Origin of the sequence: Halomonas marinisediminis (assembly GCF_004347715.1) — a bacterium.
Taxonomy (GTDB): domain Bacteria; phylum Pseudomonadota; class Gammaproteobacteria; order Pseudomonadales; family Halomonadaceae; genus Halomonas; species Halomonas icarae.
In genome coordinates this window covers 1-55,737 of record NZ_SLTR01000013.1, presented here as the reverse complement: position 1 = coordinate 55,737, position 55,737 = coordinate 1, and the positions used below count along the sequence as shown (strand labels likewise).

57 protein-coding genes (1 of these 57 only partly in view) are annotated in these 55,737 nt (G+C 66.3%); 33 read left to right on the top strand and 24 right to left on the bottom strand.

From position 1 onward, the window contains the following. The 5 genes from mnmH to E0702_RS10645 form a co-directional block, all read right to left on the bottom strand. Window positions 1–431: the 5' end (the start) of a tRNA 2-selenouridine(34) synthase MnmH gene (gene mnmH / locus E0702_RS10665; RefSeq protein ID WP_132043655.1), read on the bottom strand. Its footprint begins 658 nt before the window's first position; 431 of the gene's 1,089 nt are visible here — the first part of the coding sequence; the start codon lies at window positions 429–431; its stop codon lies beyond the left edge, outside the window. Further along, the gene (gene selD / locus E0702_RS10660) at window positions 428–1,465 is read right to left on the bottom strand and encodes a selenide, water dikinase SelD (RefSeq protein WP_132043653.1); all 1,038 of its coding nucleotides are present in this window, start codon (window positions 1,463–1,465) and stop codon (window positions 428–430) included. The genes mnmH and selD overlap by 4 nt, the downstream gene beginning before the upstream one ends. A gap of 50 nt (window positions 1,466–1,515) precedes the next feature. After that, window positions 1,516–2,901 (bottom strand): DNA repair protein RadA, encoded by a 1,386-nt coding sequence (gene radA / locus E0702_RS10655; protein WP_132043651.1) that lies wholly within the window; start codon window positions 2,899–2,901, stop codon window positions 1,516–1,518. Between the two features lie 143 nt (window positions 2,902–3,044). Then, window positions 3,045–3,494 (bottom strand): copper resistance protein NlpE N-terminal domain-containing protein, encoded by a 450-nt coding sequence (locus E0702_RS10650; RefSeq protein ID WP_132043649.1) that lies wholly within the window; start codon window positions 3,492–3,494, stop codon window positions 3,045–3,047. Window positions 3,495–3,591: 97 nt separating this feature from the next. Continuing rightward, entirely contained in the window at window positions 3,592–4,491 is a 900-nt protein-coding gene (locus E0702_RS10645) for an AEC family transporter (protein WP_132043647.1), read from the bottom strand. Window positions 4,492–4,600: 109 nt separating this feature from the next. On the opposite strand from E0702_RS10645, the gene hisC reads away from it, so the two are divergent. Beyond that, window positions 4,601–5,665, top strand: coding sequence for a histidinol-phosphate transaminase (gene hisC / locus E0702_RS10640; RefSeq protein ID WP_132043645.1), 1,065 nt, complete (start codon window positions 4,601–4,603; stop codon window positions 5,663–5,665). A gap of 77 nt (window positions 5,666–5,742) precedes the next feature. Here hisC and E0702_RS10635 read toward each other — a convergent pair whose 3' ends face one another. Further along, the gene (locus tag E0702_RS10635) at window positions 5,743–6,537 is read right to left on the bottom strand and encodes an inositol monophosphatase family protein (RefSeq protein ID WP_132043643.1); all 795 of its coding nucleotides are present in this window, start codon (window positions 6,535–6,537) and stop codon (window positions 5,743–5,745) included. Window positions 6,538–6,693: 156 nt separating this feature from the next. On the opposite strand from E0702_RS10635, the gene trmJ reads away from it, so the two are divergent. From trmJ to der, 14 genes are all read left to right on the top strand, one after another. Continuing rightward, window positions 6,694–7,443 (top strand): tRNA (cytosine(32)/uridine(32)-2'-O)-methyltransferase TrmJ, encoded by a 750-nt coding sequence (gene trmJ, locus E0702_RS10630; RefSeq protein ID WP_132043641.1) that lies wholly within the window; start codon window positions 6,694–6,696, stop codon window positions 7,441–7,443. 120 nt (window positions 7,444–7,563) lie between these two features. Then, window positions 7,564–8,433 (top strand): serine O-acetyltransferase, encoded by an 870-nt coding sequence (gene cysE / locus E0702_RS10625; protein ID WP_132043639.1) that lies wholly within the window; start codon window positions 7,564–7,566, stop codon window positions 8,431–8,433. A gap of 97 nt (window positions 8,434–8,530) precedes the next feature. Then, window positions 8,531–9,001, top strand: a complete 471-nt coding sequence (locus E0702_RS10620; protein ID WP_132043731.1) for an Rrf2 family transcriptional regulator — start codon at window positions 8,531–8,533, stop codon at window positions 8,999–9,001. A 32-nt stretch (window positions 9,002–9,033) separates the two neighbouring features. Continuing rightward, entirely contained in the window at window positions 9,034–10,191 is a 1,158-nt protein-coding gene (locus E0702_RS10615) for an IscS subfamily cysteine desulfurase (protein ID WP_132043637.1), read from the top strand. Window positions 10,192–10,246: 55 nt separating this feature from the next. Next, window positions 10,247–10,573: a HesB/IscA family protein gene (locus E0702_RS10610; RefSeq protein ID WP_132043635.1), complete on the top strand. Its 327-nt coding sequence runs from the start codon at window positions 10,247–10,249 to the stop codon at window positions 10,571–10,573. 233 nt (window positions 10,574–10,806) lie between these two features. Then, a complete protein-coding gene (gene ndk / locus E0702_RS10605; protein WP_132043633.1) occupies window positions 10,807–11,232 on the top strand; it encodes a nucleoside-diphosphate kinase in 426 nt (141 codons plus the stop codon). A gap of 69 nt (window positions 11,233–11,301) precedes the next feature. Beyond that, complete coding sequence (gene rlmN, locus E0702_RS10600) at window positions 11,302–12,429, top strand: 23S rRNA (adenine(2503)-C(2))-methyltransferase RlmN (protein WP_132043631.1); 1,128 nt, start codon at window positions 11,302–11,304, stop codon at window positions 12,427–12,429. A gap of 117 nt (window positions 12,430–12,546) precedes the next feature. Then, complete coding sequence (gene pilW, locus E0702_RS10595) at window positions 12,547–13,296, top strand: type IV pilus biogenesis/stability protein PilW (RefSeq protein ID WP_132043629.1); 750 nt, start codon at window positions 12,547–12,549, stop codon at window positions 13,294–13,296. 29 nt (window positions 13,297–13,325) lie between these two features. Next, window positions 13,326–14,333, top strand: coding sequence for a RodZ domain-containing protein (locus tag E0702_RS10590; RefSeq protein WP_132043627.1), 1,008 nt, complete (start codon window positions 13,326–13,328; stop codon window positions 14,331–14,333). A 10-nt stretch (window positions 14,334–14,343) separates the two neighbouring features. Then, complete coding sequence (gene ispG, locus E0702_RS10585) at window positions 14,344–15,459, top strand: flavodoxin-dependent (E)-4-hydroxy-3-methylbut-2-enyl-diphosphate synthase (RefSeq protein ID WP_132043625.1); 1,116 nt, start codon at window positions 14,344–14,346, stop codon at window positions 15,457–15,459. A gap of 28 nt (window positions 15,460–15,487) precedes the next feature. Next, window positions 15,488–16,798 carry a histidine--tRNA ligase gene (hisS, locus tag E0702_RS10580; protein WP_306766912.1) on the top strand — a complete coding sequence of 437 codons (1,311 nt, stop codon included), beginning with the start codon at window positions 15,488–15,490 and terminating at the stop codon, window positions 16,796–16,798. A 32-nt stretch (window positions 16,799–16,830) separates the two neighbouring features. Further along, window positions 16,831–17,556: a YfgM family protein gene (locus tag E0702_RS10575; RefSeq protein WP_132043623.1), complete on the top strand. Its 726-nt coding sequence runs from the start codon at window positions 16,831–16,833 to the stop codon at window positions 17,554–17,556. Then, window positions 17,553–18,701 (top strand): outer membrane protein assembly factor BamB, encoded by a 1,149-nt coding sequence (gene bamB / locus E0702_RS10570; RefSeq protein ID WP_132043621.1) that lies wholly within the window; start codon window positions 17,553–17,555, stop codon window positions 18,699–18,701. Before E0702_RS10575 ends, bamB begins: the two co-directional genes overlap by 4 nt. Continuing rightward, entirely contained in the window at window positions 18,698–20,101 is a 1,404-nt protein-coding gene (der, locus tag E0702_RS10565) for a ribosome biogenesis GTPase Der (RefSeq protein ID WP_132043619.1), read from the top strand. The genes bamB and der overlap by 4 nt, the downstream gene beginning before the upstream one ends. Window positions 20,102–20,187: 86 nt before the next feature. Here the strand turns inward: der and E0702_RS10560 are convergent, their stop codons facing one another. Further along, complete coding sequence (locus tag E0702_RS10560) at window positions 20,188–21,057, bottom strand: ATP-binding protein (protein WP_132043617.1); 870 nt, start codon at window positions 21,055–21,057, stop codon at window positions 20,188–20,190. 190 nt (window positions 21,058–21,247) lie between these two features. On the opposite strand from E0702_RS10560, the gene E0702_RS10555 reads away from it, so the two are divergent. After that, window positions 21,248–22,051 carry a M48 family metallopeptidase gene (locus E0702_RS10555; protein WP_132043615.1) on the top strand — a complete coding sequence of 268 codons (804 nt, stop codon included), beginning with the start codon at window positions 21,248–21,250 and terminating at the stop codon, window positions 22,049–22,051. 1 nt (window position 22,052) lies between these two features. Beyond that, window positions 22,053–22,310 carry a hypothetical protein gene (locus E0702_RS10550; protein ID WP_132043613.1) on the top strand — a complete coding sequence of 86 codons (258 nt, stop codon included), beginning with the start codon at window positions 22,053–22,055 and terminating at the stop codon, window positions 22,308–22,310. 174 nt (window positions 22,311–22,484) lie between these two features. On the opposite strand, the gene aroE is transcribed toward E0702_RS10550, so the two are convergent. From aroE to E0702_RS10525, 5 genes are read right to left on the bottom strand one after another with little or no spacing between them, the layout of a single operon-like run. After that, window positions 22,485–23,297, bottom strand: coding sequence for a shikimate dehydrogenase (gene aroE, locus E0702_RS10545; protein ID WP_132043611.1), 813 nt, complete (start codon window positions 23,295–23,297; stop codon window positions 22,485–22,487). Continuing rightward, window positions 23,294–24,247, bottom strand: a complete 954-nt coding sequence (hemF, locus tag E0702_RS10540; protein WP_132043609.1) for an oxygen-dependent coproporphyrinogen oxidase — start codon at window positions 24,245–24,247, stop codon at window positions 23,294–23,296. The genes aroE and hemF overlap by 4 nt, the downstream gene beginning before the upstream one ends. Before the next feature lie 37 nt (window positions 24,248–24,284). Next, a complete protein-coding gene (locus E0702_RS10535) occupies window positions 24,285–24,842 on the bottom strand; it encodes an L-threonylcarbamoyladenylate synthase (RefSeq protein WP_132043607.1) in 558 nt (185 codons plus the stop codon). Window positions 24,843–24,885: 43 nt separating this feature from the next. Beyond that, entirely contained in the window at window positions 24,886–25,986 is a 1,101-nt protein-coding gene (dprA, locus tag E0702_RS10530) for a DNA-processing protein DprA (protein ID WP_132043605.1), read from the bottom strand. A gap of 9 nt (window positions 25,987–25,995) precedes the next feature. After that, a complete protein-coding gene (locus E0702_RS10525) occupies window positions 25,996–27,078 on the bottom strand; it encodes a LysM peptidoglycan-binding domain-containing protein (RefSeq protein WP_439952327.1) in 1,083 nt (360 codons plus the stop codon). A gap of 175 nt (window positions 27,079–27,253) precedes the next feature. Between E0702_RS10525 and def the strand changes: the two genes are divergently transcribed. From def to E0702_RS10485, 8 genes are all read left to right on the top strand, one after another. After that, on the top strand, window positions 27,254–27,766 hold the full coding sequence (gene def / locus E0702_RS10520) for a peptide deformylase (RefSeq protein WP_132043601.1): 513 nt from the start codon (window positions 27,254–27,256) through the stop codon (window positions 27,764–27,766). Between the two features lie 107 nt (window positions 27,767–27,873). Then, on the top strand, window positions 27,874–28,863 hold the full coding sequence (fmt, locus tag E0702_RS10515; RefSeq protein ID WP_132043599.1) for a methionyl-tRNA formyltransferase: 990 nt from the start codon (window positions 27,874–27,876) through the stop codon (window positions 28,861–28,863). Beyond that, window positions 28,860–30,221: a 16S rRNA (cytosine(967)-C(5))-methyltransferase RsmB gene (rsmB, locus tag E0702_RS10510; RefSeq protein WP_132043597.1), complete on the top strand. Its 1,362-nt coding sequence runs from the start codon at window positions 28,860–28,862 to the stop codon at window positions 30,219–30,221. Before fmt ends, rsmB begins: the two co-directional genes overlap by 4 nt. A 106-nt stretch (window positions 30,222–30,327) precedes the next feature. Beyond that, on the top strand, window positions 30,328–30,534 hold the full coding sequence (locus tag E0702_RS10505) for a dodecin (protein WP_132043595.1): 207 nt from the start codon (window positions 30,328–30,330) through the stop codon (window positions 30,532–30,534). A gap of 102 nt (window positions 30,535–30,636) precedes the next feature. Next, a complete protein-coding gene (gene trkA / locus E0702_RS10500; protein WP_132043593.1) occupies window positions 30,637–32,010 on the top strand; it encodes a Trk system potassium transporter TrkA in 1,374 nt (457 codons plus the stop codon). A 28-nt stretch (window positions 32,011–32,038) separates the two neighbouring features. Further along, a complete protein-coding gene (locus tag E0702_RS10495) occupies window positions 32,039–33,487 on the top strand; it encodes a TrkH family potassium uptake protein (RefSeq protein WP_132043591.1) in 1,449 nt (482 codons plus the stop codon). 170 nt (window positions 33,488–33,657) lie between these two features. After that, a complete protein-coding gene (locus E0702_RS10490) occupies window positions 33,658–34,896 on the top strand; it encodes a TraB/GumN family protein (RefSeq protein ID WP_132043589.1) in 1,239 nt (412 codons plus the stop codon). Window positions 34,897–34,964: 68 nt separating this feature from the next. Then, a complete protein-coding gene (locus E0702_RS10485) occupies window positions 34,965–35,339 on the top strand; it encodes a DOPA 4,5-dioxygenase family protein (RefSeq protein ID WP_132043587.1) in 375 nt (124 codons plus the stop codon). A gap of 10 nt (window positions 35,340–35,349) precedes the next feature. Here E0702_RS10485 and E0702_RS10480 read toward each other — a convergent pair whose 3' ends face one another. From E0702_RS10480 to aceK, 4 genes are all read right to left on the bottom strand, one after another. After that, a complete protein-coding gene (locus tag E0702_RS10480) occupies window positions 35,350–36,171 on the bottom strand; it encodes a tRNA-uridine aminocarboxypropyltransferase (protein ID WP_132043585.1) in 822 nt (273 codons plus the stop codon). A 53-nt stretch (window positions 36,172–36,224) separates the two neighbouring features. After that, window positions 36,225–36,962, bottom strand: coding sequence for an SIR2 family NAD-dependent protein deacylase (locus E0702_RS10475; protein ID WP_132043583.1), 738 nt, complete (start codon window positions 36,960–36,962; stop codon window positions 36,225–36,227). A 73-nt stretch (window positions 36,963–37,035) separates the two neighbouring features. Next, window positions 37,036–37,455, bottom strand: a complete 420-nt coding sequence (locus E0702_RS10470) for an STAS/SEC14 domain-containing protein (protein WP_132043581.1) — start codon at window positions 37,453–37,455, stop codon at window positions 37,036–37,038. Window positions 37,456–37,536: 81 nt separating this feature from the next. Further along, window positions 37,537–39,282, bottom strand: a complete 1,746-nt coding sequence (gene aceK / locus E0702_RS10465) for a bifunctional isocitrate dehydrogenase kinase/phosphatase (RefSeq protein WP_132043579.1) — start codon at window positions 39,280–39,282, stop codon at window positions 37,537–37,539. A 180-nt stretch (window positions 39,283–39,462) separates the two neighbouring features. On the opposite strand from aceK, the gene E0702_RS10460 reads away from it, so the two are divergent. The 4 genes from E0702_RS10460 to E0702_RS10445 all read left to right on the top strand — a co-directional run bounded on the left by E0702_RS10460 (window position 39,463) and on the right by E0702_RS10445 (window position 42,726). Beyond that, window positions 39,463–40,632: a cation diffusion facilitator family transporter gene (locus E0702_RS10460; protein WP_132043577.1), complete on the top strand. Its 1,170-nt coding sequence runs from the start codon at window positions 39,463–39,465 to the stop codon at window positions 40,630–40,632. Between the two features lie 128 nt (window positions 40,633–40,760). Beyond that, window positions 40,761–41,567, top strand: coding sequence for a pseudouridine synthase (locus E0702_RS10455; protein WP_132043575.1), 807 nt, complete (start codon window positions 40,761–40,763; stop codon window positions 41,565–41,567). Between the two features lie 4 nt (window positions 41,568–41,571). Further along, window positions 41,572–42,411 carry a tRNA cyclic N6-threonylcarbamoyladenosine(37) synthase TcdA gene (tcdA, locus tag E0702_RS10450; protein ID WP_132043573.1) on the top strand — a complete coding sequence of 280 codons (840 nt, stop codon included), beginning with the start codon at window positions 41,572–41,574 and terminating at the stop codon, window positions 42,409–42,411. A 90-nt stretch (window positions 42,412–42,501) separates the two neighbouring features. Further along, window positions 42,502–42,726, top strand: a complete 225-nt coding sequence (locus E0702_RS10445) for a DUF1653 domain-containing protein (protein ID WP_132043571.1) — start codon at window positions 42,502–42,504, stop codon at window positions 42,724–42,726. Between the two features lie 125 nt (window positions 42,727–42,851). Here E0702_RS10445 and bfr read toward each other — a convergent pair whose 3' ends face one another. The 5 genes from bfr to lptF form a co-directional block, all read right to left on the bottom strand. Beyond that, a complete protein-coding gene (gene bfr, locus E0702_RS10440; RefSeq protein WP_132043569.1) occupies window positions 42,852–43,334 on the bottom strand; it encodes a bacterioferritin in 483 nt (160 codons plus the stop codon). Window positions 43,335–43,432: 98 nt separating this feature from the next. Next, window positions 43,433–43,639, bottom strand: a complete 207-nt coding sequence (locus E0702_RS10435; protein ID WP_132043567.1) for a (2Fe-2S)-binding protein — start codon at window positions 43,637–43,639, stop codon at window positions 43,433–43,435. Between the two features lie 114 nt (window positions 43,640–43,753). Then, window positions 43,754–44,230: an RDD family protein gene (locus tag E0702_RS10430; protein WP_132043565.1), complete on the bottom strand. Its 477-nt coding sequence runs from the start codon at window positions 44,228–44,230 to the stop codon at window positions 43,754–43,756. Between the two features lie 15 nt (window positions 44,231–44,245). Next, window positions 44,246–45,310, bottom strand: coding sequence for an LPS export ABC transporter permease LptG (gene lptG / locus E0702_RS10425; protein WP_132043563.1), 1,065 nt, complete (start codon window positions 45,308–45,310; stop codon window positions 44,246–44,248). Continuing rightward, entirely contained in the window at window positions 45,307–46,389 is a 1,083-nt protein-coding gene (gene lptF, locus E0702_RS10420) for an LPS export ABC transporter permease LptF (RefSeq protein WP_132043561.1), read from the bottom strand. The genes lptG and lptF overlap by 4 nt, the downstream gene beginning before the upstream one ends. Window positions 46,390–46,525: 136 nt before the next feature. Here lptF and E0702_RS10415 point away from each other — a divergent pair, with 136 nt between their 5' ends. From E0702_RS10415 to E0702_RS10400, 4 genes are all read left to right on the top strand, one after another. Then, window positions 46,526–48,058, top strand: coding sequence for a leucyl aminopeptidase (locus tag E0702_RS10415; RefSeq protein ID WP_132043559.1), 1,533 nt, complete (start codon window positions 46,526–46,528; stop codon window positions 48,056–48,058). A 305-nt stretch (window positions 48,059–48,363) separates the two neighbouring features. Beyond that, window positions 48,364–49,464, top strand: a complete 1,101-nt coding sequence (locus E0702_RS10410; protein WP_132043557.1) for a branched-chain amino acid aminotransferase — start codon at window positions 48,364–48,366, stop codon at window positions 49,462–49,464. A 113-nt stretch (window positions 49,465–49,577) separates the two neighbouring features. After that, window positions 49,578–50,024 carry a DNA polymerase III subunit chi gene (locus E0702_RS10405; protein ID WP_132043555.1) on the top strand — a complete coding sequence of 149 codons (447 nt, stop codon included), beginning with the start codon at window positions 49,578–49,580 and terminating at the stop codon, window positions 50,022–50,024. 100 nt (window positions 50,025–50,124) lie between these two features. Then, window positions 50,125–52,968: a valine--tRNA ligase gene (locus tag E0702_RS10400; protein WP_132043553.1), complete on the top strand. Its 2,844-nt coding sequence runs from the start codon at window positions 50,125–50,127 to the stop codon at window positions 52,966–52,968. Between the two features lie 89 nt (window positions 52,969–53,057). On the opposite strand, the gene tnpC is transcribed toward E0702_RS10400, so the two are convergent. From tnpC to tnpA, 3 genes are all read right to left on the bottom strand, one after another. Beyond that, a complete protein-coding gene (tnpC, locus tag E0702_RS10395; protein ID WP_132043551.1) occupies window positions 53,058–54,587 on the bottom strand; it encodes an IS66 family transposase in 1,530 nt (509 codons plus the stop codon). Window positions 54,588–54,667: 80 nt separating this feature from the next. Next, a complete protein-coding gene (tnpB, locus tag E0702_RS10390) occupies window positions 54,668–55,033 on the bottom strand; it encodes an IS66 family insertion sequence element accessory protein TnpB (RefSeq protein ID WP_132043549.1) in 366 nt (121 codons plus the stop codon). Continuing rightward, entirely contained in the window at window positions 55,000–55,368 is a 369-nt protein-coding gene (gene tnpA / locus E0702_RS10385; protein ID WP_132043547.1) for an IS66-like element accessory protein TnpA, read from the bottom strand. Before tnpA ends, tnpB begins: the two co-directional genes overlap by 34 nt. Window positions 55,369–55,737 lie beyond the last annotated feature (369 nt).

Here is a 55,737-nt window from a genome sequence, read left to right as displayed (position 1 = left end):
AGCGGCTGCTCGGCGGCGGCATCGATGCGGGCACAGAGCGCCTGGCGCATCGCCTTCCAGCCGCCGCGGATACGTGGCCGGGTGATACCCGCCTCACGGATCCACTGCTGGGCGATCTGCGAGCGCAGACCGCCGCGAAAGCAGTAGACGATGGCATCGGGGTGCCGCTCGAGCTCCGCCTTCCAGGCCGCGACCCGGGCCGCCTTGACCTCACCGCGGACCAGTCGCTCACCCAGGGCGATGGCCGCCGCCTGGCCACGCTGCTTGTATTCGATACCGACGAGTCGCCGCTCCTCGTTATCCATCAACGGCAGGTTGACCGCCCCGGGCAGCGCCCCCTGAATGAACTCCACGGGGGCACGCACATCGATAAGCCGTCGCCCCTCGCTCAGCAGCCCCGGGTCGGGGTCGATCAGCGGCAGCTCACTCATCCACGCACCTCGATACGCGCCGGCCCGCTGGCCTCGACGATCTCGCCGAAGGGCTGGAGGGTCAGGCCATGCTCACGGCCGATGCGCTCGACGTCATCTTCCCAGGCCGGGTCCACGGCCAGCAGCAGGCCGCCGGAGGTCTGGGGATCGCACAGCCACTGCCAGTGGGCCTCGTCCATCTCGGGCAGGCTAGCACCCAAGGCCTGGCGATTGCGCAGGGTCCCCCCCGGCACCGCGCCCCGGCGGCGATAGGCCTCGGCCTCGGCCAGCCGCGGCAGGCGACGGAAGTCAATGCGCGCGGCCACCTCACTGGCCGCGCACACCTCGGCCAGGTGGCCGCCGAGCCCAAAGCCGGTGACATCGGTCATGGCATGCACTCCCGCTATCCGGGCCAGGTCCACGCCGATGCGGTTGGAGCGCAGCATGGTCTCCCGGGCCAGGCCCTGGTGGCCGGGCTCGATCAGCCCCTTCTTCTCCGCCGTGGTTAGCATGCCGACCCCCAGCGGTTTGGTCAGGAACAGCAGATCACCGGGCCTGGCGCCCTTGTTGAGCTTGAGGTGATCGAGCTCGACGAGCCCGTTCACCGCCAGGCCGAAGATCGGCTCCGGGGCATCGATGGAGTGGCCACCGGCCAGGGCCAGCCCCAGCTCGCGACACACTGCCTGGGCACCGGCCATCACGTCGCCGGCCACCTCGGCGGGTAGCTTGTCCAGCGGCCAGCCGAGGATACCGAGCGCCATGACCGGGGTGCCGCCCATGGCGTAGATATCGCTGATGGCATTGGTGGCGGCGATGCGCCCGAAGTCGAAGGGGTCGTCGACGATGGGCATGAAGAAATCGGTGGTTGCGATCATGCCGCGGCCATCGCCCAGATCGTAGACGGCGGCGTCCTCGCGGCCCTGATTGCCGACGATCAGGCGCGAATGGCTCGCGCCGGGACCGGCCTTGGCCAGGATGCCGTCGAGTACATCGGGGGCGATCTTGCAGCCGCAGCCGGCGCCGTGGCTGTACTGTGTCAGGCGGATGGCGCTCATCGGATTCTCCTCGCAATCGGTGATGGGCATTCTAACACCAAGGACCCCGCTCACAGGGCCTCAAGGGCATCGGCAAGCTTGTCCACCGCGACGACCTCCATGCCTTCCGGGGCATGCTTGGGGGCATTGGCACGCGGGACGATGGCACGGGTGAAGCCATGCTTGGCGGCCTCGACGATACGCTCCTGACCGCTCGGCACCGGGCGGATCTCGCCGGAAAGCCCCACCTCGCCGAACACCACCAGCTCGCGCGGCAGCGGACGGCTCTGCAGGCTGGAGACCACCGCCAACAGCACTGCCAGGTCGGCGCTGGTCTCCAGCACCTTGACCCCGCCAACCACGTTGAGGAAGACATCCTGGTCACCGGTGAACAGGCCACCGTGGCGGTGCAGCACGGCGAGCAGCATCGCCAGGCGGTTGGCGTCGAGACCCACGGCGACCCGACGCGGATTGCCCAGTGGCGAATCATCGAGCAGCGCCTGTACCTCAACAAGGATCGGCCGAGTGCCCTCCCATACCACCATCACCAGGCTGCCCGGCGCCTGCTCCTCGGTGCGCGACAGGAAGATGGCACTGGGGTTCTTCACCTCCTTGAGACCGTGCTCGAGCATGGCGAAGACCCCCAGTTCGTTGACCGCGCCGAAGCGGTTCTTCTGACCGCGCAGGGTACGAAAACGCGAGTCGGCGCCCCCTTCCAGCAACAGCGAGGCATCGATCATGTGCTCCAGCACCTTGGGGCCGGCCAGGCTGCCATCCTTGGTCACATGCCCCACCAGCAGCAGCACGGTGTTGCTCTGCTTGGCGAAGCGCGTCAGCGCCGCCGCGGATTCGCGCACCTGGGCCACGCCGCCCGGGGCCGAGGCGATATCCTCCAGATGCATGGTCTGGATGGAGTCGATGATCAGGATGTCGGGCCGCTCGCGCTCGGCCACCGCCAACACGGTCTCGACACTGGTCTCGGCCAGCATCTTCAGCCCCAGGGTGGGCAGCTGCAGTCGGTGGGCGCGCATCGCCACCTGGGAGAGCGACTCCTCGCCGGTGACATAGAGAACCCCCTGCTGCTGGGCCAGCTTGCAGGCGGTCTGCAGCAGCAGGGTCGACTTGCCCGCCCCGGGGTGGCCACCCAGCAGCACCGCCGAACCGGGCACCAGGCCCCCGCCCAGCACCCGGTCGAACTCGGCGAAAGTGGAAGAGAGGCGCGGCACCTCGCTGAGATCGACACTGCCCAGGTCGACCACTTCGCGAGTCAGGGCACCGGCATAGCCGCCACGACCGCCGCCCGCCGCTGCCGCGGCGCTCCCGCCGCCGGGCCGTGCCGGAGCGAGACGCACCTCGCTGAGGGTGTTCCATTCGCGACAGCTTCCACACTGTCCCTGCCACTTGCGGTACTCGGCGCCGCATTCGGTACAGACGAAGGCGCTCTTTACCTTGGCCATGGCATGTCTCATCGGTGGTTAAATCGTAGAAAACCGCTTGGGCGAGGCCCCAGACCCCGCAGGGGAGGCGCGGCATCTGCCTCAACGGCAGGGGGCGGCCAAAAGGCCGCCCCACTGGATCACTCAGCATCATTCGCCGGCGATTACTGACGCTTGAGCTGGAGCATCTCGCTGTTCTGGAAGCGGCGACGCTCGGGGTCGATCAGCTCCAGGGTCTGAGGATCGAGGCGCAGGAAGTAGTAGATCTGCCCCTCGCCGTCAGGAGTGAGCTCGTAGACAGTGGCATCGGGCTCGTTGGCGGTGCCGGAGAGCACCTCCCAGTTGCCGGCGTAGGTCTCGTCCGGGGGGCTCTGGGGGTGGCCACGGTAGGAGGCATTGAGCTCGAAGGTACGCTCCGCGGCAGCGGCCTGCTCATCGCCACGCATCAGCACATCGAGGTCGATACCGTCACAGTTGCGACACGGCAGAGTTCCCTGGTAGCGCTCTTCATCGGGCTCCACGGCGGCGCCACCCGGGCCACCGCTGGGGCCGGTGGCACACCCGGCCAGCAGCGCGAGCAGGGCCGATCCGGCGAGCAAGGTCCTGATTTGCATATATATCCTCCTGGACAGTGGTCGTTGCTTCGTTTGGCACGGCGGCCTGACTCACAGCATAACCGCTGACAGGGCCGGCGCACAGTTTCTCAGCACCTCAGCCGCCGATACCAGCATGCACATAGGCAAAGACCAGCGCCAGCACCACCGGCATCACCACCAGCGAACCGAGGTTACCGATCAGCACCAGCGAGGCGACCTTGTGGGGCTCCTGGCGATACTGTTCGGCCACCAGATAGTTGAGTACCGCCGGCGGCAGGGCGCCAAACACCCATAGTGCCGCGGCCTGCAGACCGGTCAACCCCAGCAGCCAGATCAGCGGCGCGGCAAGCACCAGCCCTGAAAGGGGGCATAGCAAGGCGCCCAGCAGACCGGTCTTCCAGTCCGAGAAGTCGATATCGAGCATGCGCACGCCGAGTGCAAAGAGCAGCAGCGGAATGCATACCCCGCCGAGCATGTGCAACGCTTCCAACAGCCAGCCCGGCAGCGTCACGCCGAAAAGGTTGACCGCCAGGCCGGCAAGGGTGGCCAGCACGATGGGCAGGCGCAGAATCCGCAGCAGCGATGAGCCGGGGCGCAACATCCACAACCCTACCGTGAAGTGCAGCAGCATCTCGACGATAAACAGCACCACCGCGGCGGGCAGCGCCGCCTCGCCGAAAGCCAGCAGCAGCAGAGGGATGCCCATGTTGCCGGAGTTGTTGAACATCATCGGTGGCAGGAAGGTCTTCACCTCCAGGCCAAGGTGCCTGGCCAGAGGCCACAGCAGCAGCCCGGAGCCCAGCACCACCACGGCTCCGCCCAGCGCCAGCCCCAGGTACTCCTCAAGTGGCGCCTGGCCATCGGCCAGCACGGCGAACACCAGCATGGGCACGAACAGCTCCATGTTGAGCGTATTGAGGGTAGTGATATCGGGGTTGCGCAGGCGGCCGTAGAGGGTTCCGCATCCGGCGATCAGAAATACCGGCAGCAGGGTGGCAAGAATCTGGGCGGTCATCGCGACGTCATTGTCATCAGGGAACAGGAGCCCCAGCCTAGCACGGCTTGCGCGGCCCGGCCGGGCGGGTCACCATGCTGGTATCCCCTCCATGACCCGAGCGAGAGCGATGAGCAAGTTCTGGAGCCCCGAGGTGCGCGAGCTGACCCCCTATATTCCGGGTGAGCAGCCCCGCGAGCAGCTGATCAAGCTGAACACCAACGAGAATCCCTATCCGCCGGCCCCCGGGGTCGGCGCCGTGCTGCGTGACTTCCCCAGCGACCATCTACGCCGCTACCCGGACCCCGAATCCCGTGCCCTGCGTGAGGCGCTGGCCGAAGAGCTAGGCGTCGAGCCACAGCAGGTGTTTGTGGGCAACGGCTCCGACGAGGTGCTGGCGCTGGCCTTCCAGACCTTCTTCCGCCAGGGGCGGCCGCTCGAGATGCCGGAGATCAGCTACAGCTTCTATCCGGTCTACTGCCGCCTCTACGGCATCGAGCGCCAGGCCCTGCCGCTGGCCGCCGACTGGTCGGTGGACCTCGAGGCCTTCTCGGCCACGGCCGGCGGCGTCATCTTCGCCAATCCCAACGCCCCCACCGGCCACGGTCATACCCGCGAGGCCCTCTCCACCCTGCTCGAGCGCATCACCGAGTCGGTGGTGCTGGTCGACGAGGCCTACGTGGACTTCGGGGGCGAGAGTGCGGTGTCGCTGGTGGAGCGCTTCCCCAACCTGCTGGTCACCGGCACCTTCTCCAAGTCCCGCAGCCTGGCCGGCCTGCGTCTGGGCTATGCGGTAGGCTCCCGGGAGCTGATCGAGGGGCTGGAGCGAGTCAAGGACTCCTTCAACTCCTATCCAATCGACAGCCTGGCCAGCGCCGTGGCCATCGCCTCCCTGGCCGACCGCGAGCACTTCGCGGCATGCCGAGGGCGAGTGATCACCACCCGTGAGCGCACCCGCGACCGTCTCGAACGGCTCGGCTTCGAGGTGCTGCCCTCCCAGGCCAACTTCCTGCTGGTGCATCACCCCGAGCAGGACGCCGCCCAGCTGTTCGTGGGACTGCGCAAGCGCGGCATCCTGGTTCGCCACTTCAATACCGAGGCGCTGCGCGATCATCTGCGCATCAGTATCGGCACCGAGGATGAGATGACCAGCCTCACCGAGACCCTGGAGACTCTCTGTCAGGCACCCGCCTGAGCCCGAAAGCCGGATGCCAGAAACACGAAAGCCCCATGGTGCTCAGGCACCATGGGGCTTTTCATGAGCTCACCCGCCTAGAAGTGCGGCTTGAGCTGCTGTACCAGCGCCTTGTAGAGGCGCGGACCGGCGGCCATCAGCCGACCATCCGCCTCCACCAGGGGCTGACCATCCGGGGTCCCCATCAATGCGCCGGACTCCTTGAGCAGCAGGCTGCCGACATGCAGCTCCTGCTCCTCCAGCCCCAGCACGAAGGCGGCATCGGCACGACCGGAAGCGAGCTCGGCGAGGTCGAGCAGGCCGCTGCCGGTGGCGCGCTGCATCTCGATAAGCGGGCCCAGTTGCTGCACCAGGGTCAGATAGGCGGGCAGATGGCGGCTACGCAGGGTGGCGTCGGGCAGTCCCATGGCAATGCGCGTGCCGGTCACGGCATGGCGGCCAGGCACACGGATACGCTTGCCGTTGTGCTGGGCACCACGACCCCGGCTGGCCAGGTACTCGTCGTCGCTGAAGGGACAGATCACCACCGCATGCTCCGCACGACCCTTGATCAGGCAGACCAGCGACAGCGCGAAGCCGGGGGCAGCCACCTCGAGGTTGGAGTAGCCATGGAAGGGTTCGATGCGCCACAGCACATCGCGCCCCTCGCCTTCACCTTCACGGTGAGGCGTGAATCGACCGACGACGCCGTGCTGGGGATAACCGCGGGAGAGCTGACGCACGATCAACGTCTCGGCGTTGCGCGCGGCATCTTGCAGCAGACGCTCGAGGTTGTGCTCTTGGTGGGAGTTCTCGATGCGCTCACGGATGCGCAGGAACTGTTCTCCGGCACTGCGAGCGGCGCGCAGCGCGTATTGGACCATCGGATGCATGATCGGGCCTTGGGGAGTCGGTGGTGTTAAAGAACGGGACGTTCACTCGAAACGATGTCGCGAATCCTAGCAGAAGCGCTCGGGACGCGCCATCCACGGCGGCGCTCGCATGCTAGACTGCGCCCCTAAACTTCCAGTAGCACCGGACCCTGACCCATGCTCGAGCGCATACGAATCGTCCTGATCGGCACCAGCCACCCCGGCAATATCGGCGCCACCGCCCGCGCCATGCACAATATGGGCCTGGCCGACCTGAGCCTGGTGGCACCACGTTGTGAGCCGATCACCGCCGAGAGCGTATCGCGCGCCTCGGGTGCCGACCATCTGGTACACGCCGCCCGAGTGGTCGGCACTCTGGAGGAGGCCGTCGCCGACTGCACCCTGACGGTGGGCGCCAGCGCCCGTTCGCGCACCCTCCCCTGGCCGATGCTCTCGCCACGTGAGGTGGGTGACCGCCTGCCCGCGGAGCTGGTCGAGCCTGATGCCCGGGTGGCGCTGGTATTCGGTCGCGAGGACAGCGGCCTGACCAATGCCGAGCTGCAGCGCTGTCATGCTCATGTGCACATCCCCACCAACCCCGACTTCAGCTCGCTAAACCTGGCCGCGGCGGTGCAGGTGCTCGCCTATGAATGCCGCCAGGCCTGGCTGACAAGTGAGCCTGCCGATACCGATGAGCCCACGAATCCCGACCAGGTCCTGGCCAGCCATGCCGAGCTCGAGCACTACTTCGCCCACCTGGAGCGCACTCTCGTCGCCATCGGTTTCCATGACCCGGCCAAGCCTCGCCAGCTGATGGCCCGGCTGCGCCGCTTTACCCTTCGGGCCCGCCCCGAGCGCATGGAGCTCAATATCCTGCGCGGCATCCTCACGGAGACCGAGAAGCTCGCCCCGCCACGCGATGACTGAAAAGGCAAAGCACCGGTGAAAAGCCCCGTTTCGCCTTGAAGGCCTTCACCGGCGCCCCCACACTAAAATGACCATCCGCGGCGGCTGCCGCCCTGCCCATCCAAGCCCAAGGACCGCTGCATGTTTCAACGCCTGCGTGAGGACATCAACAGCGTTTTCGACCGTGACCCGGCGGCGCGCAACTTCCTCGAAGTGCTGACCAACTACCCGGGCCTGCACGCCCTGCTGCTCCACCGCCTGAGCCATCGCCTGTGGCGCGCCAACCTGCGCTGGCTGGCCCGCAGCCTCTCCACCTTCTCGCGCTGGCTCACCGGCATCGAGATCCACCCGGGGGCCACCATCGGCCGGCGCTTCTTCATCGACCACGGCATGGGCGTGGTGATCGGCGAGACCGCCAGGGTGGGCGACGACGTCACCCTCTACCAGGGGGTAACCCTGGGCGGCACCAGCTGGAACAAGGGCAAGCGCCACCCCACCCTGGAGGATGGCGTGATCGTCGGTGCGGGCGCCAAGATCCTAGGCCCCTTCAGCGTCGGCACCGGCGCCAAGATCGGCTCCAATGCCGTGGTCACCAAGGAGGTGCCGGCCGGCGCCACCGTGGTGGGCATACCCGGCAAGATCGTCAAGCGCGAGGAGCCGGATACCGCCGACACCCTGGACGTGGATCCGGGTCGCCGCGAGGCGATTCGTCGCAAGTTCGGCTTCGACGCCTATGGGGTCAGCGAGGACATGCCCGACCCGGTGGCGCGCTCCATTCAGGCGATGCTCGACCATATGCACGCCGTAGATGAGCGTCTCGAGCGCATGTGCCAGACCCTGCGCAAGGTCGACGCCAGCTACCGTGCCGGGGAGATGCCCGAGCTGCGCGACGAGGACTTCGCCGAGGTACTCGACGACCCCTGCAAGCCCCCCGAGAAGGAGCCCGAGAAAGCCCCTGCTTCCGACGACAGGCGCGATCGAGCCGACGAGGGGTCCGGCACGAATGGTTGACCTTGCCACTCGGTCTTTCCCATAATGCCGTTTCGACCCGCGCGCTCCCAGCGAGCCGATGATGACCCAACGCCGCTTCGGCGGTGCCGAGGACGCCATGCGCCTGACCACCAAGGGACGCTACGCCGTCACCGCCATGCTCGACCTGGCCATGAATGCCCATAGCGGACCCATCTGCCTGGCCGATATCGCGCGTCGCCAGGAGATATCGCTCTCCTACCTTGAACAGCTGTTCGCTCGCCTGCGCCGCGGCGGGCTGGTGGAGAGCGTGCGCGGCCCGGGCGGTGGCTATCTACTGGCCCAGGAGCCGCAAGCGATCTCGGTGGCCCGAGTGATCGACGCCGTGGATGAGTCGGTGGACGCCACGCGCTGTGGAGGCCTCTCCGACTGTCAGCAGGGAGATACCTGCCTGACCCACCATCTGTGGTGCGAGCTGTCGGAACATATCCACGGCTTCCTCGACGGCGTCACCCTCGGCCAGCTGGCCGACCGCCAGGAGATCCAGCGGATCGCCAGCCGTCAACGTCGTCGCCTCGATGGTGACGGCATCCTCGCCTCGGCGACGTGATCGCCAGGCCGAACTCGAGACTACCCGAGGCCATGACCACACCCGTCTATCTCGACTACGCCGCCACCACCCCCGCCGACCCCCGAGTCGCCGAGCTGATGGCGCGCCACCTGACCCTCGATGGCATCTTCGCCAATCCCGCCTCGCGCAGCCATATGCTGGGCTGGCAGGCCGAGCAGGCGGTGGAGAATGCCCGTCGCCAGGTGGCCGACTTGATCGGCGCCGACCCTCGCGAGATCGTCTGGACCAGCGGCGCCACCGAGGCCGACAATCTGGCCCTGACCGGCTTCCTGCGTGCCAACCGCCACCGCGGCCGCCACCTGATCACCTCGGTGATCGAGCACAAGGCGGTGGTGGATACCGCCCACGCCCTGGAGGCCGAGGGCTTCGACGTCACCTGGTTGACGCCGTCCCACGACGGCCGGATCAGCCCGGCACAGCTGCGCGAGGCGATGCGCGAGGACACCGTGCTGGTGTCGTTGATGGCGGTGAACAACGAGCTGGGAGTGATCCACGACCTGGCGGCCCTGGCCGAGGTGGCCCACGCCGGTGGCGCCGCCTTCCACGTCGATGCCGCCCAGGCGGTAGGCCGCCTGGACCTCGATGTACGGCGCCTCGGCATCGACCTGATGTCGCTCTCCGGGCACAAGGCCTACGGGCCCAAGGGCGTCGGCGCCCTCTATGTGCGGCGCCACCCCGATATTCGACTGGAGGCGTTGATTCACGGCGGCGGCCACGAGCGGGGCATGCGCTCCGGCACTCTGCCGACCCACCAGATCGTCGGCATGGGCGAGGCCTTCGCCCTCGCCGGCACCGAGGGTGCCGGCGACCAGGCGCGCATCGAGGCGCTGCGTGACCGCCTGCTCGACGGGCTCGCCGATCTCGACGGCATCCACTGCAACACTGCACTGGAAGCCTCCGTACCCAATATTCTCAATCTGGCCTTCGCGGGCGTGGAGGGCGAGTCGCTCTTGATGGCACTGCGCGATATCGCCCTCTCCACCGGTTCGGCATGCAACTCGGCGAGTGTCGAGCCATCCTATGTACTGAAGGGCATCGGTCTACCGCGAGCGCTGGCGCTCGCCTCGCTGCGCTTCAGCTTCGGACGCTTCACTACCGAGGCCGACATCGACCGGGCCCTGGAGGCCTTGCGCCACGCCCTGGTAGGCCTGCGCCGCCAGGCCAGATGACGCGTTCACGACTGGCGCACCCCCTGCAACAGCATTCACAACAGGAGAGAGACCCATGTCGCATCTCACTATCACCGACGCCGCCGCCGAGCAGATCCGTCGGGTACTCGACGAGCGCGGCCAGGGCCTTGGACTGCGTGTGTCGGTCAAGCCCAGCGGCTGTTCCGGCTACAGCTACGTGCTCGACTTCGCCGACGAGGCGGCCAATGACGACACCTGCTTCGAGGAGCATGGGGTCAAGGTCTTCGTCGCGCCTGAGGCCCTGGAGATGCTCGATGGCAGCGAGGTCGACTACGTCAACGAGGGGCTCAACCGCTATTTCCGCTTCAACAACCCCAACGTCAAGGATGAATGCGGCTGCGGTGAGAGCTTCACCGTCTAGGCCCGTCAACGAAACGCCCTCGACCGGCTCGACCGTCGGCTGACCACCCAGAGGCGGCGACGATTGTTCAACGCCGCCCCGGGACGCTATAATCCTCGCCCAGTCGGCGCACCGCCGAACCATCGGACGCCGAGCCGCATCACCCGATTCACCGCGCCGCCCTGCTTGCCGCAAGCCAGAGGGCGGCGTGGCGCTATCCATCGATTTCCATCACCCTTACTGGAGACAAGCCCATGGCTACCCAGCGCACCCTGTCCATCATCAAGCCCGACGCCGTCGCCAAGAACGCCATCGGCGAGATCATCTCGCGCTTCGAGAAGGCTGGCCTTCAGGTCGTGGCCGCCAAGATGCTCAAGCTGGACGACGACAAGGCCGGCGGCTTCTACGCCGAGCACAAGGAGCGCCCGTTCTTCAAGGATCTGGTCGGCTTCATGACCTCCGGCCCGGTGGTCGTGCAGGTGCTCGAGGGCGACGACGCCATCGCCAAGAACCGTGAGCTGATGGGTGCCACCAACCCCAAGGAAGCCGCACCGGGCACCATCCGCGCCGACTTCGCCGAGACCATCGACGCCAATGCCGTGCACGGCTCCGACTCCCCCGAGTCCGCCGAGCGCGAGATCGCCTACTTCTTCGGCGCCGACGAGATCTGCCCGCGCTGATCGAGACTCCGGGCGGGGCCCTGTCCCCGCCTCCCCTGCGCTCCCCCCTTCCCCGACCCGCTGAACGCCATGACCGCTGAAACCGCACCCCAGAAGACCAACCTGCTCGGCATGTCCCGCCAGGAGATGGAGGCCTTCTTCCTCTCCATCGGCGAGAAGAAGTTTCGCGCCGCCCAGGTAATGAAGTGGATCCACCACGAGGGCTGTAATGACTTCGCGGCCATGACCAATCTTTCCAAGGCGCTGCGTGAAAGGCTCGCCGAGGTGGCCGAAATTCGCGGCCCCGGCGTGGTCTACGAGGGCACCTCCAACGATGGAACCCGCAAGTGGGTACTGGAGGTCGAGGACGGCAGCTACGTGGAAACGGTGCTGATCCCTGCCGATAATGGCAAGCGCCGCACCCTGTGTGTCTCTTCCCAGGTGGGCTGCTCGCTGGACTGCAGCTTCTGCTCCACCGGCAAGCAGGGCTTCCAGCGCAATCTCAGCGCCGCCGAGATCATCGGCCAGGTCTGGGTGGCCCAGCGCAGTGTGGGCCCGCGCAAGGATACTGCCAACCGCCCGGTTACCAACGTGGTGATGATGGGCATGGGCGAACCCCTGCTGAACTACGACAACGTCGTGCCGGCCATGAAGCTGATGCTCGACGATGACGGCTACGGCCTCTCCAAGCGCCGTGTCACGCTCTCCACCTCCGGCGTGGTGCCGATGCTCGACAAGCTTGGCGACGAGCTCGACGTGAGCCTGGCCATCTCGCTGCACGCTGCCAACGACGAGCTGCGCAACGAACTGGTGCCGCTCAACCGCAAGTACAACATTCGCACCCTGCTGGATGCTTGCCAGCGTTATCTGGCCAAGTGCGACGACACCCGCGTGGTCACCATCGAGTACACGGTGATCAAGGGGGTCAACGACCAGCAGGAGCACGCCCGCCAGCTCGCCGAGCTGCTGCGCGAGCTGCCATGCAAGATCAATCTGATCCCCTTCAACCCCTTCCCCCATTCGGGCTACGAGACACCGTCACGCAACCAGGTGGTGCGTTTCCAGCAGTGGCTCTATGAACTTGGCTACACCGCCCCGATCCGCTCTCCGCGGGGCGACGATATCGATGCGGCCTGCGGCCAGCTGGTGGGTCGGGTGAAGGACCGTACCCGTCGGCACGAGCGCTATATCAAGTCGATCCAGCTCGACGCCGACTGAAGGGGCCACCTTGACTTCAACCGGGCACAACGCTTTGATGGGTCCCTGCCTCCCTCCGGCTTCCGTCAGTCCGCGGCACACCGCCGGTGGGAGCCTGTCGATCCTCGGGAGGAGTTCATGATACGCCGCTCACGCCTCACCGGAAGCTCGCTGCTGCCTCTGGCCGCTCTGCTGGGCAGCCTTTGGCTGGCCGGCTGCGCCACTCAATCACAGGGGATCGCCTCCGCGGAGAGCGAGACCAGTCCGGCCGACGCCTACACCCAGCTCGGCGTCGCCTATCTGGAGCGCAACAACCTGCGGCGCGCCATGGGGGCGCTGGACCGGGCGCTGGAGATCGCTCCCGATGACCCTGAGGCGCTGCAGGCCATGGCCATGGTCTACCAGCGCCAGGGCGAAGAGACGCTGGCCGACGAGACCTTCCGCCGGGCGCTGACGGCCGATGCCGACTTCACCCGGGCCCGCAACAACTATGCGGCGTTCCTCTACGCGCGCGGTCACGTGCGTGAGGCCTGCGACCAGCTCGAGCGAGCCTCGAAGGATGCCCAGTATCCCAACCGCGCCCAGCTGTTCGCCAACCTCGGGCAGTGTCATCGTGAGCTCGGCGAGGTGCAGGAGGCGCGGCAGAACCTGCTCCGCGCCCAGGAGATCGACCCACGCGCTCCGCGCAGCTACTTCACCCTGGCCGAACTGGAGTATGCCGAGAACCAACTGCCCCAGGCTCGAGCACAGATCGAGGCCTTCATGCGCCTGGCCGGCCCGCGTCCTGAAGCGCTGAGACTGGCCAGCGACATCGCCAGGGCCCAGGGCGACGGCACCACTGCCGCCTTCTATACCCAACAGCTGGAGGGGCGTGGCACCACGCCCTGACCCGAGAACGCCACCAAGGATGCGCCGCCATGAGCGACCCCCATGAACAGGACCTGCATGCTGATGCCACGGCCTCGCCCGGCGAGCAGCTGAGGCGTGAACGCGAGAGCCAGGGCCTTTCCCTCTCCGAGGTGGCCGGTGCGCTCAACCTGAGGCCGGCGGTGATCCGTGGCCTCGAGGAAGACAGCTACGAGGAGGTGCCGATCGCCACCTATCGGCGCGGCTACCTGCGCGCCTATGCGCACCTGCTCGGTATCGACGACACCCCGGTACTGGAAGCCTATCGCGCCCGCTTCGGCAGACATGACGCCGCCCAGCGTCAGGTCACACCGGTTCAGATCAGCAAGCCCCCCTCACGTCTGGGCGCCTGGCTGTTCCGCCTGGTCTCCCTGCTGGTTCTTGCCGGCCTGATCGGCCTGACCCTGATGTGGTGGCAGAGCCGTGGCGGGGGCGAGCCGCCAAGCATCGGCAAGAGCGACCCGGTTGCCGTAGACCGGCTCGATGGCACCGCCAGCGTAACCGAATCCGAGGCTTCGGCCACTGCCGAACCGGACAGCCTGCCGCCGCTGCCCGACGAGCCTACGCCGGTGGAGCAAGCCTCTGTCGAGAGCCCCGCCGAGGCCGCCGAAGACGCCTTGCAGGAGAGCAGCACTTCGTCGGTCACGCCGGATCCGAATATCGAGGCTCTCGCCGACGCCGAGACACAGGAGCCGACCAGCGCCGAAGCCGCTGTCGAGCCGGAGGAAGGCACCGAGTCCGCCGCCGACAGCGCGTCGAGTGCTACGCCGGCCGATGCCGGCCGCCTGGCGTTTACCTTCAACGAGCAGTCATGGACCGAGGTCTTCGACGCCACCAACCAGCGCGTCTTCGTTGGCCTGCAGGAACCCGGCACCACGGCCAACGTCGAAGGCGAGCCGCCCTTCCGACTTACCGTAGGCAACGCCTCCGGTGTCGAGCTGGTCTGGCAGGGCGAAAACATAGACCTCGCCGAGCGCGCCGGTGCCAGCAATGTCGCCCGCTTCACCCTGGGAGAATGATTCCGTCACCATGCACGCACAATCCCCTATCGTCCGTCGCAAGTCACGCCAGATCCACGTCGGCAGGGTAGCCGTCGGGGGCGATGCCCCCATCTCGGTGCAGAGCATGACCAATACCGACACCCTGGATGTGGCCGCCACCGTGGCGCAGATCCGCCAGCTCGAGACCGCCGGTGCCGATATCGTGCGCGTCTCGGTACCCGACATGGAGGCCGCCGAGGCCTTCGGTCGCATCAAGCGCGAGGTCGAGGTACCGCTGGTCGCCGACATCCACTTCGACTACAAGATCGCCCTGCGCGTCGCCGAGCTGGGCGTCGATTGTCTGCGTATCAACCCCGGCAATATCGGCCGCGAGGATCGCGTACGCGCGGTTGTCTCGGCGGCCCGCGATAACGGCATTCCAATCCGTATCGGCGTCAATGCCGGCTCGCTGGAGAAGGATCTACAGAAGAAGTATGGCGAGCCCACGCCGGCGGCCTTGGTCGAGTCGGCCATGCGTCATATCGATCACCTCGAGCGCCTCGACTTCCCGGACTTCAAGGTCAGCGTCAAGGCCTCCGACGTCTTCATGGCGGTGGCCGCCTACCGTGACCTGGCCACACGCATCGAGCAGCCGCTGCACCTCGGCATCACCGAGGCCGGTGGGTTGCGCTCGGGTACCGTCAAATCATCGATTGGCCTTGGCATGCTGCTGATGGACGGCATCGGCGATACCATCCGCGTATCACTCGCCGCCGATCCGATAGAGGAGATCAAGGTCGGCTTCGACATGCTCAAGAGCCTTCGCCTGCGCTCCAAGGGCATCAACTTCATCGCCTGCCCCAGCTGCTCACGCCAGAACTTCGATGTTATCGGCACCATGAATGCCCTGGAGGAGCGCCTCGAGGACATCATGACGCCGCTCGATGTCTCGGTGATCGGCTGCGTGGTCAACGGCCCGGGCGAGGCCAAGGAGACCGATATCGGCCTCACCGGTGGCTCCCCGGCCAACCTCGTCTATATCGACGGCAAGCCGGCCTCCAAGCTGCGTAACGACCATCTGGTCGATGACCTCGAGCGACTGATCCGCGACAAGGTGCGCGAGAAAGAGCAGACCGAACAGGACGTGATCGCCCGCGACGCCTGAGTCGCCGGCATCCATCAAGGAGCCACCGTTGAGCAAGTCCCAAGCAAGTCCCAAGGCGCCAGCCAAGAAGATCCAGGCCATTCGTGGCATGAACGACCTGCTGCCGGAGCAGTCCGCCCTGTGGCAGTACTTCGAAGGCAAGGTCCGCAACCTCATGGCCCGTTACGGCTATGCCGAGATCCGCACCCCTATCGTCGAGCAGACCGCACTGTTCTCCCGTTCCATCGGCGAAGTGACCGATATCGTCGAGAAGGAGATGTATACCTTCGCGGATCGCAACGGAGACAGCCTGACCCTGCGCCCCGAGGGCACGGCGAGCTGCGTGCGCGCCGCCATGGAACATGGTCTGCTGCACAACCAGACCCAGCGCCTCTGGTACCAGGGACCGATGTTCCGCCACGAGCGCCCCCAGAAGGGGCGTTACCGCCAGTTCCACCAGGTCGGCGTGGAGAGCTTCGGTCTCGAGGGGCCGGATATCGACGCCGAGCTGATCCTGCTCTCGGCACGCCTGTGGCGCGAACTGGGGCTGATGGAGCATGTCACCCTGGAGCTCAACTCCCTGGGCTCCTCCGAGGCTCGCGCCGCCTACCGCGACACCCTGGTGGCCTACTTCGAGCAGCATCACGAGCTGCTGGATGAAGACTCCCGGCGCCGCCTCACCAGCAACCCTCTGCGCATCCTCGACTCCAAGAACCCGGAGATGGCCGAAATGCTGGCCGGCGCTCCCCAGCTGCTCGACCATCTGGACGCCGAGTCCCGCGAGCACTTCGCGTCGCTCCGCGCCCTGCTCGATGCCGCCGGCATCGACTATGTGATCAACCCGCGCCTGGTGCGCGGTCTCGACTACTACAGTCGCACCGTCTTCGAGTGGACCACCCGCGCGCTCGGCAGCCAGGGCACGGTATGTGCCGGCGGCCGCTACGACGGCCTGGTGGAGCAGCTGGGGGGCAAGCCGACCCCGGCGGTAGGTTTCGCCATGGGCATCGAACGCCTGGTGCTGCTGCTCGAGACCCTTGAACTGATTCCCGATGCCGCCCGCGGCGAACTCGATCTCTATGTACTGCCCATGGACGATGCCGCGGCCGGCACCGCCCTGCAGCTGGTCGAGCAGCTGCGTGGCGACATGCCGACCCTGCGCGCCCAGCTGCACTGTGGCGGCGGCAGCTTCAAGAGCCGGATCAAGAAGGCCGACCGCAGCGGCGCTCGCCTGGCCCTGCTGCTTGGCGAGGACGAGCTTGCCCACGGCACCGCGACCCTGAAGTTCCTGCGCGAGGAGCGTGACCAGCGCAGCCTGGCCCGGGACGCCCTGGTCGACGAGCTGCGCGATCTGCTGGCCTGAAGGCCCACACCAGACACACAAGGAGACCGCCCGTGGCGGAGCTGAGAACCGAGGAAGAACAGGTCGAGGCGCTCAAGCGCTGGTGGAAGGAGAATGGCCTCTCGCTGGTGGCCGGCGTGGCGCTGGCCGCCGCGGGCGTGCTGGGCTGGAATACCTGGCAGGGCTATCAGGAGAACCAGGCCACCGCCGCCTCGATGCGCTACCAGCAACTGGTCAACCTGACCGCCGGCAACGACCTCGATGAGGCGCAGCTCCCCGAGGCACGCGCCCTGGTGGACGAGATCGTCGATGAGCATGGCAAGACGCTGTATGCCGACCTGGCGCGCCTGATGGATGCCCGCCTGGCGGTCGCCCAGGGTGACCTGGCCGGCGCGCGGGAGCGCCTGCAGTCCCTGGCGGATGCCGGCTCGGACAACTATGTGGCCGGCCTGGCGCGGCTGCGCCTGGCACGACTGCTGGTCGCCGAGGGCGACGCCGATCAGGCACTGAATGTCCTGCAGAGTGGTGTCCCAGAGGCGCTGGCCGCCCAGCGGGCCGAGGTGCGCGGCGATGCCTATCACGCCCTCGAGCGTCGCGAAGAGGCCGCCACGGCCTGGCGTGAGGCACTGCGTCTCGCCGCGACCAACGAGCAGCCGCTCTATGGCGTGCAGCTCAAGCTCGACAATCTGGGGCTTGAGTCGCCGGATCTCGAAGGCTCGGCCCTGGAAACATCGAGCCACGATACCACAAGCCATGACAACCGGGGGCTGGACGCATGAAACCGACCTTCCTGATCGCCGCCCTTGCGGGCCTGACACTGCTCGCCGGCTGTGCCGGCAACCAGGTGGAACCACAGTACCCGCCGACCGAACTCCGGGATTTCGCGACGAGCGCAGAGCTCGACACTGCCTGGCGCGAGGGCGCCGGTGACGGCCAGGGGCGTGCCGCCTATCCCATCGCACCGGCGCGCGAGGGCGATGCCCTGTTCGCCGCCGACTACCAGGGTGAGCTGTTCGCCTTCGATGCCATTACCGGCGACACTCGCTGGGAGACGGCGCTCGACGTGCCGGTCTCCAGCGCCCTCACCGCAGTGGCCGGAGACATCTACCTGGGCACCCGCGACGGCCAGGTGCTGGCGGTGAGCCAGCGTGATGGCAGCGTGCGCTGGCGTGCCCGCGTGCCCAGCGAGGTGCTGGCCGCCCCCCAGCCCAATCAACAGTTGCTGATCGTGCAGAGCGTCGACGGCTCCATCACCGCCCTGGATCGCGCCAGCGGCGATGAGCGCTGGCGTTATCAGGCCAACCTGCCCTCGCTGACCCTGCGCGGCACGGGCACCCCCACGACCATCGACCCGGTGACATTCGCCGGCTTCGCCAACGGCCGCCTGGTGGCACTGGACAACCGCAGCGGCCAGCCGCTGTGGGAGCGGCGCATCGCCGTGGCTCAGGGGCGCAGCGATATCGAGCGCCTGGTGGACCTCGCCGGCCAGCCGCTGCTGACCCCCGACGGCCGCCTCTTCGTGACCAGCTACAACGGCCGCCTGGTGGCCCTGGAGGCGACCCGCGGCGAGCCCCTGTGGGCCCGCGAGCTCTCCAGCTTCCACACCCCCCTGGTGGTGGGTGACTTCCTGTTCGTGGTCGAGGAGTCGGGGCGAATCCTGGCCCTGGCCGCCGACAGCGGGGAGGAGGTCTGGCGCAACACCGCGTTGGAGGGCCGTCGGCCTACCTCACCGGCCTTTGCCGACGGCAAGCTGGTGTTCGGTGACTTCGACGGTTACCTGCACCTGATCGACGCACGCAGCGGCGAGATGGTTGGCCGTGAGCGCATCGACGGCTCCGGCATCGGCGTGCGCCCGGTCACCGACGGCAATCGCATTCATGTGCTGGCCAATGACGGCACCCTCGAGACCCTGGATATCCGATGACACCCGTGATCGCCCTGGTCGGTCGGCCCAATGTGGGCAAGTCGACCCTGTTCAACCGCCTGACCCGTACTCGCGACGCCCTGGTGGCCGACTTCCCGGGCCTGACCCGGGACCGCAAGTACGGCAACGGCATGCTCGGCGGCAAGGCCTACACGGTGATCGACACCGGAGGCATCAGCGGCGACGAGGCGGGCATCGATGCCGCCATGGCCGAACAGTCGCTGGCTGCCATCGACGAGGCGGACATCGTGCTGTTCCTGGTCGATGCCCGAGCCGGCCTCAATGTCGCCGACGAGGCCATCGCCAACCACCTGCGGGTCAACCAGAAGAAGACCTGGCTGGTGGTCAACAAGACCGACGGCCTCGACGAGGACAGTGCCACCGCCGAGTTCTGGGAGCTGGGCCTCGGTGAGCCTCGTCCCATCGCCGCCGCCCATGGTCGCAATGTCACCACGCTGATCGACGAGGTACTCGCCCCCTTCCCGGAGCGCGACGAGAGCATTCCGGCGGACACCGGCACCAAGGGCATCCGCATCGGTGTCATCGGTCGCCCCAATGTCGGTAAGTCGACCCTCGTCAACCGTCTGCTCGGCGAGGAGCGGGTAGTGGTCTATGACGAGGCCGGCACCACCCGTGACGCCATCGAGATCCCCTTCGAGCGCCGTGGCAAGCCCTATGTGCTGGTGGATACCGCCGGCGTACGGCGCCGCAAGAATGTCCGTGAAGTGGCCGAGAAGTTCTCGATCATCAAGACCCTGGAGGCGATCAAGGAGTGTCATGTCGCCATCATGGTGCTCGATGCCCGCTCGGGACTGGTGGAGCAGGATCTGCACCTGCTCGACTACGTGCTGACCACCGGCCGCGCCCTGGTACTGGCGGTCAACAAGTGGGACGGCCTGGAGAGCGAGGCCAAGGAGAAAATGCGCGCCGAGATCAAGCGTCGCCTGGGATTCGCCGACTATGCCGACCTGCACTTCATCTCGGCACTGCACGGCACCGGAGTCGGCGACCTCTATCCGTCGCTGGAGCGCGCCTTCGCCTCGGCCAACGCCCACTGGTCCACCAACCGCCTGACCAGCATCCTGCAGGACGCGGTGGAGTCGCACCAGCCGCCCATGATTCGTGGGCGCCGGATCAAGCTGCGCATGGCCCACCAGGGCGGCAGCAACCCGCCGATCATCGTGGTTCATGGCAACCAGACCGAGTCCCTGCCCGAGGCCTATCGCCGCTACCTGACCAACACCTTCCGCAAGGTGCTCAAGGTGCGCGGCACACCGATGCGCTTCGAGTTCCGCTCCGGCAAGAACCCCTACGACAAGATGGCAGGCGCCAGCGACCGCGAGAAGGCCAAGAAGCGCGAGCTCTCGCGCACCAAGGAGGCTCGCAACAGCCGCCGCTGACCCCGCCCCCTCGACCACAGGCGCCCGGCCCGCTTTCAGGAAATCCCTGGAACGTGCCGGGCGCCTTCGTGTCTGCTGATTCGTGTTTACTGCCTGTCATGCAGCCGCCGGCGACCCACCCAGTGGTTGGCAAACTGCCAGGCGGTGCGCCCGCTGCGCCCACCACGCAGGGTGGCGAAACGGATCGCCTCGGCCCGCGCCTCGGTGCCCCAATCCTCGGCATGCCCCAGCTGGGAGACCCAGTGACAGCACGCCTCCAGATAGACATCCTGGTTGAAGGGGTGAAAGCCCAGCCAGAGCCCGAAGCGGTCGGAGAGCGAGATCTTCTCCTCCACCGCATCGCCGTGGTGCAGCTCGTCGCCCACCAGCCTCGACCCGGCGTTGTCGCTCATCGACTCGGGCAGGAGATGGCGGCGATTGGAGGTGGCGTAGAGCAGCACATTGGGCGGAGGGCCGGTCAGGGCGCCGTCCAGCACGCTCTTCAGTGCCTTGTAGGCATCGTCGTGTCCCTCGAAGGAGAGGTCGTCGCAGTAGACCACGAAGCGCTGGTCATGGTGACGCAGCTGCTCCACCAGTGTCGGCAGACCGGAGAGGTCGTGGCGATCCACCTGTACCAGGCGCAGACCCTCGTCGGCCAGGCTATTGAGCAGGGCTCGGATAAGCGACGACTTGCCGCTGCCCCGGGAGCCCCACAGCAAGGCATGGTTCGCGGGCAGCCCCTGCAGGAAGGCCCGGGTGTTATCGATCAGGGCCAGCTTCTGGCGCTCGATGCCCATCAGATCATCCAGGCCTAGCGCATCCCGGGGCGGCACCGGCAGCAGTCGCCCTCCCAGGGCATGACGCTGCCACAGGGCGGCCACATCCCGCGACCAGTCCACCTCCACCGGAGCCGGCGGCAGCCAGTGCTCTACGCGATCCAGCAGGTGCAGCAGGCGACGCGTCAGCTCAGCGTCCATTGGCTTCTCCTTCGTAAAGTCCCAGGGAGTGCTACCCCTTCGGGGCTGGCTGGTGACATGCCTCCCTGAGGCAGTTTGAATCCGTAAGCGACGGTTGACCTCGCAAGCGTTCCGAGTATCTTGTGGCGAACTCGGACCTTCGTCCAGCGTCTTACAGGCTGGATGTCATCGCCCATCAAGGAGACCCGCCATGCGCTGGCTCAAACCCCTCGCCATCGGCGCGCTATGCCTGACCGTCGCCGCCTGCACCACCTCCCCCACCGGGCGCCAGCGCCTGACCCTGGTGTCCGATGCCCAGCTTGACCAGATGGGCGCCCAGGCCTTCGAGCAATACCAGCAGGAGCGCCCCATGGTGGGCGGCGCCACCCAGCGCTATGTACAGTGCGTGGCCGATGCCCTGGTGCGTGCGCTGCCACCCGAGCAGCGTCAGTCCCAGAACTGGCAGATTCGTGTCTTCAAGGCCGAGGATGCCAACGCCTTCGCCCTGCCCGGGGGCTATATGGGGGTCCATACCGGCCTGCTGGAGGTCGCCCGCAACCAGGACCAGCTGGCCGCGGTGATCGGTCACGAGATCACCCACGTGCTGGCCCGTCACGCCAACGAGCGTGTCTCCACCCAGACCGCTACCCAGCTCGGGCTATCGGTGCTCTCCTCGGCCGCCGGCCTCGAGGGAGCGGGTGGCGAGCAGATCATGGGGGCCCTCGGCATGGGCGCCCAGTACGGCATCCTGATGCCCTTCTCGCGGAGTCACGAGAGCGAGGCCGACGAGCTCGGTCTCTACCTGATGGCCGAAGCCGGCTTCGACCCTCGTGCCAGCCTGGCGCTATGGAACAACATGAGCGCCCAGGGCGGTGCCCAGCCTCCCGCCTGGCTCTCCAGCCACCCCAGCCACGGCCAGCGCAGCCAGGCCCTGCAGGCGCGCATGGGCGATGCCCTGAGCCGCTACGAGCGCGCCCGTCAGGCCGGCCGCACGCCCAGCTGCTCGAGGTCCTGAGATGCTGAGACTCGGACTGCTGTTGCTGATCGTCCCCATGCTGGCACTGATGGGCGTCTACTTCTGGGAGTATTCGAGCGTGCGGGAGTGCACGCTCTCGGGGGGCCACTGGGACTATCTGGAAGGGGTTTGCCGCGACACCCCCCAACCCTTCGTCTCCTGGCTACAACGCTACCCCTGGCTGGTCAATGGCGGGATGCTGCTGTCGCTGATCGGTCTGGCGTTGTGCATGGTGGGGCTGTATACCAAGCGGCGGTAACCTCGCCTGCTTCTTCGAGGCATGCTGCTCCGCCGTGACCACTTTGGGCCAAGAGCTCGTCCGAAGATCCCAACCGAGGCAGAGCTGGCGGCTTGGCCGGGGGTCTGCCCCCACAGGATGCCAAGGGGTGCGCCAGCGCTGGAGTCGCCCCCGACAAGGGCCTACTCACCTCCTCTACAGCCCCTGGCGGAGCCGCTCCAGCACCGGGGCGGTATCGGGACGCACGCCCCGCCACTGAAAGAAGGACTCCGCCGCCTGCTCCACCAGCATGCCGAGGCCATCCACGGTGCGAGCGCCGCGCGCTCCAGCCCAGCGCAGGAACACAGTGGGCTCGGCGCCATACATCATGTCATGGGCGGTAGCGCCGGCGGCAAACAGTCCATCGGGCAGTGGCGGCAGGTCGCCCGCCAGGCTCGCGCTGGTGCCGTTGATCACCAGATCGAACGGCCCCTCCACCCTGTCGAAGCCCCCCCCCGATATCTCGCCCAGGTCCCCGAAGTCAGTGGCCAAGGCCTCGGCTTTGGCGGCAGTGCGATTGGCCACCAGGAGGCTCGCCGGGTGTCCGGCCAGCAGCGGCTCCAGAATGCCACGCACCGCGCCACCGGCACCGAGCACCAGGATGCGCGCCCCGGCCAGCCTCACGCCATGACGCTCCAGATCGCGCACCAGGCCGATGCCATCGGTGGTGTCGCCATGGGTCTGGCCGTCCACTCCCAGGATCAGGGTGTTGACCGCGCCGGCACGCCGGGCACGCTCGCTGAGCGTGTCGCAGAGGCGGAACGCCTCCTCCTTGAAGGGCACGGTGACGTTGGCGCCGCGTCCACCGCTGGCGGTGAAGCGCCTCCAGGCGCCGGGAAAATCGTCACGCGGCGCCTCGATGGCGGTGTACTCGATGGTATCGGCGGTCTGCTCGGCGAAGGCGGCATGAATAAACGGCGACCTCGAGTGGGCCACCGGGTGGCCGAAGACACAGTAGCGATCGGTCATGCTCCGTCCTCCTCCTGGCCCTGGCTTCGCCCCGCCTGCTCGCCGAGCCAGTCACGGGGGCGCAGATAGTCTCGATAGAGACACTCCTCGGCACTGCCGGGCTCCGGGTGCCAGTCATACTCCCAGCTCGCCAGCGGTGGCATCGACATCAGGATCGACTCGGTGCGCCCACCGCTCTGCAGCCCGAACAGGGTGCCGCGATCCCACACCAGATTGAACTCCACATAGCGCCCCCGGCGATAGAGCTGGAAGGCGCGCTCGCGCTCGCTCCAGGGCGTATCGACCCGGCGTTTCACGATCGGCAGGTAGGCCTCGAGGAAGGCGTCGCCCACGGCACGCTGGAAGGCGAAGCTGCGCTCGAAGCCCCATTCATTGAGGTCGTCGAAAAAGAGCCCACCCACGCCGCGGGTCTCGTCGCGATGCTTCAGATGGAAATAGTCGTCACACCACGCCTTGTAGCGCGGGTAGACACCCTCGCCGAAGGGGGCGCAGGCATCCCGGGCAACCCGATGCCAATGGACCACATCCTCATGAACCGGGTAGAAGGGGGTCAGATCGAAGCCGCCGCCGAACCACCATACCGGCGCCTCGCCGGACTTCTCGGCGATCAGGAAACGGACATTGCCATGGCTCGTCGGCACATGGGGATTCTCGGGATGCAGCACCCAGGAGACCCCCACCGCATGGAAGCTGCGCCCCGTCAGCTCGGGGCGGGCCGCCGTGGCCGAGGGTGGCAGCTGTTCGCCGTAGACGTGCGAGAAATTGACGCCACCCTTCTCGAACACTCGTCCCTTCTCGATCACACGGGAGCGACCTCCACCGCCCCCCGGGCGCTGCCAGGCATCCTCGTGGAACACCGCGCCGCCATCCACGGCAGCCAGGGCGCTGCACAGGCGCTCCTGAAGGTCGAGCAGGTAGGTCTTGACGTCTTCGAGTTGCGGGTGGGCCAACGGTGCCTCCAGGCAGGATGAAAGAAGAGTGGATGGGTCAGGAGCGCAGCACCCGGCCACTGACCAGATCGCGAATGGTGCTGGGACGCGCGAGACCACCGAGCTCCCCCTCGACGACGGCATCGAGTTCGGTGCCGAAGAGGGTGCGCACCTCGTCGGCGCTCATCGCCGGCGGCTCGCTGGCCACGTTGGCCGAGGTGGAAACGATGGGAGCACCGAAGGCCTCGCAGAGCGCCGCCACCAGGGGATGGGCGCTAACGCGCAGGGCCACTCGATCATGCTCGCCATGCACCAGGGGAAGGCTGCGCCCGTTATGGGGCACCAGCCAGGTATTGGGCCCAGGCCAGCTGGCTGCCAGGGGTGCCTGCTGCTCGGCGGGTAGCCCTTCCAGCCACGCGTCGAACTGGTCGATGCTCGCCGCGACCAGGATCACTCCCTTGGCAGGGTCACGCCGCTTGAGACGTAGCAGCCTGGCCAGGGCCTCCTCGTTGTCGGGGTCGCAACCCAGCCCCCAGACCGCCTCCGTGGGATAGGCGATCACCCCTCCCTGACGCAGGGTGGCGGCGGCTTGCTCGATCTGATGGGCCTGGCTCATGGGCTCTCCTCACTCGGCTGGGCGCGAATGGCCGAGAATTCTATCACGCCGCCGTGAGGCGCACCCAACCACCGGCGACCCGTGCCGCACGCCCTTCGAGCTCCAGTGTCAGCAGGCGTCGCTGGCACTCGGCGATATCGAGCCCGGTCAGCCCCACCAGCACGTCGGCCGGCGTCGGAGTCCCGCTCAGCCAGCGCAGCAGTGGGTCATCATCCCGACCTGAGGCCTCGGCAGTTATCGTGGCGGGCGTTACCGGAGCCTGCCACTGGGTAAGCTCGGCTAGAATATCATCGACCTCACGCACCAGCACCGCACCTTCGCGGATCAGGCGCAGACAGCCTCGCGCCTGAGGATTATGCAGCGAGCCCGGCAGGGCGAACACTTCACGGCCCTGCTCCCCGGCCAGTCGTGCGCTGACCAGCGAACCACTCTGCTCGGCCGCCTCCACCACCAGCACCCCACAGCTGAGCCCGGTCACGATACGGTTGCGACGTGGGAAGAAGCCGGCCCGGGCCGGGGTACCGGGGGGATGCTCGGAAAGCAGCAACCCCCCGGCATCACGCAGACGGGCATGTAGCCGATGATGGCGCGGGGGATAGATCACATCGACGCCACAGCCGAGCACCGCCACGCTGGTGCCACCGGCATCCAGGGCGGCCTGTTGGGCGGCGGCATCGATACCCAGCGCCATGCCGCTGACCACGCACCAGCCCCGTGTGGCGAGCTCACGGGCGAAGCCGGCGGCATTGGTCAACCCCTCGCGGGTGGCGCGACGGGATCCCACCATGGCCAGCTTGGGAGGCGCCAGGCTGGTGAGGTCACCCCAGGCCCACAACAGTGGAGGCGGGTCGGCAATCTCGGAGAGCAGGCCTGGCCAGGCGGGGTGCCCGGCGTGCAGCAGGTAGTGGTCGTCACTGGCCGCCGCCCAGGCCAGGGCAGCGTCCACCCGGGCCTCGAGCGGGCTGCGCGCGGGATGGTCGAGCCATAGCCGCAATTCCGAGGCGGCCCGCCGCGGCAACACCGCCAGCCAGCCGTCGGGCCACTGCGGCTGCCGGGCGAGCAGCTCGACCAGAGCCCCAGCACCGAGCCCCGGCAGGCCCGTCAGGGCCAGCCACTCCCGGGTGCCGAGGTTGGGCGTCGCCATTGCCAGGCCTCAGCGCAGGGCGGCGCTGACCGCCCGCCGCGGGTTGTGGACGCGATCCCCCACGGCCAGCGTTCGACTGGCCTCCATGATCAGGCCGTAGCTCATCTTCTGATAGGCCTTGAAGACCATCACCAGCCCGGCATCCTCCCCCGGCAGGCGCAGCTGCTCGCCGGTACGCGGGTCGCTGACCAGTTCGCCACGCTGCTCGACTCTCAGCACATGGCCGGGCTCGAGCCCGTCACGGCGGCCGCGATCCAGCGCCACGACCTGCAGGCGACCGATGAACTGCACGCCCCCGGGCACCGCCAGGATGGTGCCTTCCACCTCGCGCTCGGGCGCGCGGGGAACAAACTCGGTCACCAGCCCACGATCCTCCAGGGGCAGCACGATATCGCCGTTGCGCACCTCCTGCTGCGACGAGGTCACCTCCAGCACCGCCATCTCGGCCTCCTGACGCTCGCGGCGTGCCTGGCCGACCCCCTCCAGCTCGAGGCCCAGCAGCTCACCGCTGGCCGGGTCCAGGAAGCGCTCCCCCACGCGATAGAATCCTACACGACCGATGGCAGGCACCTCGCCCCGCGCATAGAGCCGATCCCCCACGCCGCTCATCAATCGGCGGTCGTCACCCCCTACCACATAGGCCAGCTCCTCGAGGGCCTCGGGATCATCGACGATGCGGTGTTCACGCAGGAAGTGACGAATATCCTCCAGGGGGATCGGGGTAATCGCTTCGCGATGCGGGATGGTGCGCATCTCCGGAGAAAGCCGCACCTGACCCTGGCCGCGTTCGAGCCCGATGCAGGGGCGACCATCGCAGTCATAGAGGTAGACCACGTCCCCGGGGTAAATCAGGTGCGGATTACGGATCTGGGGGTTGACCTGCCACACCTCGGGCCATTGCCAGGGGTGGCGCAGGAAGCGTCCCGATATATCCCACAGGGTGTCACCCCGCACCACGGTATAGCGGTCCGGGGCATCACCGCGCAGACCATCCTCCCAGCTCAACCCCTGGGCCTGAACACCGGTGGCCACGGCCAGGCCAAGCCCCGCCGCCAGGCCCAACCACGCGCGTCGCATCTTGCCGTCAACCATTTGCCTCATCCCTGCTCTCCCCCGCGTGCCACCGACCGATGCCATGGAACGCTACCGGCGTGGTATAGTCTGATGATATCGACGTGCTGCGACTCCGGCCCTGCCGCCGACGTACGCATCACACCTGGAATTAGTGTCATTGTGTAAATGACAGCATAACGGTGAAACCAACGCCATGGCCAAATTACCTATCCTCGAATATCCCGACGAGCGCCTGCGCACCAAGGCGGCGCCGGTGGAAGAGGTCGACGACGAGGTGCGCCAGCTGGTCGACGATATGCTGGAGACCATGTACGACGCCCGAGGCATCGGCCTGGCCGCCACCCAGGTGGACGTGCACCGCCGCGTTATCGTCATGGACGTCAGCGACGATCGCTCGACACCCCTGGTGCTGATCAACCCAGAGGTCACGCCCATCGGCGAAGAGCGCGAGCCGATGCAGGAGGGGTGTCTGTCGATCCCCGAGTATTACGCCGATGTGCCCCGCGCCCTGCGTGTTTACCTCAAGGCACTCGATCGCGACGGCCAGCCCTATGAGCTGGAAGCCGACGGCCTGCTTGCGCACTGTATCCAGCACGAGCAGGATCACCTCGAAGGTGTGCTGTTCGTCGACTACCTCTCGCCGCTCAAGCGCGACCGGGTGATCAAGAAGATGCAGAAGCGCCAGAAGTTGATGCAGGACGCCTGAGCCCCCTCCGCCAGCTTCACGAAGGCCGACGCCGAACGCGTCGGCCTTCGTCGTTTACGGCAAGCTCCGTTATCATGCAGGTATCCACTTACGGCCAGGCTGTCCCCATGTCCCGACCCCTCAATATCATCTTCGCCGGCACCCCCGATTTCGCCGCCGAGAGCCTCGCGGCGCTGCTGGCCAGCCACCACCGCATCGTCGCCGTCTATACCCAACCCGACCGCCCCGCCGGACGCGGCCGCAGGCTGACGCCGAGCCCCGTCAAGCGGCTCGCCCTGGAACACGAACTGCCGGTCTACCAACCCGAGAGCCTCAAACCCGCCGAGGCTCAGGCCGAACTGGCCGCCATTGATGCCGATATCATGGTAGTGGTGGCCTATGGCCTGATTCTGCCGAAGGCGGTGCTCGATACGCCGCGACTCGGCTGCCTCAATATCCACGCCTCGCTGTTGCCGCGCTGGCGTGGTGCGGCGCCCATCCAGCGCGCCATCGAGGCCGGCGACGCCGAGAGCGGTGTCACCATCATGCAGATGGATGTCGGGCTCGACACCGGTGACATGCTGCTGGTGCGACGCACCCCCATCACCACCACGACCACCGGTGGCGAGCTTCACGACAGCCTGGCGACACTCGGTGGCGAAGCGATCGTCGAGGCGCTGGATGCCCTCGTCGAGGAGGGCCTCGTGGCCACTCCGCAGCCCGAGGCAGGCGTTACCTATGCGGCCAAGCTCTCCAAGGCCGAGGCCGAGCTGGACTTTCGCGAACCTGCCGCGGCACTGGCCGCTCGCGTGCGCGCCTTCAACCCCTGGCCGGTGGCCTGGTGCACCTTCGACGCCGACCGCCTGCGCCTGTTGATGGCCGAAGCGAGCGATCTCGCCGCCAACGAGCCTCCCGTCGCGCCCGGCACCCTGCTCGAGCATGACGGCGACGCCCTGCGCATCGCCTGTGGCCCCGAAGGCCGTGAGGTGCTGCGCGTCACCCGCGCCCAGCTGCCCGGTGGCAGGGCACTGCCGGTCAAGGACCTGCTGCACGCCCGAGCCGATCGTTTCCCCGCTGGCCTGCTCCTCGGCCACCATCACGAGGAGACCTCCTCATGAGTCAGCCCCCCTCCAACGGCAAGTCGCGCCGCACCGCCTCGCGTGGGCTGGAGAATGACGGCGGCCTGGCGGTCCGTGCCGCCGCCGCCCGCGCCCTGGTGCCGGTGATCACCGGCAAGGGGTCGCTTGCCGGCCTCGATGACCATCAGGTGGTAGCCCGCGACCGCGCCCTGTTCAAGGCGTTGTGCTTCGGTGCCTGTCGCACCCTGCCACGCCTTGAGGCGCTCTCCGGGAAGCTGCTGAACAAGCCCTTCAAGGTGCGTGATGCCGATGTCCAGGCGCTGCTGCTGGTGGGCATCTACCAGCTGCTCTACCTGCGCATACCCGCGCACGCCGCCGTCGGCGAGACCGCCGGCGCCGCTCGTCTGATCGGCAAGGAGTGGGCCACTCGGGTGCTGAATGGCTGCCTGCGCCGCCTGCAGCGTGAGTCCGCCACCCTGCTGGCCGACGTGGACCGCGACCCGGCGGTGGCGCTGCTGCACCCCAAGTGGCTACTCAAGTCGCTGCGCCAAGCCTGGCCGGATGACTGGCGCGCCGTGGCCGAGGCCAACAATGTCCCCGGCCCCATGACGCTGCGCGTCAATCGCCGTCATGGCGACCGCGAGGCCTATCTCGAGCGACTCGACGCGGCGGGCCTCGAGGGACGGCTGTGCGCCCATGCGCCGGATGGCATCACCCTGGAGACCCCCTGCGACGTCTTCGAGCTGCCCGGCTTCGACACCGGTCACGTCAGCGTTCAGGATGAGGCCGCCCAGCTTGCCACAGTGCTGCTCGGACCCACCCTGGCCCCCCGCCCCGGCGCCCGAGTGCTGGATGCCTGCTGCGCCCCGGGAGGCAAGACCAGCCATCTGCTGGAGGTCTTCGATATCGACATGCACGCAGTGGACAGCGACGCCGAGCGCCTGGCGCGTGTCGAGGATGCCCTGCAGCGCCTCGGCCTGAAGGCCCGCCTGGCCCACGGAGATGCCACCGCCCGCGACTGGTGGGACGGCACCCCGTTTGAGGCGATTCTGCTTGATGCTCCCTGCTCCGGCAGTGGGGTGATCCGGCGACATCCGGATATCAAGCGCCTGCGACGCGCCGCTGACATCAAGACCCTGGCCAAGCTCCAGGCACGCCTGCTCGACAACCTCTGGCCCCTGCTGCGCCCTGGCGGTACCCTGCTCTATGCCACCTGTTCGGTACTGCCCGAGGAGAACAGCGAGCAGGTCGCCGCCTTCCTGGCGCGCACCCCGGATGCCGAGGCGACCACACCGCGCGACGTCGCCTGGGGCCGCCCTGCCGGTGCCGGGCAGCAACTGCTGCCGGAGGCCGACAGTCACGATGGGTTCTTCTATGCCAGACTTAAGAAAGGCTAGGCCAGACTTAAGAAAGGCTAGGCCAGACTTAGGAAGCACTAGGGTCAGGCTCACGAAGGAGCCCGCCTCACGCATGCACCACCAATCGATACGTGCAGGAGGAATCATGAGCAATCATGTCTACAAGCATCTCGAACTGACCGGCTCCTCGGAGCAGGGCATTCAGCAGGCCATCGAGAGCGCCATCGGCAAGGCCAGCGAGAGCCTGCATGGCATGCGCTGGTTCGAGGTCATCGATACCCGCGGCCATATCGAGCATGGCCGGGTGCAGCACTGGCAGGTCACCATCAAGGTCGGCTTCACCCTGGACTGACACCGCCCCCTGTCCTTCCCGTGGCGGCTGGTTTAGTCTAGCCGCCACGTGCAGCGGCGCATCAGCTTTCGCCACCCCTCGACCCAGCGGAACCCTCACGCGATGAAGATCATCATTCTCGGCGCCGGCCAGGTCGGCGGCACCCTGGCCGAGCATCTGGCCCGCGAGGAGAACGACATCACCGTCGTCGACACCGATGGCGACAAGCTGCGCGAGCTACATACCAGGCTCGACATCCGCACCGTGGTGGGCCCCGGCTCCTATCCCATGGTGCTGCGTCAGGCCGGCTGCGAAGACGCCGACATGCTGATCGCGGTGACCAGCCAGGACGAGGTCAACATGATCGCCTGCCAGGTGGCGCACACCCTCTTTCGCACCCCGACCAAGATCGCCCGGGTGCGGGCCACCGCCTATCTCACCCGCCGCGGGCTGTTTGCCCACGAGGCGGTGCCCATCGATGTGCTGATCAGCCCCGAGCAGGTGGTCACCGACCACATCCGCCGTCTGATCGAATACCCTGGTGCCCTGCAGGTGCTCGAGTTCGCCGGTGGTCTGGTGCAGCTGGTGGCAGTCAAGGCGGTCTACGGCGGCCCACTGGTGGGTCAGGACCTGGCCTTCCTGCGCCGCCACATGCCCAGCGTGGATACCCGGGTGGCCGCCATCTATCGACGCAACCGTCCCATCATCCCACGGGGCGATACCGTCATCGAGGCCGATGACGAGGTCTTCTTCATCGCCGCCCGTCGCGATATTCGTGCGGTAATGAGCGAGCTGCGCCGCCTCGACCGCGACTTCCGGCGCATCATGATCGCCGGCGGCGGCAATATCGGCGAGCGCCTCGCCGAGCACCTGGAGCACAGCCATCAGGTGAAGATCATCGAACACAGCCTGGAGCGCTGCACGGTACTCTCCGAACGCCTCGACCGCACCGTCGTCCTGCACGGCAGCGCCACCAGCAAGCGCCTGCTCGAGGAAGAGAATATCGAGGAGTGCGACATCTTCTGCGCCCTGACCAACGACGACGAGGTCAATATCATGTCGTCGATGCTGGCCAAGCGCATGGGGGCCAAGAAGGTGCTGACGCTGATCAACAATGCCGCCTATGTCGACCTGGTCCAGGGCGGCGAGATCGATATCGCCATCTCGCCCCAGCAGGCCACCATCGGCAGCCTGCTGACCCACGTGCGTCGAGGCGACATCGTCAACGTCCACTCGTTGCGCCGCGGCGCCGCCGAGGCCATCGAGGCCATCGCCCACGGCGATATCCAGTCATCCCGGGTGGTGGGGCGCTCCATCGGCGAGATCGATCTTCCGCGGGGCTCCACCATCGGTGCCATCGTGCGTGGCAAGGAGGTGATGATCGCCCATGATGATGTAGTGGTGGAGTCCGGCGACCATGTCATCCTGTTCGTGATCGACAAGCGCCGCATCCGCGATGTGGAGCGACTGTTTCAGGTCGGGCTGACCTTCTTCTGAAAGCCCGCGACGCAAGGAGAGCCGTCCGATGAGCCTGCGCATGACGCTGCGTATCCTGGGGCTACTGTTGATGCTCTTCAGCCTGACCATGATGCCGCCGATCCTGATCTCGCTGCTGTTCGCCGACGGCCAGTGGGATGCCTTCGCCGTGGCCATCGGCATCACCGTGGCGACCGGCGCCCTGATGTTCCTGCCCAACCGCCGCGCTCGTAAGGAACTGCGTACCCGCGATGGCTTCCTGATCGCGGCGCTGTTCTGGAGCGTACTCGCGCTGTTCGGCTCGTTGCCGCTGATGCTGACCGGCGAGTCGGCGCTTACGCTTACCGATGCGGTGTTCGAATCCTTCTCGGGGTTGACCACCACCGGCGCCACCGTAATCACCGGCATCGATCACCTGCCCGAATCGATCCTCTATTACCGCCAGCAACTGCAGTGGCTGGGCGGCATGGGCATTGTGGTGTTGGCGGTAGCGATCCTGCCGACCCTGGGGGTCGGTGGCATGGCCCTGTATCGCACCGAGATTCCGGGGCCGCTCAAGGACTCCAAGCTGACCCCGCGCATCACCGAGACCGCCAAGGCCCTTTGGTACATCTATGCCTCGCTGACCATCGCCTGCACGTTCGCCTACATGGCCGCCGGCATGGACTGGTTCGACGCCCTGGGCCACAGCTTCTCTACCGTGGCGATCGGCGGCTTCTCCACCCACGATGCCAGCATCGGCTATTTCGACAGTGCCGCCATCGAGATGATCTGCGTGTTCTTCCTGATAGTGTCGGCCGTCAGCTTCAGCCTACACTTCATCGCCTGGCGGGAACGCAGCCTGCTGCACTACTTCGAGGACCCCGAGGCACGCTTCCTGCTGCTGTTTCTTGCCGGTCTGACCACCATCACCACCGTCTCGCTGTGGCTGACCGACACCTATGGGACCGAGCTTGGTCTTCGCCACGCCCTGTTTCAGGTGGTCTCGGTGGCCACTACCACGGGCTTCGCCGTTACCGACTTTTCGCTGTGGCCCGGCGCCCTGCCCTTCCTGCTGTTCATGGCCGCCTTCGTGGGGGGCTGTTCGGGCTCCACCGGGGGCGGCATGAAGGTGATCCGCATCATACTGATTCTCAAGCAGGGCATGCGGGAGGTGATGCGCCTGATCCACCCGAGCGCGGTGATCACGGTCAAGATCGGCAGGGTGAGCGTGCCCGACGGCATCGCCCAGGCGGTATGGGGGTTCTTCTCCGTCTACGTGATGCTGTTCTTCCTGATGCTGGTGGGGGTGATGGCCACCGGGGTCGACCAGATAACCGCCTGGTCCACGGTGGGGTCGGCGCTCAATAACCTGGGGCCGGCCCTGGGCGAGGCCTCGGCCCACTACGGCGACCTGCCCGATCTGGCCAAGTGGATTCTGGTGCTGGCCATGCTGCTGGGCCGCCTGGAGATCTTCACCGTGCTGGTGCTGTTCACCCCCGCCTTCTGGCGCCGCTAGCCGAACCGGGACGCAGGGCTATCGCCGTCACCGCAGGGTGACAGCCCGTCGCCGGAGCCGCCTTGAGCGGCGCTGCCATCTGCGATCGCCCCGAGCCGATATGCAGGAGGTTTGGCCCGGCGGGGGCGTTCATGGATAATCGAGCTCTCACTTCTTCGAGTCGAGCCCCCATGACCGAGACCCAGGCCCCCATGCCGACACGCCCGGACGATACCACCAGCGGCCCGCAGCGGGTCCTGCAGATCGGCGAGACCCGCTATACCCTGCTCGGCACCGCTCATGTCTCCGCCGAGAGCGCCGAGGACGTGCGCCGACTGATCCGCTCGGGCGGGTTCGACGCCGTGGCCATCGAGCTGTGTGACTCCCGCCATCACAGCCTCACCAATCCCGACGCCCTGGCGGAACAGGATCTGTTCCAGGTCTTCCGCCAGGGCAAGGCCGGCGTGGTGGCCGCCAGCCTGGCGCTGGGCGCCTTCCAGCAGCGACTCGCCGAACAGTCCGGCATCGAGCCCGGGGCCGAGATGCGCGCCGCCCTGGAGGAGTCCCAGCGGGCGGCATTGCCGCTGCTGCTGATCGACCGCGATGTCGGCGTGACCCTCAAGCGCATCTATCACAACGTCCCCTGGTGGCAGCGCTTCTCGCTGTTCTCGGGGCTGCTGGGTAGCGTGCTGTCGCGCCAGGAGGTCTCCCCCGAGGAGGTCGAGCGCCTCAAGGAGGGCGACGTGCTGGAGTCCACCTTCAGCGAATTCGCGGCCGAGTCAGAGAGCCTCTATACCCCTCTGATCAGTGAGCGTGACCGCTACATGGTGCTGCGCCTGGCCGAGGAGGCGCCGCCGGGGCGCTATCGCAATGTGCTGGTGGTGATCGGTGCCGGCCATATGCAGGGCATGGCCGATCACTTCGCCGAGGAGTTGCCGCCACAGCCGGCCGAGGAGCGCCAGCGACTCGAGGCCACGCCGCCGCCGTCGAAGATCTGGAAGGCACTGCCCTGGGTGATCACCGCCCTGGTGCTTACCGGCTTCGCCATCGGCTTCTCGCGCAATACCGACCTGGGCTGGCAGCTGGTGGCGGAGTGGTTCCTGATCAACGGAGTGCTCTCGGCGGGGGCCACCCTGGTGGCCCTGGCCCACCCGTTCACGGTCATTGCCACCTTCTTCGCCGCGCCGCTCACCTCGCTCAACCCCACCATCGGGGCCGGCTTCGTCGCGGCCGGGGTGGAGCTCTACCTGCGCAAGCCCAAGGTGCGCGACTTCTCGACGCTGCGCCACGACGTTACCCACCTCAAGGGGTGGTGGCACAACCGGGTCTCACGCACCCTGCTGGTGTTTCTGACCGCTACTCTGGGCTCCGCCGCCGGCACCTGGATCGCCGGCTTCCGCATCGCCGGCACCCTGTTCGGCAGCGGCTGACACCAGCCACTGCCTGTTTCCGCAGCCACTTGCCGGCAGCGCTACGAGACACCCGACAAGGGGGAGATATGCCTGACCAGACCGCCGATGGCCTGATCGATACAAGCGTCATTCGCTACTACCACGCGCACCTTTACTACACGGACGCTGGCGGCCTGGCCCAGGCCAGGCGCCTCGCCAGTGCCTGCGCCACACGCTTCGATATACAGGTGGGTCGCTTTCATGAACGGCCGGTGGGGCCGCACCCCGTGGGGAGCTGCCAGCTCTCCTTCGCACCGGAGCAGTTCGGTGAGCTGGTGCCCTGGCTAGCCCTCAACCGCGGTGATCTGGATGTCTTCGTGCATCTCGGCAGCGATGACGACCTGTTCGATCATACCCAGGGCGCCATATGGCTTGGCCACTCCCACGACCTGGCGTTGGATATCTTCTCCGACAACGGATGAGGCGGTGTAACTACGCTTGGCTTGCCAGCAGGCGCCGCATCGCCGCCGTCGGCGCCTCGATCTTCTCGAAACGCCGGCTGGCGGCATAGCATTCGTTGAAGGCGTCGAAATAGTCGTCCAGGGCCAGGGCGGCATTCTCGTCGCCCCCCTGTCGCAGCAGTTCGGCGGCCACCTCGGCGGTACACAGATGTGAGCTGGAGGCGGGCTTGCGCAGCCGGTAGCGCGTCAAGCGCTCCGTGCGCAACGGCAACACCGGCAAGGCATCCAGATAGGGGCTCTTGCGGAAGATCCGTCGCGCCTGCCGCCAGGTACCATCGAGCAGCAGATAGACGGGAATGCGACCCGCCGCCCGGGATTCGGTCACGGCGTCGATGTCGACCACGCGCTCGGCATAGTCGGGCTGATCATCGGGAAAGACCACGAAGGGCGCGAAGCGCTTGTCGTCCAGCAGCGCCAGCAGGCGCTCGTCCGGCGCGGTGCGATACCAGGTGAACACCTCGGTATCGGGAAGCACATCCTGGATCAGCCGTCCGGTATTGGTAGGCTTGAAATGCTCCATGGAGTGGGTCAGCAGCCACACCCGGGCGTAACTTCTGGCTTGCACTCGATAGGGACACAGGCAATTGAGCATCGGCAGGTTGCACCCCGTACAACGCTCGACGAAGCTCCCTCGGGCCTTGAACTCTCGGCGCGGAGGGCGTGGGCGACCCGTTCCGGGGTCGCGAGCAGGCCCGGTTCCCGGGTCTCGGGAAAGTCCAGTCCGAGGAGCGTGCGCCTGCGGGGTCTCGGGCTCGTGAAACGTCTCGGACTCGTGAGGGAAGTCGTCCTGCATGATGGCCTGTCCGGGGAGAAAACGGGGGCGCATTCTAGCATGACCCTGGCGCATCACCTCTCCAGCAGCGCCTCGGGTACCCACAGCCGTCCCTCACGCCGCCAGTGCCGGACAAGCGCCGGCACCCCCTTGCCGGCAGGCTGGCTGAGGCGGGCGACACCGGGAGGCGCCAGTGCCTCGGCCTCGGGGTCGACCAGCACGCAGCCGGCACCAAAGGGAGCATGCTGGAGCAGTGAGGCGGCCGGCATCACCTCGAGCGAAGTACCCACCACCAACACCAGGTCGGCTTCGGCCACGATATCGCAGGCCTCGGGGAAGTGGGGCACATCCTCGCCGAACCACACCACATCGGGGCGCAGCTGGCTGCCCTTGTCACACACATCCCCCAGGGCGATGCCACCACGCGGCAGCGGATAGTGCATGCGGCGATCCACCGTGGAGCGCGCCTTGAGAATCTCGCCATGCAGATGCAGGACATGCCGGGAACCGGCCCGTTCATGCAGGTCATCGATGTTCTGGGTAATGATGCTGACCCGAAAACCCTGCTGCTCCAATGCCGCCAGGGCCTTGTGGGCGGCATTGGGACGCGCTCGACGCACCTGCTCTCGTCGCGCATTGTAGAAGGCCAGCACCCGGGCGGGGTCACGCCGCCAGCCACCGGGGGTGGCCACCTCCTCGACGGGGTGATTGGCCCACAGACCATCCGATGCACGAAAGGTCTGGATGCCGCTCTCGGCACTGATACCTGCTCCTGTCAGCACCACCAGATGGGGTGCGCGCCGCTCTACCATTCATCACCTCTCGACACCGACTCTCTCGAAACTACCATCTCGGCCAGATGTCGACCAGCGACCATGATCCGGCTCAGGCGCCGTGATAGCCATCCTCCTCCGGGCTCTCATGGGCTCCCCTGGGAAGCTCGGCCGCCCAGGCCATGGCGGCGGCATGGTCACGCTTGGCGAAGGTGTGAATCTCCAACGCGCGAAAGAGGCGCTCTTCCAGATGGGCGACATGTTTCAGCCAGGCCTGGTCGGTGACCACGGCCACACGGTGGTAACGCTTCAGGTCACCGAGCTGGGTCAGGCCATAACCGACATCCTTGAGCAGCGCACCGAGGGTCATCCAGCGCAGGTTATCGACTTCGACCACCATGCTGACCAGCGGATGGTTCTGCTTGGCGGCCTCGATGGCATCGATGGCACGCTGCAACTCGCTTGCGGTGACGACGCCTCCCGCCTTCATCGCCACGACATGCCCTGCCGAGTGAGTAATCAGATCCAGCATGACGTTCTCCTTGGGTTGAGAGCCCCACGGATTGCCACCAGGGGGCTTCACGCTCTTTCAGCATAGCGCGCCACGCTTCGGCTAGTGGACCAGGTCCCCGTTTTCGACGCCGCTGAAGCGCTGCTTGTTGCGATAGGGGTAGACGTCGATGACGCGGCCGTCGAGGACCGCACGCTGCAAGCCCTTCCAGTAGTCGGCATCGAGCAGCTCGGGGTGGAGCCCGTAGAAGAGCCGCCGCAGGCGAATATCGGCAAACAGGAAGGGGCCGAACTCCTCGGGGAAGATGTCGTTGGGTCCCACCGAGTACCAGGGCTCATCGGCCAGCTCCTGTTCGGGATAGAGCGGTTCGGGGATATGCCGGAAGTTGCACTCGGTGAGATAGCACACCTCATCATAGTCGTAGAACACCACCCGGCCGTGGCGGGTCACGCCGAAGTTCTTGAGCAGCATATCGCCGGGGAAGATATTGGCGGCGGCCATCTGCTTGATGGCATTGCCATAGTCCTTGAGCACCGCCCGGGTCTCCGCCTCGTCGCACTGCCCGAGATAGAGGTTGAGCGGGGTCATCATGCGCTCGGTATAGCAGTGCCTGATGACCACCTTGTCACCTCGCAGGTAGACGGTGGAGGGGGCGACCTCCAGCAGGTGCGCCAGGCACTCGGGATCGAAGTGGTCCTGGCGGGCGATGAAGTTCGAGAACTCCTGGGTGTCCGCCATGCGCCCCACCCGGTCGTGCAGCTTGACCAGGCGATACTTCTCGCGCACGTTCTCACGGCTCATCGACTTGGAGGGGTCGAAGCGGTCCTTGATGATCTTGAAGACGGTGCGATACGAGGGCAGCACGAAGACCGCCATGACCATGCCGCGGACTCCCGGGGCGATAATGAAGCGATCATCGCGGCGTGCCACCTGACGATTGAGGCCGCGAAAGAACTCGGTCTTGCCATGCTTGAAAAACCCGATGGCGGCGTAGAGCTCACCCTCCGGCTTGTCGGGCATCAGCTCCTGAAGATAGTGCACGAACTCGCTGGGCACGACGACCTTGACCTGGAAGTAGGCACGCGTGAACGAGAAGATGATCGAGACCTCATCGGGCTCGATCAGCACGGTATCCAGATAGAGTCCGGCTCCCACTTCGTGAAGTACCGGCAGTACCAGCGGCACCTGTTCACCACCGCCCAGCACCCGACCGACCAGATACGCCCCCTTGTTGCGATAGAAGACACTCTTGATCAGCTCGATCTCGGCCTCGGGGTCATCACGGATGGTGTCGGGCAGCAGCCCCCGGAGCACCTCTCCTCCCCGGGCCGCATCCTTTTCCAGATCGATGAAGGGGGTCTCCAGACGGGCACCCCCCAGGGCCCAGCGCAACCCGGCGGTCCAGCCCCCCTGGACTCGAGCACGACGACACAGGGTCAGCCCGGAGAGGCGTGCCGCCCGCTCTCGCGAGCTGTAGACGAACATCCACTCATTGCGGATATGGCGGTGATGGAAGAGCGAGCAGAACATCGAGTTGAAATAAGTCTCGGCCAGCTCGTAATCCAGCCGCTGATCGATCAGTTCTGCATAATGAGTGCGCGCCTCTCTCCAGCACTCGCAGTCGATCAACCGCTCCTCGCTGAAGCCGCGACGCAGCCGTTTCAGGGTAGCCTGGACCTTCTCCTCGTAGAGATTGATACGCTCCGCCGAGGCCCGCTGCGCCTCACGCCACGCTCCGGCGGCGAAGCGTCGGCTGGCGTCCGCGGTAATCGCCTTGAAGCGTGAACGGTACTCGTCGAAGCCATGCAGGATGGTGGCGGCGAGTCGATAGGAGGGGGAAAGCGGCATGCATGTCTCCAGACGCTATCAGGCAGGAGTAGAGCATGGCCCTATCCCGTCGCCGCGGCGAACCGACCATGGTGGCAAGCGACACCGGCTTTCCGCCTTGCATCAATCAGTACCTGTTCGGTACTATTTTGGCCACAGCCTCTACGCTTACCTCCTGGAAGCCCCCTCTCGGACCCGCCCATGCAGACCCATCTCGAGAAACACCAGGCCACCCGTCGCGTCACCTATCTCTCGATAGGCACGAACTGCGTGCTGGGCGTGGCCAAGGTCATCGTGGGCTGGATCGTCGGCTCCGCCGCGATGGTGGCGGATGGCGTGCACTCCTTCTCCGATCTGGTGACCGATGGCTTCGTGATCGCCGCCTCCCACTACGGCCACCAGGGCCCCGACCATGATCATCACTACGGCCACGGGCGTATCGAGACCCTGGCGACCCTGTTTCTGGGTAGCGTGCTGATCTTCGTGGCCGGCGCAATCGCCTGGTCGAGCCTGGATCGGCTGCTCTCCGACACCCGGATCCCCCCACCCGGTATCTGGGCGATCCTGCTCACCGCCCTGGCACTGCTCGCCAAGGAGTGGCTCTTCCATATCACCCGTCGGGTGGCGAAGCGCATCGGATCGAAGATGCTCGAGGCCAACGCCTGGCACCACCGTAGCGACGTGCTCTCCACCGGCGTGGTCATGGTGGCGCTGATCGGTAGCCAGTTCGGTGCCACCTGGATCGATACCGCGGCCGCGGTCATCGTTGGTCTGCTGGTCGGCAAGGTTGGCTGGGACCTGCTGTGGGACTCGGGCCGCGAGCTCGTGGACACCGCCCTGCCCGTGGCCACCCAGGAAGAGATGCGCCAGATGGCGATGAGCGTGCCCGGCGTTCGCGGCATCCACGACCTGCGCACCCGCCAGTCGGCGGGCCGCACCATGCTCGACTTGCATGTGGTGGTGTCACCACGAATCAGCGTCTCCGAGGGGCACGAGATCGGCAACGAGGTGAGTCGCCGCCTGCGTAACGGCTTCCCCGCCCTGACCGACCTGACCTTCCATATCGATCCCGAGGATGACGCCGGCGAGGGGGACCCCAGTCGCTTCCCGGGGTTGCCATTACGACCCGCGGTCGAGGCTGCCCTGGCCCGGCGCTGGTCCTCTCTCGAGGTGTGGCCGGAGATCCGCGAGCTGGAGCTGCACTATCTGGAGGATGCGGTGACGGTGGTCATCTGCCTGGACGAAGGCTATCCCCGGAAGAGTCAGGCGGTGATACGCGACCTGAAGGAGCGCGCCGCGGATATCGACTGGCTCTCCCACGTCGAGGTGCGTCGCCTGGCCGACGTTCCCTACATGCCTGTGCGCAACTGACCCCTCGAGTAATCCGAAGGCGCCTCGATGGATTGGCAGCAGGCGTCGATGAGGCACCCCTCCACCGGGGATGACATCCCCACGGCTGAAGGCGACAATGGCCGCCCTTTCTGAATTGGACCCGGGCCATGGCGGACGAGCTGCGTATCCTCTATCGCGACGAACACCTGGTGATCGTGCACAAGCCCGCCGGGCTGCTGGTGCACCGCACGGCCCTGGCTCGGGGTGAGCGCGAGTTTCTGCTGCAGCGCCTGCGCGACCAGCTGGGCCAGCGGGTATATCCGGTCCACCGCCTCGACCGCCCCACCTCGGGAGCCATGGTGTTCGCCCTCTCCTCGGAGATCGCCACTCGCCTGGGCGACGCCTTCGCCGAGCGCGATGTCGTCAAGCGCTACCTGGCGGTGGTGCGTGGTATCGGCCCCGAGGCCGAGCACCTCGACTATGCGCTGCGCGAGGAGGATGGTCGCCGCCCCAAGGCGGAGATGCCGGCCCAGGAGGCGATCACCGTGGTGCGCCGCCTGGACAGCGTGGAGCTGCCGATACAGGTGGATCGCTACCCCCAGAGCCGCTACTCGCTGATGGAGGCATACCCTCTGACCGGACGCCGCCACCAGATCCGCCGCCACTTCTCCCGGCGTGGCTATCCGATCATCGGTGACGCCAAGCATGGCAAGGGCAAGCATAATCGCTTCTTCGCCGAGCAGCTGGACACACCCCGTCTGCTGCTGGCCGCCGTGGGGCTGGCCTTCCATCATCCTGAGACGGACCAGCGGCTGCGCATCGAGTGTGCTCCGGATGGCGCCATGCGCGCGCTGTTCGAGCGGTTCGGCTGGAGCGGCCACCTGCCCCAGGATAACGTAGAGACCCTCTCGGCCACCGAGATCCCCTGGCCCGCCACCGCGGCACCATCCACCGTCCCACTCACGACTCCATGAGACCATGAGCGATCCCATTACCGCCTCTCCCGCCGGCCTCACCGAGGATGACCACGACCTGCGCTTCGGAGGCATCCGCCGTCTCTACGGCGCACGTGCCTTCGCATACTTCCGCAGCGCCCATATCGTGGTCGTCGGGGTGGGAGGCGTCGGCAGCTGGGCCGTGGAGGCCCTGGCCCGCTCCGGCATCGGCAAGCTGACCCTGATCGACCTGGACGATGTCTGCGTCTCCAATACCAACCGCCAGCTCCACGCCCTGGACGGTACCGTAGGCCGTCCCAAGGTGGAGGTGCTGGCCGAGCGCTGTCGGGCGATTCAGCCAGGCATCGAGATCGTGGCCGATACCGCCTTCGTCACCCCCACCAACCTGGCCGAGCGCATCCCCGAGGATGCCGACCATGTGATCGATGCCATCGACAGCGTGGTGGCCAAGGCGGCGCTGATCGCCTGGTGTCGACGGCGCAAGCTGCCGATCACGGTAACCGGTGCCGCCGGCGGCCAGACCGACCCCACCCGTATCAAGGTGGCCGACCTGTCGCGCACTGAACATGACCCCCTGCTGGCCAAGGTGCGCTCTCGGCTGCGCCGCGACTTCGGGTTCTCGCGCAACCCCCGGCGGCGCTTCTCGGTGGAGTGTGTCTACTCCGACGAGCAACTGGTCTATCCGGGCAGCGACGGCGAGGTGTGCTTTCAGAAACCGGGCAGCGGCGAAGCCACCCGCCTGGACTGCGCCTCCGGCTTCGGCGCCGCCACCTTCGTCACCGGCAGCTTCGGCTTCGTGGCCGCATCACGCACCCTGGCAAGGCTGGCCAAGCGGGCCGGCAGCCACCAGACTGGCGCCTGAGCCTCCTGGATTCATAGAATAACCGCGCCACCAACAGCAGCCCTTACCAGAGTTCGTTTCAGAGTTCTTTTCTTACTTCAGGAGAGTGTCATGACCCGCCCACTGCCGGTTCCCGGAATCTACTGCCACTACAAGGGCAACCGTTACGAGGTGCTCGGCATGGCCCATCACAGCGAGACCGAGGAGCCTCTGGTGGTCTATCGCGCCCTCTATGGCGAATACGGCCTCTGGGTGCGCCCCCTCGCGATGTTCAACGAACTGGTCAAGGTGCAGGGCGAACCTGTCCCACGCTTCGAGCTGGAGAAGGCCTTCTGAGACGGACCTGCTCGGGTCGGGAGGCAGAAACGCACACCGGCGCCACCTGGGCGCCGGGAGTCACGGTCGATGGGTCCTGAAGGAGGCACCTCGGGACAGGGCCGACGAGAAAAAGGGGGGAGTGATTACTCTTCGCCGGCTTCCTGCATCTGCTTGAGCAGGTAGTTCTCGATACCGACCTTGTCGATCAGCCCCAGTTCGGTCTCGATATGATCGATATGCTCTTCCTCGTCGGCCAGCAGGTCGCGTAACAGATCGCGAGTCACATAGTCCTTGACCTGTTCGCAGTAGTCGATGGCCTCGATGTAGTCCTTGCGCCCCTCATGCTCGATCTTGAGGTCACACTCGAGCATTTCACGCACGTTTTCGCCGATATGCAGCTTGCCAAGGTCCTGAAGGTTGGGAATGCCCTCGAGAAAGAGGATGCGCTCGATCAGCTTGTCGGCATGGACCATCTCTTCGATGGACTCGTCATATTCCCATTTGGCCAGCCTCTTCAGGCCCCAGTCCTTGTACATCTTGGCATGCAGGAAGTACTGGTTGATCGCGACCAGCTCGTTGCCCAGAGCGCGATTGAGGTGTTCGATGACCTTGCTGTCGCCTTTCATGGATCTGCCTCTCCTGACATGGGGGAACCATCCTCAAGCTTGGCACGCCACGATGGCGATTGCCAAATCCCGACCGTAGGGAGGTTGCCGGTGGCGTGCTACACCGCGTAGGCAAGATCCGTCGAGGCCTGCATCAGCTCCTCCTTCACCGCCTCGCGGGTCAGGCTCTTGCCGACGCAGGCACACTTGCCACACTGGGTGCCACAGCCGGTCTCAGCCTGGACCTCGCGCCAGCTACGTGCCCCCTCTTCCACCACCTGGCGGATGCGGCGATCGGAAACTCCCTTGCAGATGCAAACGTACATGCGAATTCCTCGCGTTGGATAGCGAGACAAATGTAAATGATTCGCATAAGGTATTGCAACCGCAACGGGGCCAATGACTGACACCGGTCAATGCTCCGACGATCGGGATCTGGGCTAGCGGGATGTCTTGGGGAGTACCACCACCCGGGTTCCCGAGACGATATCGGGCCAGCTGCGCCGCTCGGCATCGAACAGCACCCACAGGTAGCCCAGCCCCAGGGTGGCCACAGAGAGCCAGGCCACCAGATAGCGCACCATGGCCTGGCGCAGGGTGATGGTGCAGCCATCCAGGGTCTGCACCCGCAGCCGCCAGGCCTGCATCCCCAGGGTCATGCCACCACGACACCAGAAGAAGGCGAAGAAAGCGAAGGCCGACGCCAGCATACCAAAGCGCAGGGAAGCGACCTGTGCGGCCCCCACCCCGACCTGTTCGGCGGGCAGGCCGATCAGGTGGCGCACCACCAGCAGGTGCAGTCCGGCCACCAGCAGCCAGATGGCGGCCACCAGGAAGGCGTCGTAGAGCATGGCACCCAGCCGGCGGCCGAGGCCGGCGGGCCAGACGTCATCGAGATTAGGCAAACGGCGTGACATGTCGCACTCCTTGTCTTAACCGTTGCGGCGCAGCAGGAGAATCCCTACCACGACACAGAGCAGGGTTGGTACCAGTACCGCCCAGGCCGGCGAGAAACCGAACACCGTGGAGGCCGGCGCCAGCAGGTCCTGCAGATACTTGAACGCCAGACCGGTGACCACGCCATAGAACACCCGCGTGCCGGCGGCCACGCTGCGCAGCGGGCCGAACACGAAGGAGGCGGCCACCAGCACCAGCGACCCCATGGTCAGCGGCAGGAGCATCTTCTGCCAGAAGTAGAGCAGCGGCTGGGTGGCCTGCTGTCCCTGGTCGCGCAGGTAGCTGGCATAGGCCCATAGCTCACTCGGCGACTGGCTCTGGACGTCGCGCAACAGCCGCGATAGCTGTTCCGGGGTCAGCCGGGTATCCCACTCCCGGGTCTCGAGGCGCCGGGCCTTGGTCGCCTGCTCGGTAAATCGTGTTACCGCCACGTCTTCCAGCACCCAGCGCTCCTCCTGCCAGACCGCCCGCGCGGCGCTCATCGCCTCGACCAGGCGCTGCCCCTCGAAGCGGTAACGGGTGAGGTCGAGCACGGTATCATCGGCACGAATGGCGCCGAAGCGATAGAAGCTGTCGCCCTCTCGTTGCCAACCACCACGCTCGGTCACCAGGGCACCGGCCCCCTGGATTTTCTCGACCCGCCAGGCGCTGGCAAACTGCTCGGTTCGCGGGGAGACATATTCGGCGATAAACAGCACCACGATCACCACCAGGATAATCGGCTTCATCGCGCTCCAGAGGATCCGCGCCAGGGAGCGGCCGGCGGCGCGCATCACGGTGAGTTCATTGCTCGAGGCCATGCCCCCCAGGCCGATCAGCGCCCCGATCAGCACCGCCACCGGCGCATACTGGTAGAGCCGCCAGGGCAGGCGCATCAACAGGTAGAGCAGCACCTGCAAGGCGCCATAGTTCCCCTCCACATCGCCCAGGTCGTTGATATAGGTGATCACCAGGTCGAGCCCCAGCAGCACCACCTGGACGACGATGATGGCTCCCAGCACGTTGCGTGCCAGGTAGCGGTCGAAGCGATCGGCAATCATCCACTCATCCCCTTGCGCTGGGCGCGTATCATCATCAACACCCCCAGCGCCAGGAAGGCACCGTGGATTGGCCACATGCCTACCACGGCCGGCAGGTTGCCACGACCAATGGCATCCAGCGCCGCCAGCAGCAGGCTCAAGTAGGCCACATGCAGGAAGATTGCCGGCAGCAGCTTGGCGAAACGCCCCTGGCGCGGATTGACCCGCGAGAGTGGCATCGCCAGCAGGGTCAGGATAAACACCATCAGCGGCATGCTCACCCGCCACTGCAGCTGGGCGCGGGCTTCGGGGGAGGCATCACCAAGCAGCTCCCGGGTGGTGGCAAGCTCCGGGGAGTCAAGCTCGCGCAGCGTCTCGGTTCGTGACAGGCGCACCGCATAGGTGTCGAACTCGAGCCGCTCGGCCTGATGCCGGCCAGGCTCGACGCTGTAGCGCTCACCCTCGCTCAGCACCAGGAAGCGGCTGCCGGTCTCATCATCCAGCACCTGATGCCCCCCCTCGGCACGAGTCACCACGCTCCCGGGCGTGCCATCGCTGCGCCGCTGGCGCTCGCTGATAAAGACGCCGCGCATCTCGCTGCCATCTTCGCTGACCCCTTCGATATAGGCGGTACGCCCGCTGCCGAACTCCTGGAAGCGCCCGGGCCCGAGGGTGGAGAAATCCACGCGGCTGCGCTGATCCTCGAGCAGCGTCTCGGTCTCCAGCGCACCCGCTGGCGTCAGCCACAGGCTGCACAGCCCCACCAGCACAGCCACCAGGGTGGCCGGTATCAGGCTCACCTGCAGCAATCGATTGGGACTAGTACCGCAGGCCACCAGCACGGTGATCTCGCTGTTCAGATAGAGCTGGCCATAGGCGAGCAGAATTCCCAGAAAGAATGCCAGGGGCAGAATGAGCTCCAGAAACCCCGGTAGGTGCAGCAGCATCAGAGTGCCAAGAATACTGGCGGGAATCTCACCCTCGGCGGCATTGCTGAAGTAGCGAATGAAACGGCTACCCATGATGACCAGCAGCAGCACGCCGGCAACGGCGGCCATGGTCAGCAGGATCTCGCGGGTCAGATAACGAAAGATGATCATGCGGCGTCTGCCATGCAATGGGGCCATGCCTTGGGTACACTGGGTGACACGGCAAGGTGTCGGCATTATCCAGAATCCCCCTACGCTTGTAACCCCAATTGCCTGTAACCCCCAACGCTTGTCTTGTGGAGACGCCATGGAATTCCCTGTCAGGACGGGTAGCCCCGCCAAGGTCGAAAGCGCCTGTATCGTCATTCCGGTATTCAAGGACGAGACTCTGCTGCCCACCGCTGCCCGCCTCAACGACGCCAGCGAACGCTTGATCACTCAGCTGCTCGAGCGCGGTGATTTCGACGCCAGACTGGGCAACGTGCAGCTGGTTCCCTTCGCGCCGGGTCTCTCCACCGACCGCCTGCTGCTGGTGGGCCTGGGCAAGCGCGAGACGTGTCGGGAAGCGGCCTTCCGCAAGGCTCTGGATGCCACCTTCACCTTCCTGGCGAGCCTGTCGCTGGACGAAGTGACCATGGCCTTCACCGAGGTCCCGTTGACGGACCGCGGTGTCGACTGGAAGGCACGGATGGTTGCCGAGGCCGCCCATCGCGCGCTCTATCGCTTCGAGGAGTTCAAGTCCGAAAAGACCCCCGCATCACGCCTTGCGCGGGTAGAGCTGCTGGTCAACGAGGAGAGCGATGCCAGGGCCGCCGCCGAAGGCGCCCGCATCGGCGATGCCCTGGGCCAGGGCATCAACTACGCCCGTACCCTGGGCAACCTGCCCGGCAATGTCTGCACCCCGAGCTACCTGGCCGAGCAGGCCGAGGCGCTCGGCCAGGCCTCCGATGGCGCCCTGCAGGTAGAGATTCTCGACGAGGCGGCCCTCGAGGCGCTGGGCGCCCATAGCCTGCTCTCCGTGGGTCGTGGCAGCGAACAGCCCTCACGCCTGATCGTCATGCGCTACCAGGGAGCGGATGACCCCGACGAGGCCCCCCATGTCCTGGTCGGCAAGGGCATCACCTTCGACACCGGCGGCATCTCGCTGAAGCCCGGCGAGGCCATGGACGAGATGAAGTTCGACATGTGCGGCGCGGCCAGCGTGTTCGGCACGCTGAAGGCGACCCTCGGCATCCGTCCCAGGGTCAACCTGGTGGCGATCGTGGCCGCTGCCGAGAACATGCCCGACGGCCGGGCCACCAAGCCTGGTGATATCATCAAGACCCTCAAGGGCCTCTCGGTGGAGGTACTCAATACCGACGCCGAAGGCCGCCTGGTACTGTGCGACGCCCTCACCTATGCGGAGCGCTTCGAACCCGCCAGCGTCGTCGATATCGCAACCCTGACCGGCGCCTGCATCATCGCCCTTGGCCACCACGCCACCGGCCTGCTGTCCAACGACGACGACCTGGCCCTGGACCTGCTGGATGCCGGCGAGGCCGCCTGGGATCGCGCCTGGCACCTGCCGCTGTGGGACGAGTACCAGGAGCAGCTCGACTCCAACTTCGCCGACCTGGCCAATATCGGCGGCCGCCCGGCGGGCACCATCACCGCCGCCTGTTTCCTGTCGCGCTTCGCCGACCGCTTTCCCTGGGCCCACCTGGACATCGCCGGCACCGCCTGGTCATCCGGCAAGCAGAAGGGAGCCAGCGGTCGCCCCGTGGCCCTGCTGACCCAGTACCTGCTGGACCGCGAGGCCGATGCCGAGGTAGATAACAGCGTAGACACCAGAACGGATTGAGCAGAGTGGCCCCGGCGCTAGACGCCCACTGGCAGCGCTCGAGCTGACCATCGGCAGGGCCGGACCGTAGAGGGGCGCTGAGCCCCTCCACTGGGTGCTCAATGCCCCTGGCATAGCTCCCTCTCGTCGTCCTGGCCTCGATGCCCCTCGTTCAGGCCGCGGTGAACCCTCACAGGACTTGCGTTTTGTTCGCGCCCCCTTTTTCATGGGGTAGACGATGACCTCACGACCCGGGCCACTGCTGGCCCGAACCTTCCTTACCGACCCGGAGCCCACGGCCCCGGATGTAGTGGAGACCTCTTGCCGTGCCGACTGACACCTTTGACCTGCTTCCCCACGCCTCCCCCACGGCCGATGCCATCCGCGAGGATATCCTCGCCAACCCCGGTTTCGGCCAGTACTTCACCGACCATATGGCCCATGTGCGCTGGACCCTGAACGATGGTTGGCACGGCCGCAGGGTGCTTCCCTATGGGCCCCTGACCCTGGATCCTGCCGCTGCCGTGCTGCACTACGCTCAGGAGATCTTCGAGGGCATCAAGGCCTACCGGCATGCCGATGGCTCCATCTGGACCTTCCGCCCCGAGAAGAATGCCGAGCGCTTCCGCCGAAGCGCCCGCCGCCTGGCCCTGCCGGAGCTTTCCGACGAGGACTTCATCGGTTCGCTCAAGGCCCTGCTGGCCCAGGATCACCCCTGGGTGCCCACGCCGAAGAACGAGGCGGACGAGTGCAGCCTCTACCTGCGCCCCTTCATGATCGCCAGCGAGAGCTTCCTCGGCGTACGCCCATCCCATGAGGTCGACTATTACGTGATCGCCTCGCCGGCGGCAGCCTACTTCAAGGGTGGCATCGAGCCGGTCTCGATCTGGCTCACCGAGCACTACAAGCGTGCCGCTCCGGGGGGAACCGGGTTCGCCAAGTGCGGCGGCAACTACGCTGCCTCCCTGGCGGCCCAGAAGGAGGCCAGCGCCAACGGCTGCGGCCAGGTCGCCTTCCTCGATGCCGTCGAGAACAAGTGGATCGAGGAGTTAGGGGGGATGAACCTGTTCTTCGTCTACAAGGATGGGCGTATCGCGACGCCACGCCTGACCGACACCATTCTCGAGGGCGTGACCCGCGACTCGGTGCTGACCCTGGCGCGCGGCGAGGGGCTGACGCCCGAGGAGCGCCCGATCAGCATCGATGAGTGGCGCGAAGGCGCGGCCAACGGCGAGATCACCGAGGTCTTCGCCTGCGGGACCGCGGCGGTGATCACCCCGGTAGGAGAGCTGGTCAGCGAACAGGAACGCATCCGCCTGGCGGGCGACAACGGTAACCCCATCGCCAAGCGCCTGCGCGCCAAGCTGCTCGACCTGCAGTATGGCCGCGCCGAGGACACTCACGGCTGGCTGACCCGCCTCGTGTAGGAGCGCGATTTATCGCGCGATGGGGCGGTACCATCGCCGGATGAATTCGGCTCCTACACGGCAAGCTGCCCCCGGCCCCTGGCCGGGGGCATTCATGCCCTGCAGGCTCTCCTATGACCCAGATCGATTTCTACGTCCTCCCCGACACCACCCTGGAGGCGCGTCTCGACTTCGCCTGCCGGCTGGCCGAGACCATTCAGCGCAAGGGCTACCGGCTACACCTGCACGCCGAGGATGAATCCATGGCCCGGGAGCTCGATGAGGCGCTCTGGACCTTCCGGGCTGACGCCTATGTGCCTCATGCCCTGGCCGATGACGCCCTCGCCGAGCAGGTAGCGGTCACCATCGGCTGGTCCGAGCCGCCCCCCCCCGAGCGCCTCGCCCAGGCGCTACTCAACCTCTCACCCGGCATCCCCGAGTGGTTCTCACGCTTCGAGCGTGTCGCCGAGATCATCAATCAGCATCAGACGGTGCTGACCGCCAAGCGAAAGTGCTGGCAGACCTACAAGCAGCGCGGTTACCCGGTCAAGGCGCATCAGCTGCGCGGTCAGTCAGGCTGACGCCGACCACCCCGCCGGGCTATAATTGGCCCCATTTTCGTCGCCATTCCTGCCGTCCGGCCATCAGGTCGGCGGTGCTTATTCTGGACCCGAAACGCCCATGGACAAGACCTACCAACCCGAGCAGATCGAATCCCGCTGGTATCAGCGCTGGGAGACCGACGGCCGTTTCGCCCCCTCGGGCGAGGGGTCGCCCTTCTCCATCATGATTCCGCCGCCCAACGTCACCGGCAGCCTGCACATGGGCCACGCCTTCCAGGACACCATCATGGACACCCTGACCCGCTGGCGACGGATGCAGGGTCGCAACACTCTGTGGCAGGTGGGCACCGACCACGCCGGCATCGCCACCCAGATGCTGGTCGAGCGCAAGGTGGCGGCGGAAGAAGGCAAGAGTCGCCACGACCTTGGCCGCGAGGCCTTCATCGACAAGGTGTGGGAGTGGAAGCATGAGTCTGGCGGCCATATCACCCGCCAGCTGCGCCGCATGGGAGCCAGCGTCGACTGGAGCCGTGAGCGCTTTACCATGGACAGCGGCTTCTACAAGGCGGTCCAGGAGGTCTTCGTCCGTCTCTACGAGGAGGACCTGATCTACCGCGGCAAGCGGCTGGTCAACTGGGACCCGACCCTACATACCGCGATCTCCGATCTCGAGGTGGAAAACCGCGACCAGCAGGGTAGCTTCTGGCACTTCCGCTACCCCCTGGCCGATGGCGTCACCACCGACGACGGCAAGGATTACCTGGTCGTTGCCACCACCCGTCCGGAGACCCTGCTCGGCGACACCGGGGTTGCAGTCAACCCCGAGGACCCCCGCTATGCCTCCCTGGTGGGCAAGTTCATCACGCTGCCGCTGGTGGGTCGCCGCATCCCCATCGTCGCCGATGAACACGCCGACATGGAGAAGGGGTCGGGTTGCGTGAAGATCACTCCGGCCCACGACTTCAACGATTACGAGGTAGGCCGCCGCCAGAACCTTCCGCTGATCAACGTCTTCACCCAGGACGCCGCCGTCCTGGGGCAGGCTGAGGCCTTCGACATTCAAGGCCGTCCACTGACAGATATCGACCCGAGCCTGCCCGAGGCCTATGCCGGTCTGGACCGCTTCGAGGCACGCCAGCGGATCGTCGCCGATATGGAGGCCGCCGGCCTGCTCGAGCAGATCGAGACGGTCAACAACACCCTGCCCTTCGGAGATCGCTCCGGGGATATCATCGAGCCGCTGCTGACCGACCAGTGGTTCGTGGCCGTGGAGAGTCTGGCCAAGCCCGCCATCGAGGCCGTGGAGAAGGGCGACATCCAGTTCGTGCCGAAGAACTACGAGAACATGTACTTCGCCTGGATGCGCGACCTCCAGGACTGGTGCATTTCTCGCCAGCTCTGGTGGGGCCATCGCATCCCTGCCTGGTACGACGCCGACGGCAACGTCTATGTCGCCCGCAGCGAGGCCGAGGCCCGGGAGCGGCATGGTCTGCCTGCAGACCTCGAGCTGACTCAGGACGAGGATGTGCTGGACACCTGGTTCAGCTCGGGGCTGTGGACCTTCGGCACCTTGGGCTGGCCGGAGCAGACCGAAGAGCTCAAGACCTTCCACCCCTCCAGCGTGCTGGTCACCGGCTTCGACATCATCTTCTTCTGGGTCGCGCGGATGATCATGCTGACCCTGAAGTTCACCGGCGAGGTGCCCTTCAAGCAGGTCTACGTGCACGGATTGGTGCGTGACGGCCAAGGCCAGAAGATGTCGAAATCCAAGGGCAACGTGCTCGACCCCATCGATCTGATCGACGGCATCGAGTTGGATACGCTGGTAGAGAAGCGCACCGGCAACATGATGCAGCCGCAGAAAGCCAAGGCGATCGCCAAGGCCACGCGAAGCGAGTTCCCGGAAGGCGTCGAGCCTCATGGCACCGATGCGCTGCGCTTCACCTTCCTCTCTCAGGCTACCACCGGACGCGATATCAAGTTCGACATGGGTCGCCTGGATGGCTACCGCAACTTCTGCAACAAACTGTGGAACGCCTCACGCTATGTGCTGATGAATGCCGAAGGCGAGGATACCGGTCTTGGCGGTGAACCGGTGACACTCTCCCTGGCCGACCGCTGGATCCTCTCACGCCTGCAGCAGACCGTGACCCAGGTCACCAGGGCCATGGAGGAGTTCCGCTTCGACCATGCCTCCCAGGCGTTCTATGACTTTGTCTGGAACGAGTACTGCGACTGGTACCTGGAGCTCTCCAAGCCGGTACTCTGGGACGACAACGCCTGCCTCGATGCCAAGCGCGGCACCCGCCGGACCCTGGTCCGCGTGTTGGAAACCCTTCTGCGCCTGGCCCACCCGATGATGCCGTATATCTCCGAGGAGATCTGGCAGCGCGTGGCACCTTTGGCCGGCACCTTTCAGGACGACGACTCCATCATGGCTCAGCCATGGCCGACCGCCGATGAGGCCCTGCTCGATGAAGGCGCCATCCGCGATATCGAATGGCTCAAGGGTGTCATCGTGGCGGTGCGTAACATCCGTGCCGAGATGAATATCGCACCGGGCAAGCCTCTCGACGTGCTGCTGACCAAGGGCGGCACCGCCGATCGCGACCGCCTGGAGGCCAACCGCCTGTTCCTGGCCAAGCTCGCCAAGCTGGAGAGCCTCAGCTGGCTGGATGACCCTCAGCAGGCGCCTCTCGCGGCCACCCAGCTGGTCGGCGAGATGGAAGTCCTGGTGCCCATGGCCGACCTGATCGACAAGGAGACGGAACTCGCCCGCCTCGACAAGGAGATCGACAAGCAGGACAAGCTGATCGGCGGCATCGAGAAGAAACTCTCCAACGAGGGCTTCGTGGCCAAGGCTCCTGCTGCTGTAGTGGAGAAGGAGCGTGGCAAGCTGACCGATCTTCAGATCTCTCGTCGTCTGCTGTCAGAGCAGCGCGACAAGATTGCCGCCCTCTAGGCGCATCCCGGCGACATCCGAGCCCGGCCATATGGCCGGGCTTTTTCATGCCCAACTGTAAGCGTCCGGGCATCACCGCCGGCGCATTATCAGGCGAGTTGTTGCCAGTGGTGAGGCAGGAGTTCGTGGAGCTGGCTGGCCTTGTGGGTCGGCAGCCGTTCCAACACGTCCTTCAGGTAGGCGTAGGGCTCGTGGCCGTTCAACTTGGCGCACTGAATCAGGCTCATGACGTTGGCGGCACGCTGGCCACTGCGTAGTGATCCGGCGAATAGCCAGTTGCTGCGACCCAACGCCCAGGGGCGAATCAGGTTCTCGACCCGGTTGTTGTCGATCGGCAACCCGCCGTCATCCAGGTAGCGCGTCAGCGCTGCCCAACGCTTCAGACTGTAATCCAGCGCTTTCGCCGTCGCCGAGCCGTTCGGCACCTTCTCTCGGTGAGCCAGCATCCAGCGGTGCAGCGCATCGGCAATGGGCCTCGCCCGTGTCTCGCGGAGTCGTTGGCGTTCTCCAGCGCTGAGTGACTGGGCTTCTTGCTCCACCTGATAAAGCTGGCCGATCAGTTCGATGGCCTGCCCGGCGATCTGGCTCTTGCCGGCCACGTGCAGGTCGACGAACTTGCGTCGCGCATGAGCCATGCAGCCGATCTCGCTGACACCGTTGGCGAAACTCTGCTTGTAGCCGCTGTAGTCGTCGCAGACCAGCTTCCCCCGCCACTCACCCAGGAAGTCTCGGGCGTGCTGGCCGCCGCGCCCCTCGCTGAAGTCGTAGACCACCGCCTTCAGCCCGGCGTAGGGCGTGGTGGCGTAGGCCCAGAGGTAGGCGCGGTGGGTTCTCTTCTTGCCCGGGGCCAGCATCGGCACCGGGGTCTCGTCGGCATGCAGCACGGGTTCACTGAGCAGCAGGTCACGCAAGGCATCGATCAGCGGCTGGAGCCGCACACCGCAGATGCCAACCCACTCGGCCAGTGTGGAGCGCGGAATCGCCACGCCGGCGCGGGCGAAGATCTGCTCCTGCCGATAGAGCGGCAAGTGGTCGGCATACTTGGCGATCAGCACCTGGGCCAGCAGGCCGGCAGTGGGGATGCCCTTGTCGATGATCTGCGCCGGCATCGGCGCCTGGGTCAGCGTTTCGCACTGATCGCAGACCCACTTGCCACGGATATGGCGCTCGACGTGAAACACGCCCGGCGTGTAGTCGAGCTTCTCGCTGATCTCCTCGCCGATTCGCCGCAGCTTACAACCACACGCGCAGTGCTCATTCTCCGGATCGTGGTGAATCTCGGTGCGCGGCAGTTCGGGAGGCAAGGGGCTGCGCTTGGGGGTCTTCTTGGCCGCCGACGGAGTAGAGGTGAGTTTCAGGTCCTCCAACTCGGTCTCGATGGCGGCGATGTCTGCATCGACCACCTCTTCCAGCAGGCTGATCTGCAGGACGTTGAGTTGCTCGCTGCGCTTGCCGAAGGCGTGGCGCTTGAGCAGCGCCAGTTCATAGGTCAGCTTCTGGTTGACCTGCTCGCTGTGGCGGAGGGCTTTGTCCTTTTCCTCCACCTGAGACATCAGCGTTGCCGCCAGGTGGCGGAGCTGATCGGGGGTGAGCTGGGACAGATCGGGCGGCGTGTTCATTCGCCGAGTATGCCAGCCCGCTGGCGACAGCGGGATTGGCGCATCCGCGAATAGCCGGGCCGCTGCGTCTGTGCTGCACATCACACGACCGAGATCACCCCGCCGGCGCCGAGACGCTGCCAGGGCAGGCCTTGCACCAACGCCGTCACCTGCTCGGGGCAAAGCGCGACGCGATCACCGTGCCAGTTACCCGCCCAGTGGAACTTGCCCTGGTTCAGGCGCCGGGCGCACAGCCAGACGCCCAAGCCATCGTGAACCAGTACCTTCATGCGGTTGCCGCGCCGGTTGGCGAACAGGTAGGCACAATGCGGGCGAGCCGCGCCGAACACCTTCACCACCCGGGCCAGCGCGGTATCCGGACCGGCACGCATATCCAGCGGCTCGGTGGCCAGCCAGATCTCGTCGATGCGGATCATCCCAGCAGCCCCTTCAGCCAGTGGCCACACTGAACGGCCTCACTCACCGGCCAGCGCACGGTGATCGTGCCCCGTGGTGAGGGCAGCTCGATACAAATTTCGCCAACGGTGATGGATGGCGTTGGCAGGCTGGTCTCTGCTGGCGGTACTGGCAGGGGCACGAAGTCCGGCACAGCCGGCAGTTGGCTCTGCCGCTTGGCCTTGCGAATCCAGGTCTGAACGAGGTTGGTATTGAGCCCATGCTGCAGGGCGACCTGGGCAATGGAGGCATCGCCCTGCAGGCAGGCCGCAACGATCCTGGCCTTGAACGACGGGGCGTAGCGACGGCGACGACGGATCTCACGCTCGGTGCTTGGGGATGTCATGAATAGGTGCCCATCTATTGTTACGTGGGCACCTAATGTCGCTGGCCAAGAGCTTACGCGGAAGGTGTGTTCACCGGGCGCTTACGCCCAACTGCCCGCCGAGACATCTCTTTCGTTCGGCGGCCCAAACTAAAAAAGCCCCTAACTCATGATTGAGCTCGGGGCTTTTTAAATAAGTGCCTGACGATGGTCGCGCCGGGCTCCGGCGGCCGGCGCTCCGGTGCTCCGCCGGCCGGCATTCCGGGACTCTCCATGGGGAGGCCCCTAAAACGACGAAACCCCGACCAAGGGCCGGGGTTTCTGAATAAGTGCCTGACGATGACCTACTCTCGCATGGGGAGGCCCCACACTACCATCGGCGCAGAGCGG

Coding starts and splice junctions, on each gene's coding strand:
- E0702_RS10650 (WP_132043649.1), bottom strand. CDS start 3,494: ATGCAAATCAGGACCTTGCTCGCCGGATCGGCCCTGCTCGCGCTGCTG.
- ispG (WP_132043625.1), top strand. CDS start 14,344: ATGCACGCACAATCCCCTATCGTCCGTCGCAAGTCACGCCAGATCCAC.
- E0702_RS10400 (WP_132043553.1), top strand. CDS start 50,125: ATGGACAAGACCTACCAACCCGAGCAGATCGAATCCCGCTGGTATCAG.
- dprA (WP_132043605.1), bottom strand. CDS start 25,986: ATGGCGACGCCCAACCTCGGCACCCGGGAGTGGCTGGCCCTGACGGGC.
- E0702_RS10535 (WP_132043607.1), bottom strand. CDS start 24,842: ATGAGCCAGGCCCATCAGATCGAGCAAGCCGCCGCCACCCTGCGTCAG.
- E0702_RS10435 (WP_132043567.1), bottom strand. CDS start 43,639: ATGTACGTTTGCATCTGCAAGGGAGTTTCCGATCGCCGCATCCGCCAG.
- E0702_RS10445 (WP_132043571.1), top strand. CDS start 42,502: ATGACCCGCCCACTGCCGGTTCCCGGAATCTACTGCCACTACAAGGGC.
- pilW (WP_132043629.1), top strand. CDS start 12,547: ATGATACGCCGCTCACGCCTCACCGGAAGCTCGCTGCTGCCTCTGGCC.
- rlmN (WP_132043631.1), top strand. CDS start 11,302: ATGACCGCTGAAACCGCACCCCAGAAGACCAACCTGCTCGGCATGTCC.
- E0702_RS10610 (WP_132043635.1), top strand. CDS start 10,247: ATGTCGCATCTCACTATCACCGACGCCGCCGCCGAGCAGATCCGTCGG.
- selD (WP_132043653.1), bottom strand. CDS start 1,465: ATGAGCGCCATCCGCCTGACACAGTACAGCCACGGCGCCGGCTGCGGC.
- trmJ (WP_132043641.1), top strand. CDS start 6,694: ATGCTCGAGCGCATACGAATCGTCCTGATCGGCACCAGCCACCCCGGC.
- E0702_RS10550 (WP_132043613.1), top strand. CDS start 22,053: ATGCTGAGACTCGGACTGCTGTTGCTGATCGTCCCCATGCTGGCACTG.
- E0702_RS10475 (WP_132043583.1), bottom strand. CDS start 36,962: ATGGTAGAGCGGCGCGCACCCCATCTGGTGGTGCTGACAGGAGCAGGT.
- E0702_RS10525 (WP_439952327.1), bottom strand. CDS start 27,078: ATGGTTGACGGCAAGATGCGACGCGCGTGGTTGGGCCTGGCGGCGGGG.
- aceK (WP_132043579.1), bottom strand. CDS start 39,282: ATGCCGCTTTCCCCCTCCTATCGACTCGCCGCCACCATCCTGCATGGC.
- E0702_RS10460 (WP_132043577.1), top strand. CDS start 39,463: ATGCAGACCCATCTCGAGAAACACCAGGCCACCCGTCGCGTCACCTAT.
- hisC (WP_132043645.1), top strand. CDS start 4,601: ATGAGCAAGTTCTGGAGCCCCGAGGTGCGCGAGCTGACCCCCTATATT.
- E0702_RS10505 (WP_132043595.1), top strand. CDS start 30,328: ATGAGCAATCATGTCTACAAGCATCTCGAACTGACCGGCTCCTCGGAG.
- E0702_RS10590 (WP_132043627.1), top strand. CDS start 13,326: ATGAGCGACCCCCATGAACAGGACCTGCATGCTGATGCCACGGCCTCG.
- cysE (WP_132043639.1), top strand. CDS start 7,564: ATGTTTCAACGCCTGCGTGAGGACATCAACAGCGTTTTCGACCGTGAC.
- bfr (WP_132043569.1), bottom strand. CDS start 43,334: ATGAAAGGCGACAGCAAGGTCATCGAACACCTCAATCGCGCTCTGGGC.
- bamB (WP_132043621.1), top strand. CDS start 17,553: ATGAAACCGACCTTCCTGATCGCCGCCCTTGCGGGCCTGACACTGCTC.
- E0702_RS10495 (WP_132043591.1), top strand. CDS start 32,039: ATGAGCCTGCGCATGACGCTGCGTATCCTGGGGCTACTGTTGATGCTC.
- E0702_RS10455 (WP_132043575.1), top strand. CDS start 40,761: ATGGCGGACGAGCTGCGTATCCTCTATCGCGACGAACACCTGGTGATC.
- radA (WP_132043651.1), bottom strand. CDS start 2,901: ATGGCCAAGGTAAAGAGCGCCTTCGTCTGTACCGAATGCGGCGCCGAG.
- ndk (WP_132043633.1), top strand. CDS start 10,807: ATGGCTACCCAGCGCACCCTGTCCATCATCAAGCCCGACGCCGTCGCC.
- rsmB (WP_132043597.1), top strand. CDS start 28,860: ATGAGTCAGCCCCCCTCCAACGGCAAGTCGCGCCGCACCGCCTCGCGT.
- E0702_RS10405 (WP_132043555.1), top strand. CDS start 49,578: ATGACCCAGATCGATTTCTACGTCCTCCCCGACACCACCCTGGAGGCG.
- E0702_RS10645 (WP_132043647.1), bottom strand. CDS start 4,491: ATGACCGCCCAGATTCTTGCCACCCTGCTGCCGGTATTTCTGATCGCC.
- tnpA (WP_132043547.1), bottom strand. CDS start 55,368: ATGACATCCCCAAGCACCGAGCGTGAGATCCGTCGTCGCCGTCGCTAC.
- E0702_RS10415 (WP_132043559.1), top strand. CDS start 46,526: ATGGAATTCCCTGTCAGGACGGGTAGCCCCGCCAAGGTCGAAAGCGCC.
- aroE (WP_132043611.1), bottom strand. CDS start 23,297: ATGACCGATCGCTACTGTGTCTTCGGCCACCCGGTGGCCCACTCGAGG.
- E0702_RS10430 (WP_132043565.1), bottom strand. CDS start 44,230: ATGTCACGCCGTTTGCCTAATCTCGATGACGTCTGGCCCGCCGGCCTC.
- E0702_RS10615 (WP_132043637.1), top strand. CDS start 9,034: ATGACCACACCCGTCTATCTCGACTACGCCGCCACCACCCCCGCCGAC.
- E0702_RS10620 (WP_132043731.1), top strand. CDS start 8,531: ATGCGCCTGACCACCAAGGGACGCTACGCCGTCACCGCCATGCTCGAC.
- tnpC (WP_132043551.1), bottom strand. CDS start 54,587: ATGAACACGCCGCCCGATCTGTCCCAGCTCACCCCCGATCAGCTCCGC.
- E0702_RS10470 (WP_132043581.1), bottom strand. CDS start 37,455: ATGCTGGATCTGATTACTCACTCGGCAGGGCATGTCGTGGCGATGAAG.
- der (WP_132043619.1), top strand. CDS start 18,698: ATGACACCCGTGATCGCCCTGGTCGGTCGGCCCAATGTGGGCAAGTCG.
- lptF (WP_132043561.1), bottom strand. CDS start 46,389: ATGATCATCTTTCGTTATCTGACCCGCGAGATCCTGCTGACCATGGCC.
- E0702_RS10635 (WP_132043643.1), bottom strand. CDS start 6,537: ATGCATCCGATGGTCCAATACGCGCTGCGCGCCGCTCGCAGTGCCGGA.
- trkA (WP_132043593.1), top strand. CDS start 30,637: ATGAAGATCATCATTCTCGGCGCCGGCCAGGTCGGCGGCACCCTGGCC.
- E0702_RS10480 (WP_132043585.1), bottom strand. CDS start 36,171: ATGCAGGACGACTTCCCTCACGAGTCCGAGACGTTTCACGAGCCCGAG.
- lptG (WP_132043563.1), bottom strand. CDS start 45,310: ATGATTGCCGATCGCTTCGACCGCTACCTGGCACGCAACGTGCTGGGA.
- fmt (WP_132043599.1), top strand. CDS start 27,874: ATGTCCCGACCCCTCAATATCATCTTCGCCGGCACCCCCGATTTCGCC.
- E0702_RS10485 (WP_132043587.1), top strand. CDS start 34,965: ATGCCTGACCAGACCGCCGATGGCCTGATCGATACAAGCGTCATTCGC.
- def (WP_132043601.1), top strand. CDS start 27,254: ATGGCCAAATTACCTATCCTCGAATATCCCGACGAGCGCCTGCGCACC.
- E0702_RS10560 (WP_132043617.1), bottom strand. CDS start 21,057: ATGGACGCTGAGCTGACGCGTCGCCTGCTGCACCTGCTGGATCGCGTA.
- E0702_RS10490 (WP_132043589.1), top strand. CDS start 33,658: ATGACCGAGACCCAGGCCCCCATGCCGACACGCCCGGACGATACCACC.
- tcdA (WP_132043573.1), top strand. CDS start 41,572: ATGAGCGATCCCATTACCGCCTCTCCCGCCGGCCTCACCGAGGATGAC.
- E0702_RS10555 (WP_132043615.1), top strand. CDS start 21,248: ATGCGCTGGCTCAAACCCCTCGCCATCGGCGCGCTATGCCTGACCGTC.